At 52.0% G+C, this 51200-nt stretch carries 55 protein-coding genes, 1 tRNA gene and 1 pseudogene (1 of these 57 cut by a window edge); 20 read left to right on the top strand and 37 right to left on the bottom strand.

Annotated features, from left to right (window positions below; genetic code table 11):
- Positions 1 to 172: 172 nt before the first annotated feature.
- The 34 genes and pseudogenes from J3348_RS08115 to J3348_RS07950 form a co-directional block, all read right to left on the bottom strand.
- A complete protein-coding gene (locus J3348_RS08115) occupies positions 173 to 685 on the bottom strand; it encodes a hypothetical protein (RefSeq protein ID WP_015565839.1) in 513 nt (170 codons plus the stop codon).
- 211 nt (positions 686 to 896) lie between these two features.
- Positions 897 to 1127, bottom strand: a complete 231-nt coding sequence (locus tag J3348_RS08110) for a hypothetical protein (protein ID WP_015565838.1) — start codon at positions 1125 to 1127, stop codon at positions 897 to 899.
- Between the two features lie 471 nt (positions 1128 to 1598).
- Positions 1599 to 2456, bottom strand: coding sequence for a hypothetical protein (locus tag J3348_RS08105; RefSeq protein WP_207698719.1), 858 nt, complete (start codon positions 2454 to 2456; stop codon positions 1599 to 1601).
- Positions 2457 to 2560: 104 nt separating this feature from the next.
- Positions 2561 to 2947: a hypothetical protein gene (locus tag J3348_RS08100; RefSeq protein ID WP_227612091.1), complete on the bottom strand. Its 387-nt coding sequence runs from the start codon at positions 2945 to 2947 to the stop codon at positions 2561 to 2563.
- A gap of 172 nt (positions 2948 to 3119) precedes the next feature.
- A complete protein-coding gene (locus J3348_RS08095; protein ID WP_207698718.1) occupies positions 3120 to 3809 on the bottom strand; it encodes a DUF4367 domain-containing protein in 690 nt (229 codons plus the stop codon).
- Complete coding sequence (locus J3348_RS08090) at positions 3802 to 4335, bottom strand: sigma-70 family RNA polymerase sigma factor (protein WP_227621837.1); 534 nt, start codon at positions 4333 to 4335, stop codon at positions 3802 to 3804. The genes J3348_RS08095 and J3348_RS08090 overlap by 8 nt, the downstream gene beginning before the upstream one ends.
- Positions 4336 to 4786: 451 nt before the next feature.
- Entirely contained in the window at positions 4787 to 5392 is a 606-nt protein-coding gene (locus J3348_RS08085) for a DUF3885 domain-containing protein (RefSeq protein WP_015565836.1), read from the bottom strand.
- A gap of 15 nt (positions 5393 to 5407) precedes the next feature.
- On the bottom strand, positions 5408 to 5767 hold the full coding sequence (locus J3348_RS08080; RefSeq protein ID WP_015565835.1) for a hypothetical protein: 360 nt from the start codon (positions 5765 to 5767) through the stop codon (positions 5408 to 5410).
- Positions 5768 to 5778: 11 nt separating this feature from the next.
- On the bottom strand, positions 5779 to 6300 hold the full coding sequence (locus J3348_RS08075) for a hypothetical protein (protein ID WP_207698717.1): 522 nt from the start codon (positions 6298 to 6300) through the stop codon (positions 5779 to 5781).
- Between the two features lie 87 nt (positions 6301 to 6387).
- The gene (locus J3348_RS08070) at positions 6388 to 6825 is read right to left on the bottom strand and encodes a hypothetical protein (RefSeq protein WP_242702916.1); all 438 of its coding nucleotides are present in this window, start codon (positions 6823 to 6825) and stop codon (positions 6388 to 6390) included.
- A gap of 58 nt (positions 6826 to 6883) precedes the next feature.
- Positions 6884 to 7162, bottom strand: a complete 279-nt coding sequence (locus J3348_RS08065) for a hypothetical protein (protein WP_148490676.1) — start codon at positions 7160 to 7162, stop codon at positions 6884 to 6886.
- Between the two features lie 28 nt (positions 7163 to 7190).
- On the bottom strand, positions 7191 to 8054 hold the full coding sequence (locus J3348_RS08060; RefSeq protein WP_207698716.1) for a CbrC family protein: 864 nt from the start codon (positions 8052 to 8054) through the stop codon (positions 7191 to 7193).
- A 15-nt stretch (positions 8055 to 8069) separates the two neighbouring features.
- On the bottom strand, positions 8070 to 12491 hold the full coding sequence (locus tag J3348_RS08055) for a suppressor of fused domain protein (RefSeq protein ID WP_207698715.1): 4422 nt from the start codon (positions 12489 to 12491) through the stop codon (positions 8070 to 8072).
- A 41-nt stretch (positions 12492 to 12532) separates the two neighbouring features.
- Positions 12533 to 13102 carry a hypothetical protein gene (locus J3348_RS08050; RefSeq protein WP_015565833.1) on the bottom strand — a complete coding sequence of 190 codons (570 nt, stop codon included), beginning with the start codon at positions 13100 to 13102 and terminating at the stop codon, positions 12533 to 12535.
- A 14-nt stretch (positions 13103 to 13116) separates the two neighbouring features.
- Positions 13117 to 14076, bottom strand: a complete 960-nt coding sequence (locus J3348_RS08045; protein WP_207698714.1) for an NTF2 fold immunity protein — start codon at positions 14074 to 14076, stop codon at positions 13117 to 13119.
- Positions 14077 to 14087: 11 nt separating this feature from the next.
- Complete coding sequence (locus J3348_RS08040) at positions 14088 to 15092, bottom strand: hypothetical protein (protein WP_015565831.1); 1005 nt, start codon at positions 15090 to 15092, stop codon at positions 14088 to 14090.
- 13 nt (positions 15093 to 15105) lie between these two features.
- A complete protein-coding gene (locus J3348_RS08035; protein WP_223383293.1) occupies positions 15106 to 15381 on the bottom strand; it encodes a hypothetical protein in 276 nt (91 codons plus the stop codon).
- A gap of 14 nt (positions 15382 to 15395) precedes the next feature.
- A complete protein-coding gene (locus tag J3348_RS08030) occupies positions 15396 to 16097 on the bottom strand; it encodes a hypothetical protein (RefSeq protein WP_015565830.1) in 702 nt (233 codons plus the stop codon).
- 46 nt (positions 16098 to 16143) lie between these two features.
- Positions 16144 to 16521, bottom strand: a complete 378-nt coding sequence (locus J3348_RS08025) for a hypothetical protein (RefSeq protein ID WP_015565829.1) — start codon at positions 16519 to 16521, stop codon at positions 16144 to 16146.
- 9 nt (positions 16522 to 16530) lie between these two features.
- Positions 16531 to 17562, bottom strand: a complete 1032-nt coding sequence (locus J3348_RS08020) for a hypothetical protein (protein ID WP_015565828.1) — start codon at positions 17560 to 17562, stop codon at positions 16531 to 16533.
- 9 nt (positions 17563 to 17571) lie between these two features.
- A complete protein-coding gene (locus tag J3348_RS08015) occupies positions 17572 to 20004 on the bottom strand; it encodes a hypothetical protein (RefSeq protein WP_207698713.1) in 2433 nt (810 codons plus the stop codon).
- Between the two features lie 30 nt (positions 20005 to 20034).
- Positions 20035 to 20796, bottom strand: a complete 762-nt coding sequence (locus J3348_RS08010) for a hypothetical protein (protein ID WP_112122101.1) — start codon at positions 20794 to 20796, stop codon at positions 20035 to 20037.
- A gap of 5 nt (positions 20797 to 20801) precedes the next feature.
- Complete coding sequence (locus tag J3348_RS08005) at positions 20802 to 21128, bottom strand: DUF5713 family protein (RefSeq protein ID WP_015565826.1); 327 nt, start codon at positions 21126 to 21128, stop codon at positions 20802 to 20804.
- A gap of 52 nt (positions 21129 to 21180) precedes the next feature.
- Positions 21181 to 22029: a DUF2262 domain-containing protein gene (locus J3348_RS08000; RefSeq protein ID WP_015565825.1), complete on the bottom strand. Its 849-nt coding sequence runs from the start codon at positions 22027 to 22029 to the stop codon at positions 21181 to 21183.
- Between the two features lie 12 nt (positions 22030 to 22041).
- The gene (locus J3348_RS07995) at positions 22042 to 23133 is read right to left on the bottom strand and encodes an ankyrin repeat domain-containing protein (RefSeq protein WP_015565824.1); all 1092 of its coding nucleotides are present in this window, start codon (positions 23131 to 23133) and stop codon (positions 22042 to 22044) included.
- Between the two features lie 18 nt (positions 23134 to 23151).
- A complete protein-coding gene (locus tag J3348_RS07990; RefSeq protein WP_015565823.1) occupies positions 23152 to 24534 on the bottom strand; it encodes a DUF6138 family protein in 1383 nt (460 codons plus the stop codon).
- Positions 24531 to 26009: a DUF6138 family protein gene (locus J3348_RS07985; protein WP_347565372.1), complete on the bottom strand. Its 1479-nt coding sequence runs from the start codon at positions 26007 to 26009 to the stop codon at positions 24531 to 24533. The genes J3348_RS07990 and J3348_RS07985 overlap by 4 nt, the downstream gene beginning before the upstream one ends.
- A gap of 15 nt (positions 26010 to 26024) precedes the next feature.
- Entirely contained in the window at positions 26025 to 27140 is a 1116-nt protein-coding gene (locus J3348_RS07980; RefSeq protein WP_207698712.1) for a hypothetical protein, read from the bottom strand.
- A gap of 15 nt (positions 27141 to 27155) precedes the next feature.
- A complete protein-coding gene (locus tag J3348_RS07975) occupies positions 27156 to 27326 on the bottom strand; it encodes a hypothetical protein (RefSeq protein WP_008723379.1) in 171 nt (56 codons plus the stop codon).
- A gap of 107 nt (positions 27327 to 27433) precedes the next feature.
- A pseudogene (locus J3348_RS07970) lies at positions 27434 to 27745 on the bottom strand (SLOG family protein); the annotation flags it as partial.
- 7 nt (positions 27746 to 27752) lie between these two features.
- Entirely contained in the window at positions 27753 to 28541 is a 789-nt protein-coding gene (locus J3348_RS07965; protein ID WP_015565820.1) for a DUF975 family protein, read from the bottom strand.
- A 191-nt stretch (positions 28542 to 28732) separates the two neighbouring features.
- Complete coding sequence (locus tag J3348_RS07960) at positions 28733 to 29068, bottom strand: hypothetical protein (protein WP_015565819.1); 336 nt, start codon at positions 29066 to 29068, stop codon at positions 28733 to 28735.
- A 275-nt stretch (positions 29069 to 29343) separates the two neighbouring features.
- Positions 29344 to 29547, bottom strand: a complete 204-nt coding sequence (locus J3348_RS07955) for a helix-turn-helix transcriptional regulator (protein ID WP_223383275.1) — start codon at positions 29545 to 29547, stop codon at positions 29344 to 29346.
- Positions 29548 to 29566: 19 nt separating this feature from the next.
- Complete coding sequence (locus J3348_RS07950) at positions 29567 to 30394, bottom strand: LexA family transcriptional regulator (RefSeq protein WP_097776430.1); 828 nt, start codon at positions 30392 to 30394, stop codon at positions 29567 to 29569.
- A 209-nt stretch (positions 30395 to 30603) separates the two neighbouring features.
- Between J3348_RS07950 and J3348_RS07945 the strand changes: the two genes are divergently transcribed.
- From J3348_RS07945 to J3348_RS07905, 9 genes are all read left to right on the top strand, one after another.
- The gene (locus J3348_RS07945; RefSeq protein ID WP_097775157.1) at positions 30604 to 30801 is read left to right on the top strand and encodes a hypothetical protein; all 198 of its coding nucleotides are present in this window, start codon (positions 30604 to 30606) and stop codon (positions 30799 to 30801) included.
- 43 nt (positions 30802 to 30844) lie between these two features.
- On the top strand, positions 30845 to 31126 hold the full coding sequence (locus J3348_RS07940) for a hypothetical protein (RefSeq protein WP_097775158.1): 282 nt from the start codon (positions 30845 to 30847) through the stop codon (positions 31124 to 31126).
- Positions 31126 to 31833 (top strand): ImmA/IrrE family metallo-endopeptidase, encoded by a 708-nt coding sequence (locus tag J3348_RS07935; protein ID WP_112121833.1) that lies wholly within the window; start codon positions 31126 to 31128, stop codon positions 31831 to 31833. Before J3348_RS07940 ends, J3348_RS07935 begins: the two co-directional genes overlap by 1 nt.
- Positions 31834 to 32366: 533 nt before the next feature.
- Entirely contained in the window at positions 32367 to 32858 is a 492-nt protein-coding gene (locus tag J3348_RS07930) for a sigma-70 family RNA polymerase sigma factor (protein WP_015565818.1), read from the top strand.
- Positions 32859 to 33232: 374 nt separating this feature from the next.
- The gene (locus J3348_RS07925) at positions 33233 to 33460 is read left to right on the top strand and encodes a hypothetical protein (protein ID WP_097775161.1); all 228 of its coding nucleotides are present in this window, start codon (positions 33233 to 33235) and stop codon (positions 33458 to 33460) included.
- A gap of 86 nt (positions 33461 to 33546) precedes the next feature.
- The gene (locus tag J3348_RS07920) at positions 33547 to 34221 is read left to right on the top strand and encodes a type II toxin-antitoxin system PemK/MazF family toxin (protein WP_097771475.1); all 675 of its coding nucleotides are present in this window, start codon (positions 33547 to 33549) and stop codon (positions 34219 to 34221) included.
- Positions 34212 to 35021 (top strand): DUF6551 family protein, encoded by an 810-nt coding sequence (locus J3348_RS07915; RefSeq protein ID WP_097775162.1) that lies wholly within the window; start codon positions 34212 to 34214, stop codon positions 35019 to 35021. Before J3348_RS07920 ends, J3348_RS07915 begins: the two co-directional genes overlap by 10 nt.
- Before the next feature lie 113 nt (positions 35022 to 35134).
- Positions 35135 to 35500, top strand: coding sequence for a helix-turn-helix domain-containing protein (locus tag J3348_RS07910; RefSeq protein ID WP_113993110.1), 366 nt, complete (start codon positions 35135 to 35137; stop codon positions 35498 to 35500).
- Between the two features lie 2 nt (positions 35501 to 35502).
- Positions 35503 to 36999: a site-specific integrase gene (locus J3348_RS07905; protein WP_097775163.1), complete on the top strand. Its 1497-nt coding sequence runs from the start codon at positions 35503 to 35505 to the stop codon at positions 36997 to 36999.
- Between the two features lie 62 nt (positions 37000 to 37061).
- Here the strand turns inward: J3348_RS07905 and J3348_RS07900 are convergent.
- Positions 37062 to 37140: transfer RNA gene (locus tag J3348_RS07900), tRNA-Leu, on the bottom strand.
- A gap of 528 nt (positions 37141 to 37668) precedes the next feature.
- On the opposite strand from J3348_RS07900, the gene J3348_RS07895 reads away from it, so the two are divergent.
- From J3348_RS07895 to rfbB, 7 genes are all read left to right on the top strand, one after another.
- On the top strand, positions 37669 to 39591 hold the full coding sequence (locus tag J3348_RS07895) for an HD domain-containing phosphohydrolase (protein WP_207698711.1): 1923 nt from the start codon (positions 37669 to 37671) through the stop codon (positions 39589 to 39591).
- 155 nt (positions 39592 to 39746) lie between these two features.
- Positions 39747 to 40796, top strand: coding sequence for a SpoIID/LytB domain-containing protein (locus tag J3348_RS07890; RefSeq protein ID WP_207698710.1), 1050 nt, complete (start codon positions 39747 to 39749; stop codon positions 40794 to 40796).
- Between the two features lie 130 nt (positions 40797 to 40926).
- Positions 40927 to 43350 carry a glycosyltransferase family 2 protein gene (locus J3348_RS07885; protein ID WP_207698709.1) on the top strand — a complete coding sequence of 808 codons (2424 nt, stop codon included), beginning with the start codon at positions 40927 to 40929 and terminating at the stop codon, positions 43348 to 43350.
- Positions 43351 to 43355: 5 nt separating this feature from the next.
- Positions 43356 to 44147 carry a glycosyltransferase gene (locus J3348_RS07880; RefSeq protein WP_207698708.1) on the top strand — a complete coding sequence of 264 codons (792 nt, stop codon included), beginning with the start codon at positions 43356 to 43358 and terminating at the stop codon, positions 44145 to 44147.
- Positions 44148 to 44474: 327 nt separating this feature from the next.
- Positions 44475 to 45362 carry a glucose-1-phosphate thymidylyltransferase RfbA gene (rfbA, locus tag J3348_RS07875; RefSeq protein WP_005944568.1) on the top strand — a complete coding sequence of 296 codons (888 nt, stop codon included), beginning with the start codon at positions 44475 to 44477 and terminating at the stop codon, positions 45360 to 45362.
- A 21-nt stretch (positions 45363 to 45383) separates the two neighbouring features.
- The gene (rfbD, locus tag J3348_RS07870) at positions 45384 to 46301 is read left to right on the top strand and encodes a dTDP-4-dehydrorhamnose reductase (RefSeq protein WP_097775168.1); all 918 of its coding nucleotides are present in this window, start codon (positions 45384 to 45386) and stop codon (positions 46299 to 46301) included.
- A gap of 18 nt (positions 46302 to 46319) precedes the next feature.
- A complete protein-coding gene (gene rfbB, locus J3348_RS07865) occupies positions 46320 to 47384 on the top strand; it encodes a dTDP-glucose 4,6-dehydratase (RefSeq protein ID WP_005944564.1) in 1065 nt (354 codons plus the stop codon).
- Between the two features lie 96 nt (positions 47385 to 47480).
- Here the strand turns inward: rfbB and J3348_RS07860 are convergent, their stop codons facing one another.
- Positions 47481 to 47999 carry a hypothetical protein gene (locus J3348_RS07860; RefSeq protein WP_207698707.1) on the bottom strand — a complete coding sequence of 173 codons (519 nt, stop codon included), beginning with the start codon at positions 47997 to 47999 and terminating at the stop codon, positions 47481 to 47483.
- 278 nt (positions 48000 to 48277) lie between these two features.
- A complete protein-coding gene (locus J3348_RS07855) occupies positions 48278 to 48877 on the bottom strand; it encodes a uridine kinase (protein ID WP_207698706.1) in 600 nt (199 codons plus the stop codon).
- Positions 48878 to 49324: 447 nt separating this feature from the next.
- Between J3348_RS07855 and J3348_RS07850 the strand changes: the two genes are divergently transcribed.
- From J3348_RS07850 to feoB, 4 genes are all read left to right on the top strand, one after another.
- Entirely contained in the window at positions 49325 to 49909 is a 585-nt protein-coding gene (locus J3348_RS07850; protein ID WP_005944560.1) for a DUF3793 family protein, read from the top strand.
- Between the two features lie 445 nt (positions 49910 to 50354).
- Positions 50355 to 50570: a FeoA family protein gene (locus tag J3348_RS07845; protein WP_005944556.1), complete on the top strand. Its 216-nt coding sequence runs from the start codon at positions 50355 to 50357 to the stop codon at positions 50568 to 50570.
- Between the two features lie 82 nt (positions 50571 to 50652).
- Positions 50653 to 50874 carry a FeoA family protein gene (locus tag J3348_RS07840; protein WP_005944554.1) on the top strand — a complete coding sequence of 74 codons (222 nt, stop codon included), beginning with the start codon at positions 50653 to 50655 and terminating at the stop codon, positions 50872 to 50874.
- A gap of 25 nt (positions 50875 to 50899) precedes the next feature.
- Positions 50900 to 51200: the 5' end (the start) of a ferrous iron transport protein B gene (feoB, locus tag J3348_RS07835; protein ID WP_207698705.1), read on the top strand. It continues 1886 nt past the right edge of the window; only the first 301 of its 2187 coding nucleotides appear in the window; its start codon is at positions 50900 to 50902; the stop codon falls past the right edge of the window.

The raw sequence follows: 51200 nt of genomic DNA, 5'->3' as shown, positions 1-51200 counted from the left end.
CGAATGCAAAGAAAGACCAATATCAAAACTATAAAGGCAACCGCCATACTGCTAAAAAATTCCAATTTCTTATTCATTTGGCTTGCTCCATAATTCAAACGTACAAAGCCACGATTCTTTTCTTTCGGCTCTAAAGAATCGTGGCTTTTATCCCCATTATCTAATGCTTTTATTACGGAATCGTGATGTCGTAGGAAATGGAGAACTGGCCACCGTTTGCCAAAGCATTCAATGCTACAGCAGTTCCAGAAACAAATACTGTACCGCTTGTTCCGCTACTAGCTTTCCTACCGGTATCCACATCTGTACTAATCGTTTCGTCCCCGGTTGCGACTTCAGAGAAGTATTTACTTGTCGATTGGCCATTCATGGTAAGTTTGACATTTCCTGTCATACCTGTAAATTCCGGCTTTGGCGATGAGTACCACGGAACGTAAAGTTCAACATGAACCTGTACGCCATCATTCTTATCATAGGTTGCGTAGGAATTAACCCGAACGTTAGCAATTCCTACCTGCATAGCCATGCCAGGTTCCAAGCACTCGCTTAGAGGTGCATCATACCTTCCAATAACAACAGGTTGTTTGTCATCCGTTGGGGCCGCTGCAAAAGCAGAGATAGAACAAAGCGAAAAGACCATAACCACCGCCATACAAAGCGCAAGCAATCTTTTCTTCAAGGTCATTTTGAGTCATCTCCTTTTATTTTTGCATAAAATGTGACAGCATATCGAATAAGGTACTTTGCAATCACAAGAAAAGCAATCGCCATGACTGTTGCTGTCGATACAATTGTCAAGATTTCCGGTACGCTAAATTTCATAAATGTACCTCAACTCATGCTCAACTTGTTTTCAAGGAAATTATCTGCATTGGAATCACCTCCATCTGAAGCATTTATATGCTAAAGACTCCTATTATTTTTTGCATTTTCGACAGTAATAAGCATCTGTTAGTATCGTCGGTCCCCCATAAATAGTCTTTCTTTCCTATAGCTATCCCGCCTTCAAAAATGATTTTTGAAAGACGTGATTTTTTCAGACTTTCTTGAGGAAACCACATCGCTGAAACTCCCTGCGTGACGATTCCTCCAAGCTGCATATCGCTTCCACAATAAATGCACTTCATTATCTCTATTCCTCTGGAGTGGATTTATCTCCCAAAATATTGAGCATTAACACAACGCACAAAAAGAGAAACGATAAGATATAAGGTTGAACATATCCTTCCTCATATAAACACAATGTATTGCCTGATTGAACAACATTCACCTTGGTGAAACAATCTGTATAGCTATAACTTGTTTCTTCTGAGAAGGGCATCAGCTGAGATAAATCATATCGGTTCCATATAAAGAAACGTTTTGCCGTTATAATATAATATTGCTTTCCATCGGTTAGTAAAAAATCAATTGAAGACTTCGATTCGGTCGATTTACAATCAACAAGAGTTAACATAGAATTTGAAACGCTTTCAAAATTTTTATTTGATAACACTTGCAATTTATCAAAAGAATACGGAAATCTTACGATAGAAATTAGCCATAGCAATATTATAATAGCACCGAAATGTCTGAAACATTTAACAATCTTATATTTTTTAGTTCCACGCATAAATATTCCAATTACTGTATGTAAACAGATAATTATAGATTGTCATTCCAAAATTTTGATTTCCCCAAGATGTTGTGGGGTAATACTCGCCATCCGTGTAGGTGTTATTAAACTTATTTCCACTTTCCGTTATAACATACTTGGTTCCCCAAAAACTATTTTTGTGAGAAGAGTGGTTAATATCAGTCAATGTGTATTCAATTTGTTCATACTGCGAATTAAGGTTACACTGTGGAATGGTGAATTGCACGGCCGTCATAGCAAAACCAAAATATGCGAGTGCAGTTTTGGAAATTGCAAGTGCCGGAGCAGCAGGTAATGACAAGGCACCTGCTACAACTGATGCCAACCCTGCCAAATCTCTATATGTTCCATTAATATCATATTTTTTGTTTCCTGTTTCTTTCACATAATCCACATATGCTCCGCAGATTCCCGTTCCGGTTCCATCTGTATATTGGAAACGAATTCTTCCCAACCGACGCGACATTGTAGATTGCGGTAAGACTATATCAAAATTCTTCTCTGTCGGAATAAATCGCTGCAGCTGTTTTGATGTTCCATCCGAAGAATAAACCAATTCATTTATAACATTTTTTGATCGGTCAACCGTATAACGGCTTACCAATTTTCCATCATTGTACTGTTCAAAAACCGAGTCACCATTGTCAAGATCATAGGCTCTAACAAGCAATTCACCTGACGCGCTTTGTACGGTCGTGAAGTCAGAACTCGTGCTGTTTTTAGTTCCTGCTGCAAAAGAGACCAAAGGAACGGTTAGCAAAAGCGTGGTTGCAAGTGCAAACGATATGAATCTATTCAAATTTTCATAATTAACCCTCACTGTAGATTATTCTAATAGAAATGGTATACTTTAGGTGTTCTATTCCAAAGATAAGGCTTCACCTATCATCTCTAGGATTAGTTTTTTAAAATGAATAACCTCACTTATCTACTGGCACTTCCAGTAATGGTTTCACTCCGTCCATCGGAATAGTTAAAGGTCGCAGAATACTCCAGCCTATAAGATTTTCCGGGCTTAGTGTTAAAGTTACTGCTCACCATGCAGGTTGAGGTCGTGCTGCTGTTCGAGCAGCTACTTACTTTTTGCCATGTTCCAATTGTTCCCTTTTCATAGAGAACGCCTGAAACGCTGATTTTCTTTACTCCAGTTCGTGTCTGGGCATCAACCTGATAGTATGTTTGGTAAATGGATCCGTTGACCGTACTATCACCTACATACCGCTCAGACTTTTCAGCGGCCATTGCGGTGCAGGCAAAACTCAAGAGAATCACCGCTGAAATAACAATGGACAACAAACGCTTTTTCGACATAGACATACACCTCCGTTTTTTTGCTCCTAACAAGAGCCTTTGTATAATCAACGCAATTCGCATTCGCTTCGTTTCAATTTTCAGGAGAAATTTTTTTCAAATTTTCCATCTTTGTAAGTTCAGACAAAAAGAAAGCCGGACATTTGTGTACTCTCACAAGTGTCCGGCTTTCTTAACGGATACCTTCCGCAATTTTCATAATCTCATCGTATGGAATGTTTCCCATAACGGTATGTGTAATCCCCTGATATTCCCAACTTAGAGTATAAACATTCTTTCCATGTTCATCCGTACTAGTTCCAAGTACGCCATCTGCTTCTCCGACCTTTACGGTTTCGGACACTGTATGCTCATTATCAAATAGGGACTGCTGCCCCGGCTGGATAATTGAACAACGGACAGTGTAGCTTTCCTCTGTTTCTTTTGACGAGTAAACATGTAAAAAGTTTTCTGCTCGTTCAAATTTCTGCGCATCGTCCATTTCAAAGCCGTCCAGCACATAATGATCGCTGTATCCATCCGGTAATCGTTCCAACGGTTCGCCGTCCACTTGATACGTCAGCTGCATCTCAATCGGCAAGAACTTCTGAATCATCGTGTAGACTGCCTTGCGGAAGTCTGCACTTACTGCAAGCGCGCCGAGAGTTAAAATTACCAGCGTCATGGCTACAACAAGCACTCGTTTCAGCACCGGACAGCGTTTATGCAATGCCGCTTTCAGGCGAGCATCCCATCGGGAAGTGTCCGGGTAGCGTTCCTTAAGCTGGGCCGGAGTTGGCAGCTCGTCCAGTTCTTTCTGTGCATCTGCACGGAGTGCCATCATCAAAGCTGCATCAAAAGAAATCTCTGTCCGCTCACTCACGGCTGTTCAGCTCCTTCCACAATAGTTTTCTTCCACGGAAAAGCCGCATCCGAACCACTTCATCTGTCAGTCCAAGCGATTCGGCAATCTCCCGGTTGGTGTAGCCCATCGCCAAAAGGCGCAGTGGATCACGGTACATCGGTTTCATCTGTCCGATCAGTTCTGTCAGGTATTGGATGTTATCGGTGCTGACTGCTGCATCATCCGGCACCGGGGCATCATCTGGTGCGTCCGGGACTTCTTCCAGCGGTTCTTCTCGCTGCTTGCGAAGCATATCGTATGCACGGCTTCTACTACAACTAACGAGATAAGCAGCGAGTTCGTGACAGTTTTCTCGATGAATTTTAGAAAAATTTTTGGCAACGTACAAAAACACCTCTTGCAGTACATCTTCTGCCAGATACGAATCGCCCATAATTTTGTAAGCGGTATGGTAGACCAGCCGTTTGTAGATATTATATACATCTATAAATTGTTCTTCTTTGCTTTGATCGTCAAGAACAGCTAAGTACAGGGAAAGCAACACAATCACCTCCAACTGATTCGCATGGATTGGATGTAGTGTACCATGAACCAGCGAAAATGTCGAATGTTTTCCGTTCTGAACGAAGAACAGCCAGCATCATGACCTCACTTACTGTTGAGGCCGTTGCTGGCTGTTCGTTTGGTTTGAGATGTTTCCATCAAAATTGCAGAGTGCAAATGTCTTGAAGCTCTACCTTATATAAATAGAAGCGTTTTGAAAAAACGCGCAGCCTGCATCGGAACAGTGCAGAATGAAGGGGATTGGGCACAGCCCAACAAGCATTTTGCAACGCAAAAATGGCGTTTGTATAGACAAAAGCCCTGCTTGCCACAACAATGCGTCCTTTTTGTCCGCAATTTGTAATTTTCAGATTGGAGAAAAACGCCATGGCAAAGACGAAGGCTGAAGAAAAAGCTCTCAACCTTGATTAGATTTTGTTTAACTGCCGGGATTATCTGCGCGCTGCGCGCAACTCCGGCTCGTTCTTTGAAAAGCGTGATAGCAGCTTCTGTGAGCCGCCCAGCACATCCAGCCCACGGTCATCGTACAAATGGTAGAGGAACGGCCCCGGCCCAGCCAGATAGACGCTGGACACAAAGCCGTTCCAGCCGCCGATGTCCCCCAGAATGATTTCCCGAAGAAGCAGCTCTGGTTGAAAGCTGATCTTGCTGAGATCCCAGTAAAACTGCACTTGTGCATGGGTATCCCCATCTTCATCCTGCTCTGTGGCCGAAAGTTGTTCATCGGGAACTGGGAGGCCCACTCGCTGCCGGATAACGGTCAGCAGGGACTCGGCGGGTTCTTCATCGGGATACCCGTCGATCCGCAGAAGGTCCGGCACCGCCGGAAGTGCCCGATAGATCGCGGCGGCTCGGTCCAGCGCCCCCTGAACATAAGCGGGGTTGGTTTTCAGCTTCGCCGCACGCCTATCCAGATAGATTGGTTCCTCCCCGCCGATCTTAAAACGAATGCCCACCGGTGCATGGTAGAACAGAGGGTGTTCCAGCCCAGCCATGCCCAGATCATGTAAAATGTGTTCAAACCGCTTTGCCAGCATGGTATCCCTCCGTTCTCATGTCATTTCATACAGCAGAGCAGCATCGCCCTGCACCAGTTCCAGATGGGAGCGCAGCGTATTAAGCCCGCTTTGCACCGCCTCGGTGGGCAGATCCCAGTCCGGGGCAATTTCAGCGGCCAGCTCCGAGAGATCCTGCTCCCGCAGAGCTGCCAGCAGTTGAGACGCCAGCTCTCCCTCCAGCAGAGCGCAGTCCAGGGTGTCTTCCGTCTGGGGAGCAGGAAAACGGACATCCAGATCCAGTTCGCTCTCACACCAGTCCCAGATGGCCATATAGACCGCGCCGGAGCAGTCACCGTCGGACAACTCCTGCCGCTGGTTATTTTTTATCAGATAAAAGGACGCGATCTGTGACATGGTGGTTCCTCCTAAATGTTATTCGCTTCCATCAGCCCTTCGGCCTGCAACCGGATCACATAGAAAGCCCGCACCCAGTCCAGTTCCTGCTCCATGGAGTCCTCCAAAGCCAGCAGGCGGCGCTTGCCAAGCCTGCGATCCAGAAGGGCAAAGATACGGACAAGGGGATTCTCGCTGACAAGGCTTTTCTCGATGCTCTGGTTGTCAAAGATCCCAAACGCCTCATAGAACACCTTTTGGTCAAAGGTGCCCTGCTCCAGCGCATAGGCATGAGCCTGATTGATGGCCTCTTTTGCGGAGTCGTGATCTTTCAGCGTGGTGGAGCGCAAGTGATGAAATTTCGTCCACACATTTTCAAAATAGGTGTAGTAGTTGCTCCGCAGCACTTCCACGCCGTCCACACGAATGGCTGCCCGGCCCTCGTGGTCGGCGCTTTTGCTGTAACTGGTGGCAAAATACTGGATGTGGCCCCGGAGCGCCGGACACAGGTAGTCACTTTCCAGTTTGTTTCGAATTCCGCTCCAAGTTGACATGGCGACCGCCTCCTTTCTGAACTTGCTTCGGAATTTCATATCGGCGGGCGAAAGATTTCCAATCCCATAGCCCTCAATTTCTTTATTTTAGCAATCCATCTGTTTTTTATCACGAATTGGCGGAATAGTAAAGAAACTATCATCTATCTTTATTTGGGCATAAAGCATTCCGTTTGTATAACAATATCTCTTGAATGATGGGTATCCATCCAAACTCTTTAATATCTCATCTGGTAAACATCTAAAATCATAATCTCTTAATGCTCCTGCACCAAGCAGTCTTTCTGTTCTGTAAGCGTTAATTTCCTTTGCATATTTTTGACAAAATTCATCTGGACTTTCTTCATAGAGCGCTATATCTTCCTCATCTATAGCATAATACCGGTCATATCCCACAACCCACGAAATATGAACGCAAAGTAAATACCGCTGTATTTCTGGGCAAAACCCTACCGAAAAAAATTTCTCTCTGTTGATTTTTTCATTTTCTATGCTTATTTCCTTTATGGACAGATCCATCATCATTTCACCTTTACTATCTGATTCCTTTTATCTGTGGCGGGGTTGAGAAAGTTTTTTTCAATCATGGTTTTGATTGATTCTCCTTTCGGATCAGGATGCTTTTCCCTTCGGCGTTGATGCCATACAGGTCATCCAAATGGATATGAAATCCATCCTCACGAATGGTTTCCGCCATACCAAGAGCGGCTTTCGCCAATAGAAGCAGCCCCGCCCGGTTTCCTGTTAACTCCAATTCATTTCCGTCGGCATGAGTGGTAAAGGAGAGGTGAGCTTCTGGTTCCACTGGGAGGATGGGCAGTTGTTCATCATTCAGTTGAATGGTCAGCGTTTTAGTTTTCATTGCTTGTATCCTACCTTTTGAAAACTCCTCAATCAAAATCCATCCAGACCAGGTGCTTTCCGCAATGAAGGCACTGGAACAGATAGCATTGCAGATGCCCGCCATTGACGGATTCCTGAATCATTTCCTTCTGCTCATCGTCCCACATGGGATCGTCCAGCACCTCCTCCAGCACATCCAGTGCCCGCAGTTCTCTGGCTCCCACATTACCCAAATAGGTGCAATAGTCACCACAATGGGCGCGCCAGTATTCCTGCTGCCAGCCGGAGTAGCCGGGGGTGCGGTGGATCAGCTCGTCCAGCTTCTCCGGATCGTCTACACCATCGTCCACAGAGAAATCATCTTGAAAACTACCGTCATATTTCCGGGCTGCTTCGCCGTTGGCGATGCACTCTGGGCACAGATATGCAATATCCTCCACAGCGTAAAAGGGGGCTGTATAGAAAATATGGGTCGTCTTGCCACAGCAGTCGCAGACAACGCCGTCTGCGGATTCCTCAAAAGCCCCAGTTTCCAGAGGGTTTGGGTGATACCGGAAGGCGGGCAGGCCCAGCTGGGCCTGCTGTTTCTTCTCTTTCTGCTTTTCCTCCGGCGTTTTGGGCTTGGGGAGAGCATAATGATTGCCCCAGTTTTCCGCATAGTCCTTCAGCGTGCCCAGCCGCTTGAGGGTCTTTTTATCGGAACGATTTCCGATTTGGCAGAGCAGTTCATAGGCATCCTTCTTGAAGTCCAGTAGATCATACACATCCACCAGCACTTCCTTGGCCTGCTGATCCTCACTCTGCTCAAGTTCTTCCTTGAAGGTATATAGAGCGCGGACACTGTCCGGACCTTCATTGGTCGCAACAAACTGTTTTTTTAGTTCGATATAGGTTTTTTGATATTCTGTCATTGGTCGCACCTCCCATCAATCCCACCAGAAATACCAGACGGTGGACTGCCACAGGACAGCTGCCAAGGAGCCAATGCTTCCATCCTCATTCTGATCCAGATCTGGGCAGAAACCATATTGCTCCACAGCCACCTCCATAGCTCTTTCCTTGGAAATCGGAGTTGGAAGTTCAAACTCCAATTCATCGTGGCTCATGGCGGCAGGGATGGCACCATGTTGCTCGAACCAGTATTTCGCCACTGCCATCAGGTCCGGTGTGTCGGGACACTCATTCCAATTTCCAAAGGGCAGGTAGGCGAAGATCTCCCAGGGGTTCTTTACCGGAATTTTAGCCAGAATGAGCGGATATGTCATTCCGGTATCATCGTTCCAATAGTTTGCGAAGCGGTCGTTGGGTTCTCCGCCCTCCATCTCGCCCAGGACTTCCTCATCCCAGTCCAGATCATCGTCCTCGGCTTCTTCCTTGCGCTGACCGGTCAATTCCTCCAAAATCGCCTTTCCGTCCTTGATGGGAGCGGAGAGCATCTTCTTTCGATACTCCTCCACGGTTTTGAGGTCAAATTCATAGAAGTCCGCATCATGCTCCGGGTCAGCGTTCATCACCAGACACTCCAACTGCGTTTCATCATCCGCCTGGATAAGTACGGGAACAAAGCCCTCCCGTACCCCCAGCCGCCGGGCGTAGCTGTATGCTGACATGATGGGATCATCATCTGCCATAGACGGGAAATAGGTACACTCACAGTCCAGATACTCCATAATGGCTTCCGCAAGGTCTGAAGGCTCCAGAGTGGCCTCATCGAAACTCTGCCCCTGCCAGTTGGCGAACCGCTTTTCCATGACTTTTGCCATAGCCTGATAATAGTTTTCATCAAATGGGATGAACAGATAGGCTTCATCCTGGAACTTATCGGAATAATATTGCTCTGAACCGAAATACTCCAAAGCATAGTTATCAATGTCGCTGGGGAAGTACGGGCTATCCGCCTCGCCATAGTAATATCCAGCAAAGGCTGCGCCCTCCTTGTTGAACAGCGCCCCAAAGAGCTGTCCTTTCAGCTGGTCCCGGATAAAGCCACGCAGATCGGCGCGGCTCAGATCTGCCATAAACGGCTGCACCTGCTCCCAGTACCGCTCCATAAATTCCGCGCTCATCAGATCATGCTCCATGCACCAGCGCAGATAGATTGCCATGTGGTTGTATGCATTGATCTCATCCACCGGCAGGCCCTTTTCCTGAATGGATTCCAGGTGCCAGGCGGCATCGTCCATATCGCCGGTGAACTCCTCCTCTGCAAGCGTTCCTCTGGTGATGGCATTCTGGCGGGTGGGATTGACCACAAAACTGATGCCTGCCATCTTTTCAAGCAGGGCGTCCGCATCATGCTCCATCTTATACTCCATCTCATTATGATAGAGCGGGATCACCTGATAGAAGTTGACCTCCTCGCCGTTCGGCAAAGTGCAGACTTCGCCGCCTTCCTCCACGCCCTGGGGACCGGTCAGAATAGCGGCGGTGAGCTTCGTGTCCTCTGCAAACGGCGATTGCTTGTCCATTGTGTGGCCAAAGCCCAGCCAGGTATCGTTGGAAATGGGCAGGCGAGCCAACACTTTCAAGAGACCAATAGGCCAGTACCACCGCTCATCCTTCAGGGATTCCTCATCCAGTTTCCAATCCGACGGCAGAGCGATGGCCAGCTCTGCTCGCTCCAGCTTGTATTCCGCCAGTTCCTCCGGCACATTCATCCGGTGAGCACCCATGCCCATCGTTACCAGTGTGTAATAGTCCCGCTCATCAGAGGGAGGAACAACGCAGATGTCCACATGGATGTCAGGGGAAACCAGCTCATGGAACACATTCTCAAACTCACCAAAGGTGTTTTTGATGTGCTGCTCTATCGCAGACATCTCATCCTCCGAATAAACCTCCGGCTCGCTGTTTTTTCTTGAGGACCAGAAGGCATCCGCCTTCGTGCCGTCCGGGTTCAGGAAAATCTGAAAATACTGATCGTCTCCCGGCTGTTGATAGACAAGACCAATGCGGCGGGTCTGGTCCACAAACACACCTGTTAGAATGCCCTCTGGTTCTCCTTCAGGGGTGTGGGTCAGCCATTCACCGCTGTCCAGCCGTTCCTTGAGCTGCCGCAGCCAGTCGGTTCCCATCTTGGAGAGTCCAGCTTCGTTCATACGGAAGGAAAGCTCCACAAGATGTTCCTTCACCGGGTATTGGAATTCACAGCAGGGGGAATTTTTCTTATAGCTATACCGCTCTGGGTGGAACAGTTCATAAAATTCGGCAAGTCCCGCTTCGTCCACCCGAATGCAGGCTATGGCGCATTGTTTATCATCCGCATTCTCGTCCAGTCCCCGCTGGAGCGTTTGGTCAGCATCGGGATTGATCCAATGATATTCCATCTGTTCCAGGGTGGCTCCGGCTTTGATCTCTTTTTTTAAGGTCAGGAACTCATAATCTCCCGGTTCCAGTTTTAATCCTTGCTTGACGGCATCCAGCGCACCGGATTTATCGCCAAAATGCGCCCGTAGCTTGCCCAGATGGAGCCAGATCCAGGGGTAGTCCGGCTCCTCCAGAGCGCCCCGCTCCGCATATTCCAGTGCTTCTTCCAGCCTGCCGCAATACATCAACGCCACAGAATACCGGTAGTACCAGGTAGCGCAGCCCGTGGCGTTTTTCTCCGAATCCTTCATCCATTCCGCAGCGCGGTAGTAGTGGATGTAATCGTCCAGGTTAAGGCAGGCAAAGGCATACCAGAGGGCAATCTGTAAATCCTGGTGAGCCTGTTTTTCGCTGAATCGTCCTTCTTCTACGCCGCTTTTGATAAAATTCTCCAGCCAGTCGAGCATTTTCCCAAAGTAAGCGGCAGTTCCTTCGTCAAAGGACTCCAGTATTTCAATATCCTCTGTCGAGAGCAAGGAGCCAGTTTCCTCATGAATATCAGGCTCCGGTTCTTTCTCGTCCAGTAGCGGCACACCGCCCACATCCCGCCGAAATGCGTGGAAGTGAGCATAGGGCAGGTCGCTTCCCTCAAAGAATGCCTGTGCCGCTGTTAGTACAGCGGGCAGATCCCAGGCGATAAAATCCAGATACCCACAATACAGACCAGTGGCCCCACCCAGGAAGGTCACGGCTTCCTCTCCTGCATCCCGTAGGATGGCATCCCGCAGGTTATCCCGGAAATCCAGAATAGCTTTCACTCGTTCCTCACCGGTAAAACCGGACAGCGGGTACAGGAGGAATCCAGCGGCAATGCCATCCTTGTGGTACTCATCCACCATATCACTGCGGGCAGTCAGGTAGTCGTTGATGAGCACCGGCAGGCGGCAGCTTCCAGTATAAACATCCAGCCGCCAGTCAGCCTCCGGGTCCTCCACCGGTTCCAGTTCATAGGCAAGATAACTGTTTTCCAAGTAGTCGCTGCCATCCCGCCAGAGAGAAAGCCCCATGCTTTGCAGCAACTCCGGCAGTTCGGAAAGCAGCTTGGCCGGTTCGTCTTTCGGTTGAGCATAAACATCAAACCCAGCAACAAAGGCGATAGCGGAAACTTCTCCGATGGTTTGATCCACCAGCATAGAGAGTGCCCACCAGACCTTGTCTGTGTCCTCTTTCAAGATCGAGGTCAGCTTTTCACAGTAAAGGACCAGACTTACCTGATGATCCTCTGTTTCCTCTGCCCACATCTGCACATCCTCAGCCCGAACTTCAATCTCTCCAGCTCGCAGCTCGAACCCCTCACAGGGCTGGCGGCCTACCCAGATATTCCAATGCTCAAGCACCGATTCTGGGGCCTGCTTCTGGAAGTACACCAACGGGAACAGGCGGGAGCGAAGCCCCTCTGGACTGAGGATCAATTCATGCTTTTCGCCATTGAAGCCCAGCTCGAAGGAAGTATCACACAGGGCCGTCTTGAGTGCATTCCCGCATTTTTCAACCAGTTCTTCGCCGCGCTGGTGTGTTTCGTCCGTATCTATGATTTGACGCAGTTCTGCCTCAATCTGAGAAAAGGCTGCCCATGCTTCCTGCGTCCTTTCACGGAAGTTCTTTTCAAAGCGGGGCAGGGACAAACGACGGCGGCAATCGTTTATGTACTCCTGAGTATCTTTGTCTCCGGGGCGGGCTTTCAGGGCCTTTTCAAAGTAACGCAGGGCGGGGCCTTCCTCATCCAGACAGTAATAGGCCAAAGCGATTCGATAATTCCAGCAGTGATCTTCGGCAAAATACTCCTCATGGGGAGCCAGAAGTTCCAGCGCCTTTTCAAAAGGCTCCCGTTCTCCTATATGTGCAACGGCAATATATGCCTTGGCCAATTCGCTGTCCAGTTCCGGGGTGCGCTCCTCGGCAGGAATCGCTTCCAGGGTGTCGATTACCTTCTGCGCTTCATCCTGTTCAAACCATTGCTGGCATTGTTTCAATAAATCCATATCATGATCTCCTTTTCCATCTTCGGTAGGGATAGGTTTCACTAATAAGCAGAGATTGTAATTTCAAAGCTAAAATTCATATCTGCATTTATGGTGGCTTCTTCATTTGTGGCTGGTTGTATCACAAACTCAAATGTAGGTTCATAGTCCCCGTCCTGCAAGGTTTCTCCACCCAAAATCTCGATATGATACCAGCCATTTGCAAGCTCAATCATCGGCTTCTTATGCACTCTATAGTAAGAAATCAGATCTTTCACCTTTTCAGGCGTAAACTGTTCCAATATTGGCCATGTAAAAAGCATCAGCATATTATGATCTACTTTAAGGGAATAGCCACTTTTTCTAAGCTGCAATCGGTTTCTTTCTTTGCACAGCTCCGGTCTATCACCAGAGAGATTGAACAATATGGTATAGGGATAGTTTTCAATACCGGTCATTGGGATTACAATTCCTTCGGCAAATATCCTGTCGCCGCTTTCGTTTGTGGTAAACTCCATCGCTAAATCATCTGAAAGATGATTTGCCTGCTTCCAGTCCTCCAGCAACAAAATGTCACCAAGGAGAAAATAATTAACAAGATCGTTTAATACTTCCGTAAACCTATATATCATCCATTATGCCTCCCTTACAATCCTGTCCGTTGCCAGCCGTTCAGCCGCTCCTGCACCGCGTCAATCATCCAACCCTCGCCCACGCGCTTCATGAGAAAGCGGCGGTCAAAGCTGGTATTTTTCTCTCTGGTGTAGATGTAGAGCTTGTTCTTAGTGATCTGCTCCGCGTCAAGGAATTCTTCCCCGTTGTAGGTGCCCTGGGCGCTGTATGAGAGGGCCAGAGGCCGATAGCCCAGACGGGGCTTTTCGCTCACATACTTCTCCCAGATCGCCAGCAGGCGGGGCACAGCCTCGGCATCTTCAAACCCAACCTGCTCCATGTACTGCTCCCATTCTGTCATTTCGGCAAAGAAAGCGGACAACACACTGCGGCATTCCGACGCTGCCTGCTCATCCAGCTGGACGGGCTTTTTGGCCTTTTCCCGCTGGAGCTGGGAGAAGTGTTCCATCTGCTCCTTGGTAAATTGCACATGGGCCACTGGCTTGATGTAGTTGTTGCCGGCGACAGCCAGCAGTCCATCATAAGTAACAGCAGTGTGGTCGATCCAGATATGAGAGAGCTTGGGGATGGAGGCTGCCTGGAGCAGACCGGCATCATCCAGCCCAGTGTGGTCAAGGGTCAGCAGGTCCAGCTTACAGCCTTGCAGGGCGGACAGGCCGCTGCCGTCGATCCCGGCGTTCCCGGTCAGCAGCAGGATGCGCAGCTTGGGCATGGCGGAAAAAACGGGGAAACAGGCGTCGGTGAGGGTGCCGTTTTCCACGCCGAAGTTGACCATACTTTTATGCCCGGCAAAGGGGGCAAGCAGTTCATCCGTCACCGGATACCCTTTCACATGGAATCCCACCAGGGTGTAACCGGCCAGCCGTTCCATGATCTCTGTGGTCAGCTCCGGAATATCAAATTTCTTTTCTCCATCTAAAGTTAGGACACCGTTTTCCCAATCCGCTGTTCGTGCCCGCTTTGGCCATTCCATAGTTTACCTCCTTACTCTTGCGCTCTATCTATTACCATTCTCCACCCGGATGTCTGCACCCGGATAACAGGACGGAAAAAGTCATAGTCATTGTGAATCTCATTATCTTCCCGAACCTCCGGTTTACAATGAGGGGAACAGGGTAAATATCCAAGCAAAGGACCCATGCCTCCGCAGATATTGCAGCCTCCGTCGCCGCCGCAGGTGGTCAATGTTTTCCCGTCTACCAACTCTCGCTTATAGGGGTCGTAGGCAATAGACAGGCCAAAGAAGTTAGCCTGCTCTATGTCGTATGACTTACCCTGTTCTTCCTCTCTTTCAAAGTGGTGTAGTTTCATCTTGTAGTCCAGTCCATCCCCCCAGGGAAACAGGGTTCGGCATCCGCCGCCGCACAGGTAGGCCCACTCATCCGGCGTGGGAAGGCTGGCTGCCAGCTCCCACAACAGGGACCGCTGAAACTCTGGGTAGGTCATTGGATGGCACAGCCACGCTCGCCAGCTATCAGCATTGCGTTCAAAGCGGACCGTTTCGTGTATTTCAAAGCTCTGGCTGTCCTGACCCGCCCACCTCTGCAAGTTCTCCAGCCACTCAGGGTGGGCGGTGATGCGAGGGTCGTTCATGGGTACACTTTCCCAGCCAATCTCCTCCAGTTTTCTGCCCACAAACATGGGGCCAATGGTCATCTGGCGTACTGGGGTCATACCTTGCCGAAGAAATTCCTCCGCAGTGCCCTCATATTCGATTTCCGCAAAAATATCCGCCAGTTCCTCTTGGTTGGCCTTGTCCATTCCTTGGATAAAGCCCTCCCAGCCAAGAATCACGGTATCGCCTGGGACAAAGACAAACTCCCGGCCACCTTTTTCAAACAGGCCGGTAGTGCAGCTCTGTCTCCAGCGGGAAAAGGCGTATAGTTCTTTGAATGTCAAATTATAACGAGTCGCCAGCGTCTGCATCAGCCAGAGCTTATCGGACAGTTTCAATGTATCAAATTGTGGTCGAAATAAATTCTCGTTCATATCAAGTCCTCTTTCAATTTGCTCCGGCAGACTGTGATTCCTTTTCCACAAGGCGAACCGCCTCCGTCAACAGCTTGGGAAGCTGATTCCTTTCTGCTGTTTCATACTGCTGGACTGGATGCGTCCAATCAAAATTTTGAATGATAGAAATGATATATCTGTCCTGATACCAGCCCATATCCAGCAAGAAACTGTTTGGATATTCCACTTGCAGCATATCTTCTTTTCGTGTGTCATCCAGAAAGGTGACCGTTCCGGTACCAAAATCCACCTTTGACCAAACTTGCACGGCAAAATTCCTCCTCACGATTCTCCGAAATGCTCCAGATACAACTCCCGCACGGAATAGGGACCAACAAGGGTCGTTTCCTTTCGGCCATCCCAGGAATACACATGAATTTCGCCTTCATCCCCAATGTACCGCTGCTCCTCAAAGGGTGCGGGAAAGGGGAAGCTTTCTACGATGCTCCAGTCAATCTTGGGCTTCAGCCCATCAAACTCCTCGCGCTTGAGCCTTTTGAAGTTAAACACCAATGCTGCCCCAATCCCATCGAACAGCAAGTCTGCGTATTCTCTGGGGGTGATGCTCTCGCTTACATTGGCGGCTTTGATGTCCACATTCAGGACCTTGTCGCCGCAGTTTGTCCATATTTTATTGGGAGAGAACCAGGTAGTCCGCTCCTTGCCGCCTACAAAATCCTCACGGAAATAGCTTCTGTTTGCGCTGTCCATCTCGACACCTTCCCGAAGCGGCCCGTTGTACGGGGAAAGCGGATAATATCGGTGTTTTGCTGGGTCAAACTGGTCAAACGAAATGTCCAACAGATACCCATGCTTCTCACTGCGCATAAGCTTGTGTGGCTTCACAATGTTTTCTTCGATGAAACTCCAAATGTACTCGTCCACATGAATAGATACACGAGGGCGACTGAATAATGTGATTTTGTAGTGATCCTCTCTGTCCATTCTCTCCGTATTGAACCAAATACGATGAATTTTAACCATAGTTATCCCCTCGCATGATTTCTGCCAACGACACTTCTGTTTCCGCCTAAAAAAGCAGTTCACCGAAAAACAGTCTGAGAACCACGGCAGATAATGATTCAAGCTGTGGCTTGCTGAGAGGAGTGTAGTGAAGGACGATTTCTCCATACAACTCCGTGTTGATGTGGTGTTCTTCCAGATACCGCAGAACTTTTCGGTTGTTCCGCACGATATTTAGACGAAACCTGGTATTATCAAGGGCATATTCAAAACAGTCCGGGTCAATCAACTGACCATTGGCTGGATCATTCATTTCCAAGCGGAGTGTTTCCGCGCCGGTCTTGCGGGAGAGTGTAAAGTAGCCATCCTCCAGTTCAAAGGACAGGCAGGACAGTCCTTCCTCATTGTCCAGCTCCCAAGTCATTCTTTTTGCAAATAATTCCATTGGTTTACCTCATAACTGTTCCAAGGTCATTTCACAAAGAACCAGCTTGTTTTTCTCATCGCTGAGAAATGCCCGGTTTCCCCATACATCCAGCACATGGAAGGAAGCGTATCCACGGGGCATGGCAAGGTCGATCAGCACCAAATCTGAAAGGCGCAGCACCTTTTGTTTACCCTTCCAGTCATCATTCTTAAAAATGGGAGACAGGATCAGGCAAGTCCTGTCACCGGAGAATTTTCCGCGCATCCCGTGTTTTCCGGGCAGGCGGCTTAAATTATCTTTGCCCCACAGTTTCTTTTTGAATAGTCCGTTTTCCTCCAGTTCCAGATACCAATAGTAGCCCATGAGAGAAAGACCTGCCGGATTGATGGTGCTGCTTTCCAAAAAGGCATAAAACTGTCCATTCTGTTCCAGTATAGAGCCAATCATAGGATAGTTGTAGTGAAAGTCTGCCTGGGCAAAATTTCCGCCAGCACGCTCTACTGCCGCCAAATGGGTCTGTCGGGTTCCTGCTTTGCTGTATACACAAGAGCCGCTTTCTGCCCAGTGTGCAGTCATGGTTTCAAGGTCTACCGTCAGGCTGGTAAAACTGTTGGTCGCATCAGCGGAGTTGTCCACTCGGCACACAATAGGGAAAACGCCCTGGCTTCCGGTGACTGCTACCGGCTTGGGAATACCCTGGGCACACCAGTTATCCATGGGGATCGGAATCCACTCTCCATCCATCTGCGGCATCCACCAAAGGGATTTACTGGCCGGGCAAACCAACAGTATTCCTCTGTCGCATGAGAGCAAGACAGGATCTTCCCAAACATCTTGCTGCTCTTTCGGCTCCGGGCTGGGAATCCACCTGGAAACTTCGCCTTTGACCCACAAAACGCCGCTGCACTTTTGCGCGAGATGATAGGTCCAAAACACAATTTCATCCTCGCTGCGGGCCACCATACCTTTGCATCCAGTCGGGCTGTATTTGAAGGAAGTTCCCGTCAGTTCAAATTCCTCGAACTCCCAGTCCTTTATCACTTTTAGTTTCGCTTTCATGCTTTCACCTCACAGCAAGTCTACCTTGATACTGCACCGTTCCAGAACCGGCAGCACCTGTTCCGGCTTGGAGGTCATGAGAGTAATATGGTTGAGATTGGGGAACTGGCGCAGTTCCGCCTCCGTAATGGTATTAAGATCAAAGGCTCCATCCTCGCCATCCCAGAACGGACAGAGCTGGGTATAAATCTCGCTGCCGCCATCCATCTCAATTTCTGTGACCTCCGGGGCCAGCCGCTCCGGGACAGGGTATTTCTCCAGCCACTTCCGAATCTCTGGGATGGGTTCATACCCTTCCGCGTCAATGTCGATCTTGCGTCGGCTATACTCTCTGGCAAACTCATGTGCATCCAGTTTAGGAGCCAGTAAGCCTTTCTCGTACATCAGGACTTCCATAACCGCCAGCTTGAAGTTGAAGCTGGTAAAGGTGAGCACTGGTTCAGTCGGCTTGGATAACTTGTATTTCTGCGCTTTCGCCGCCTTATTCTCTGGCTCTTTCCAGCTGATCTGTACCATGGCGGAGAGGGCCTCCAGCTTTGCTTTCTGCGCTGATTGCTCCTCTGGAACAGGACCCGGCAAGCGGGTATAAACGGTAAAGCCGCCTAATTTGAGGGTATGGGCAAATCCGGCGAAATCCTTCCAGCTGGCCTCTCGGTAGTCCTTGGACCCGATCCAAACCGCTCCGTCAAATGTCTGCCGGACCGCATACTCTCCCTGTGCCGCTACCCGGACACCAATGGTTTTGATGGTCTGCTCATCTTCGTCCAACCAGCCCTGTAGTCCAAGTTCGTCCCACAAAGCAAGTGCCTGGGTATAGGGACTCTCTCGGCCTGTAATGGGGCTTTTTCGTGTTCCATTTTGCAGGACAATGTGGGCAGGCCCCAACTTTTCCGCCAGCTGCGACAGAGTAAGCGGCGGCGTAAATACCGCCCCCAGGATTGTCAGGCTGTCTTTTTTGAGAATGATTTTTCGCTCCGTGGCCTTGGACGGTAGAAAGATGGGCAGATTCGGGTACACTTCTTTGTACTCCCGCCATTCCAGCTTTTTGGGCTTGTTTGCCGTCCGAAGGAAGCCCCAGAAGTCGATGGGATAACGAAATACCGGCCCAACCCTGTCCCGCCGGGTGACGATGACCACCGTGCCATCGGTGAGTATTCCAATGTGCTGCATTTTCTCCCCGCCGAACATTTCCGGACGGATACGCAGCACTTCACGGGTGTTCATGTTGATGAGCTGGGCAAAGTCATCGGAGAGGATTTCGCCGTTTCCCTGCACCAGCAGCCAGTCCCCGGTAAACCAGCGAAGTTTCAGCCCCTCGCCCATTCCAGGCAGGGGGGCAATTCGGCACCGCCCGGTGTCTATATCCAGTTCCAGCAGGCATTCTTCCATCCGCCCCTTGCCACTGACTGCGTGGATCATGGTAATGCGGCCTGTGCTGGGAACGGGAACGGCCTCGGAGAGATGGTCGTATCCATCCAGAGAGAAGGTGTGTTTTGTTACCTTGCCGTTTTCCCAGCGGTAAATCTGCCCCTTGTACCACTCGTTGGAAAAGTAGACCCGGCCCAGACCGTCTGTCGTAATGCCGCAATGGTATTTGGTGCTCCATCCATCTTCCGGCAGGGGCCAGTTTTTCACATCCTGACAGGTGCCCCGGTCGGTGAGTTCAATCCGTGTGGCGTTGGTGGGATCGCCCACCCAGAGGGAATGGTCAGCCCAGCACAGGGTCCGGGGCGGACCGTCATATCCAATGGGGGACGGCTCGGCCCAGTTGAGCGTGGCTGGATTCTTGCTCAGTAATGCCCGGCCAATCGTCCCGCTGCCAGCGGCCCTCGATGCAGCATATAGTTCATGTTCCGGGGAATAGGTAAGGCACCCAAGGTGCGGCAAGCTGTGGGAGCGGATTACTTGCGGCGGACGGTGGCGCAGATCGGCCACACAGCCGTTTTTCCACTCCTCTGCGTTTTGGTTTTTCCATTCTCCCGCCGCAAAATCACCCGCCAGAGAATTGAAGAAATAATCGTACTCATCCTGAAGTATGTATTCCTCGCAGGGCATCAGTTTCCCAGGGTCCTGCTCCTTGGCATGGTCGCCCCATTTTCGCCCCTGCTGTTTCATCAGGTGACAATATTGCCCCTGCTTTTTGCAGTAGCGTTCCCATTCGCTGCGTTCTTCCTCTTGGATCAAGACAAACAGATACTCGTCCTCATCGTCCAGGTTATACAGTGCCCAGCCGAAGGCAGAAAGTTCTTGTCCTAATGCTGCCACCCCTTTTTCATGGGATAGTTTCATATATTGGACGCCAACGGCATCAAAGCGTTCATCCAGCAGCGCCGGAACCTGTGCGCCCCATTTTTCTCGCAGTTCCGCCAGAGTGTCCTGTACGGCTCCGTCAAATTTCAGAATATCCAGCGCATCATCTATGATTTGTTTGAACTCTGCCATAGGTAGTTTCTCCTTCTTCCAATTCCTACATCATAGCGACAGCCATGTGGTCAAAGCACTGATTTCCTCCCGCAGCAGTGGGGACTTCCCAGCGGCGGCAAAGGCTTTTTGGACACCGCCATAGCGCCGCTCGGAGCGATCCGCCAGCTGGAGCGCGGCTGCCTCCAGATTGGGAATCGCCATCACAGCATCTGCCAGCGCCTGGGCGGAGAGTTTATCCCCAATCAGAGAGGCGGCAAAGTAGCGCAAATGGCTGTGAGAGAGGGCGGACAAATCGTTTAGTTTATGCAGCTCATAGAGTTTCAGGGCATAAAGGGAAGGAAGCCCATCCAGAGTCGGTAGTTTCTGCACAGCTGGGAGTGACTGGAGATAGAGTTTCTGAAGCCGGGGCGCCAGAGTTAGGAAAGGGGCAAGATCTTCCGTTTTCCGCATTTCCTCCAAATGGAGATAGGTAATGCTGGTGAGAAGCGGGGTGATGTCGCCATTCTTTTCCCCACGCAGGTGGAGGACACGCAGGCCGGGGAGAGAAACATTGTCCCAGGAAACAGGGGCCGACAGCCATAGGGACAGTGTATGAAGCTGCTTTAGCTCGGAGAGAACTTCCACACCCTCACACTTTTCCATTAAGATCAGTTCCTCCAGATTGGGATAATCTCGTAGGAAGGACAGATTCACCTTCCGCTCTCCCGTCACAGACAGACACCATACCGCATCTGGTTTTAGTCCATTCAGATCAATCTTTTCTCCGCCGCGCCAGAAAACAGCGGTGCTAAGAGGGGGCTCTATTTTCATAAAGATCACCAGTCCCGTTCTCGGATGGCCTCCTCCATATCAATCGGGATACCGAACCACTCCAGAATGTAGGCAACGGTGTCTCCAATACAATCCCGGGCCACCGTTTCAATCTCGCTGTCGTTTTCGTAAAATTCATCCTGAAGATCATTGATGCCGCAGACCGCCTTATCCAGCGTTTTCTGTATCACTTCGGTGTCCGTTTCGCCGCTCTCCAGCAGGTCAATGACCTTCTGAAGCTCGTCCCTGACCTTATCCACCAGAAAAACTGGATAGTAATTATCCTGATACATCTCGTCCAGCAGTTTGTAATTCGGGTCAAATGCTTTCATCATGATTTCTCCTTTCGCATTCAAATATCAGCTTGTATGTCTTATGCAACCGTTATCCCGCAATATTGGCGCTCTCTATCCCATTTTCCAGGGAGCCGCAAACCTCAACAGTGTGTCCCCAGAACATATCGTCGTCATCAAAATAGGCCGTAAAGTCACCCTCATAAGTAAGGCTCAGTTCTGACAAAGTAATGCGCTGGGCAAATCCTTCTTCTGCAATGGGATCAGCATTTTTCTTCTCATCGTCATCTGCCTGCCACTCATTGGCCAGCCCGGTCAGTTCCTTTGCCGCAAATTCCCGCATGGACTTGTCCCAGCTTTCGCGGTCTGCCATAACTTTGTGGGCAATGCTGCGGACGGTATCCCAGGTTTCCTCATCCTCCAGATCTATTTCCAGTGCAAGGGAGACTTCCTTTTCGTTCCACAAGATTTTGCCATCCAGCAGCCCGAAGTCCCGGTTCAGTTTCAAAGTTCCCAGAACTTCATCCTCAATGTTTACGGGTTTCTGGTATTCCTCCCATACTGCCTCCAACGGAGGGCAGGGGACAGAAGGCTCCAGCACATCTATAACAGCCCAGCTGTTGAACTGTTCCGGAGTGGTGTGTTCAGGTACCAACCCATCCAACAATCTGCGTACCTTCAGACGGCAAATCTGCCCTTGCTGCAAACGCCCCCAGCTCTTTTCACTGTTGCGTTCCTCCTCCGTAACCGGCCATTTCAGCCGACCTTCTTTAATGCTGACCTTGCCGGTATTGCAGAACACCATACCCAGTGTAATGACAGTCATCTCCCAAAAGTCACTGTTATCGCTCTTATGGTACCCAGCCCCAATGCACTTACGAATCAGGGCAATCACTTCCTGCTCCTCAGTCTCATATTTTTGATAAAATTCCTCAAACATTGCGTTAGCTCCTTATTCCTCAAACTCTCCCTCAATCATTCCATTAAGATATTTTCCGGGATCAGCAATAAATTCCTCCCATTTGGCTAACGGATGAAACTCCTTATGCTCAATGTCCAGATACCAGAGTTTCTTATCTCTGGGACTCCACAGCAGCAAATAGTCGCTGTAATTGTCCATTTTCGCCATAAGGGAGAGCAACTTTTTCCGTTTCCAGGTCATCTCCTGTACATCCATGTAGGGGTACAGTTCCGCCCATTTCACCAGTTCCCGCTCTGGAAATTCCAGACGCAAGGGGCCGGTCTTTAAGTATTCCACCAGCTTGGCAGGCAGCTTGTAAGGCGTGAGTTGACGCGCCTTTTCCTGTTCGTTATGCCATTCCTCCGGCTCCAGAGCTTTTAAGTAGGCAGCCATTTCCTGATTTTTGTTCTGTACTGCCACGGTGTAGGGCCGGTCACCGTATTTATCCGGGATGGTGATGTCTGCACCCTGTTCCACAAGCCAGCGCACCATAGAAAAATCGTTGTGCCGTGCAGCTTCAGTGACAGGAGTCGAAGCGTAGGGAAACACCATATCTGGCTTGTGATAGTTGATGTCCGCCCCGTTTTGAATCAGATACTCCACCAGCAGCTGATTTCCATGGCTCGCCATACTGCGCAGGGCTTCACCGCCGTATTGTTTCAAATCCATGCCCATCCTTTTCAAAATGGGGAGTACATTAGGCTCATCCCGATCCACCAAGTGAAGAAACAGCCTGCATATATCCCTTTGCGTTGCGGGGATTCTGACTCCCACATCTACCAAAAAGGAAAACAGGGTCAGGTCTTGACTGCGCAGGGAACCACAAAGCAATTCTTCCGGGTTATGGGTCAAATCTGCTCCGCATTCGATCAGGAGCTGTACCATGTCCATCCGATTTTCCAGTACAGCCAATTCCAGCGGAGAGGCTTCGTCATCCCGCGGCCAATCTCCAATCATTACATGATAGCATTGTGGCTCATTGGGAGAATGCCCTGCGTGAAGCAGGGAACGAATCGCCTCTATGTCACCACTTTTGATGGCAGCCATCATGGGAGGTACATTTGAATAGCTTACTTCACTCATCCGAGTCCTCCTTATAGTCTATTGAAAAATTTCCTGATACCTTTCTCTCAGTTCCTTCGGTGCCGACTTGATGACCTTGCTGCCGCCGTTTTCAGAGGCTTGCCCCCAGATGGCCCAGAGCAGGCTCTGCCAAGCGATGGCCCGGAATTTCGGGTCTTCGTTTTCTTCCGGCAGGAGATAAGCGGAAAAGCGGCGCTTGACTGCCAGCAGTGCATCCAGGCTTTCCCCATTGGCTATCAGGCTGCGGAATTCTCTGGCAGGCTCCAGCCACTGCATAGATAATGCGCCCCGCACCAATACCCCCAGCGTCCATGGTTGGAACCCAAACTTTCGGATCAAGGCATGAAGGAATTTCCCTTGCAGGGAGGAGTGCTCGTCATCGCAGAGATCCAGATACTCCGTCACCAGCGGTGCCCACGGTTCTCCCTCCAGCCCCAGGGCAAACACGGCGAAGGTGCCGGGCATCGCACAGGCTTCATCTGAGAGGTTTTGGTACCACTCAAATTCCCGCATAGCCAGACGAGCGTATCGCGCCATAGCCGGATGCAGATTGGGGTGTTGCACAGCACAGGCAAAGAGCTGATTGACGCCCTTTTTGGGCAGACCGGGAATGGGCAGATAGAGTTTTTCCTTCCCACGGAACTCCACCGAGTAACTGCGGGGAAATCCCTCCTGCTCCAACACCGCACACAGGTAATCCAGAATTTCAGCATAGCACTCCTCCGTGGAGTCCCTGGCGGTGATGCGGATGGTAGCAAACACATCATTGGCCGATGCGGTGAAATGCTCCGTCTTACGCCGCTGGATGTCCTTTGGCAATTTGCCGCTGCCAGCTGTTTTCAGCTGCTTCACCATATCCGGGCGAAGCTGGGAAACCAGATCAAGGTAGTGTTCGGTTATAATCGTATTATCGCTGGCCCCATACACCGTATAACAGACCGCCACATAGCAAGTAAAGCGCAGCAGATTCTCGTCCACATCCTCCGGCCGCAGCTCCGGCCATGCGGTACAGAGCGGGAAAGGCGAAAAGTAGTCCTCATTCTCTCCAATCTCAAAAAACCTCTCCTGCACCTGGTGTTTGATGTATTTTCCCAAGGTGTGGCCAATCTCCCTCCAGCCCACCAGCCGCCGCAGGGCATCGCAGAATGTAACAGCTTCCTCATAGGGGAATCCCTTCAAAGGCAGTTTGGACAGATACCGCTCCAGGAGCTGGCTGGGAAGAAAGGGCGTTCCGCTTTGGTTCCGAACGACCACCGGATAGCCGGAATGGTTTTCTTTTGCAGTTCCATCCAACACATCCTGGATGCACTGATCGGCGTGTTCCAGCACTTCGGGGTTCGTATCTGGTTTCTGGATCAAATAATAACGACCTTGTACGCCGTCGCGTTTCGGCAAACTCATAGCAGGCCACCACTTCCTTCCAGGTTCTCCGTTATCGGAATAAAAATCTGTCGGTAAAGTTCCTTCAGTTCCTCCGAAGCTGCTTCCACCACTTTCTGACCACCCTTGGCGCTGGCTTTGCCCCAGATCACATAGCAGACCGTTTCCCATGCGTATTGCAGCACTTCCTCCGGGCTGGCTTCTGTTTCTTCTGCGGGTTCCTCGTCCTCGTCATCATCGTCATCCTCGTCGGAGGAAAAACCGCTTGGAACGATCTCAGACAGGTGGATTTTTGCCTCCAGCAGAGCGTCCAGGCTTTCTGCGTTTGCCATCCACGCGGCATAGTCCTTGGAATACTTCATGTTCTGCATGGACAGCACCCCACGGACAAATACAGGGACGGTATCGGCGGTAAATCCGAACTGTTTCACATACTCCCGGAGGAATTTTTCCTGTAAGTGGGAGTGCTCATCATCACAGAGATCGAGATAATCCCATACCAGCTGCCGCCACTCTTGCCCCAGCATTCCCAGGGCGAACACGGCAAAACTTCCGGGGAGCGCGCACTGCTCATCGCTGAGATTGGTGTACTGCTCATACTGCCGCATGGCAAGCCGGGCGTACTGTTCCATCAGGGGGTGGAGGCCGGGGTACTGCACGGCACAGGCAAAGAGCTGGTTCACTCCCTTTTTGGGCAGTCCTGTGATGGGAAGATACCTCTTTTCCGGCCCTTTGAACTCCACCGCATAGCTGCGGGGAAAATCCTCCTGCTCCAGAAGCTCACACAGGTAGTTCAGCACTTCACGGCAGCATTCCTCCGTGTTGTCCCTGGCAGTAATACGGATCACAGCAAAGGCATCGTTGGCCGATGCGGTGAAGTGCTCTGTTTTCCTCTTTTGCAGAGAGAGCGGCAGCCTGCCGGTCCCGTGTTCCCGGAGCTTTTTCACCATATCAGGACGGACTTTCTCCACCAATCCAAAGAGGTAATTGGCGTCCAGATACTGAAAGTCCAAGCCATACACTTTATAGCTCACCGCCACATAGCAGGCGAAACGCAGCAGCGGCTCCGGGATCTGCTCTACACGGATGCCTGGTTTCAAGGAATACTCCCGATCCCAGAAGCGATCATCTTCATCGCCTGTTGCAACAAAATACTTCTCTTGTAGCTCCCGTTTCAGCATATCAAGTAGATGGTGGTCAATTTCACCCCAGCGGCTCTGGCGGCGCAGGTTTTCGCTGAAGGCGATGGCCTTTTCCGCATCCAGGGTCTCGGCCCGCTGTATTTCGGTCCATGCCCTAAGCAGTTGCCACACCTCAAAGGGTGCACCTTCGCTGCTGACCACTACCGGCGGCCAGTGGGAATCATCAAGCCGCGTGATTCTCCCGTCAATGGCATCCTGGATACACTGGTCAAAGAGCGGTTGCAGTTCTTCCTGTACCTCGGGCTTCATCCAGTAACAGCGCCCGTCCGCACTGTTGAACTTTGGCAAATTCATAGCGATTTCCTCCTATCAGGTCTGCTGGTGCTGCATGGATACGATCTGGCAGTCAGGGCAGAACTCGATGTAGAGTGTGCCCTCTGTGCCGTCCATCAAAGTATCCCACTGGATCTGGGCCAGATATTTCATGGGCTTTCCGCAGTGGGGGCAGGCGGTGTATTCCCAGTCCTGAACCCAGTTGGCAAAGCCGCCAACGGTGTTCACATCGTCACAGGCGGCGCCATAGAACAGGGGCACTGGCGCACCGCCCAGCACGAAGGGATTTTCGGTAAGGGACCTGTAGTCCTCCGGCCGGACATAGCAGTCCATCTTTCCCGCCCCGTCAAAGAGCTCTGAGGGAAAGACCTCTACGCCGCCGTCCAGAGTAAAGCGGTTGAAAGCGGGGCCTTTCAGAAAGCCCACGCAGTTGGGACAGCAGGTGGCGGTCAGAATGCCGTCCAGCCCCAGAAACTTCAGCCGCTCGTCCCGGCCGTCCAGCACCAGCATGTCCGCCATCCGCCCGCCGCAGTGGGGACAGGTGTCCTCCCGTGCCCGCCCGATGCGAACGGGGGACACTTCACCGGGGGCTCCCTTGACGAAGGAAAAGCAGGTATCGAAGTTGAGTTGGGTCCGTTGTCCCTTTTTATTAAAGGTCCAGCCGCCGCACTGGGCGTAAATGGACGGGTCTACATAGAGCTTCTTGCGCCAGGAGCGGGGATGATTCTCCAGTTCCAACAGCGTTTCCAGTGCCCGACCATCGCCCTGGAAAGCAAGGCAGCACATCAGGTTGGACGCTTCACTGGAATCCTCTGTGGACAGCAGCGCGTGGATCAGGCCCTCCCCCACATCAGCGGGAGCGTGATAATAGATCTCACAGGGCCAGAACACCCCTGCGGCCAGCGCCGCCCGCTGGATTTCCGGGGTGATGGCGTCCCGGTAACCCAGCAGCTGCCAGAAGTCGGTGCATTCGGGGTCCTCCATATCAGCAAGCCGATGGATGTTCTGGATCAGGTTTTTCTGCTTTGCAGCAATCTGTTCCGGCGTCCAGGCCAATGCAGTTTTTCGCTCTTGCTCACACTTGCATTTCCAGCACAATCCGTCATAGCCCAAAGGGGTCCCACAGCTGGGGCAGGTATATTTCAGACTCATGTTCTCATACTCCTTTCAGGCAATAAAAAAGCCCCACGCCGCACTGTCATAAAGACAGGCTGACGCAGGACATGAAGAAGCCGCGTTGAAGGAGCCGCATCCACCAGCAGATGTAGTTTCTTCAACAACCAAAATATTTTTTTCGTATCTTAAAGCAGCAAATTGCTGTCCAATATATTTGTTCATAGCGGCACCATTTGTTCTGAGCGTAGTTTTATATCTTATTATATCACAGCACCCCTTCAATGAAAATATTTTGTTGGAAATGCTAATGAAAAATTTTTGTGAATTTGTTAAGGCGCAGGGGCTGTTATCTCCATAGTGTCTGGATGGATCAGAGTGATTACTTTTCCCTGATGCAAGGCATAGTTGACGGTCTGTGCTGTACCTGAGCGCAGCTTTTTCTGATTATCAAACACACCGATAAGGTACTCTGCATGATCGACCATATAATAATTTCTTTTTTTATAACTGGAAACATCCGCAGAGTGTGAAATAACAATAGAATCGTTTGCGTTTTGGATCAGCTTTTTCAATCTATGTTTACTCTGATCCGGCCATTTAGAGTCATAGCCGATGAAGGGAACTACAACGATAATTTTAATATAAAAGTCAATATGCTTCATCCGGTTCGGTAGGTGCTGCGGTAATATCGCGGTAGAAAGTAGCCCATGCAGCTTCCTCATAGGGGTGTACAAAAAAGAAGCCAATGCTCAATGGAATTGTCAGCAGAAGAACAAGAGAAATCGCCAGAGCCTCTGAACCGGTGAAATATTTGAGAACCAGAAAACCCTCGGCATACAGTGGCACCGAACAGAGCAGCTCCCAGCCAATGAAGCTGAAATCCAGACAGAACAGCCGCCATTTGTTGCCATTCATGATCCGCCGGGATTCTGTGATCGCTTCATTTGCGGTCAGCGAAGGATGCTCGGACATGATGTAAGGTGTCATCGCATAGCTGTATGTTTTCACGATTCCCGGAATCACCAACAGCAGCGACCAGAGGGCGATGTACAGACCCTGCAGGAATTTCATGCAGAAGCCATCCCACAGACGGTCTTTCTGAGAGAACAAGTCCGAGATGGCAGCATCATTTCCATCTACAAGGTTCAGATTAAAATGAGCATATCCCAGTTGAACTGCACCGCCCACGATCAGTTGGAGGACTGCCCACAGAACAATGCCGGCAAGCAGAACAGCAAGCAGCCGACCGCCGTTGGGCTGGGAGAACAGTTCAAAATGGATGTCCTTTGCCTGATTGGAATTGGATACGGCACTGTTGGAACTGCTCACAATGGTAGCACCGAGCGCACTGGCGGCAATACCTGTCAAAACAGCAGTTTTCCATTTTCCGCGCAGGGCATCGAGAGCGAGCATACGATAGTCGGCAGATACTTTCATAAAAGCAACCTCCTGTCTGAAAACGGCAAGGATTTGTGAAATAGGAAGATGATATGCCACTTTAATTTAGATACGTTTGAAAAGCTGAAAAAATTGCAGCATGAATGAAAAAGAGGCTGTTACACCGGTTTTATCCTTGTGCAACAGCCCCTTCCTTTACTTCAGCAGCTTGTCCAGTTCATCATATTGCATTACTGGAGCTTTGCAAGGATTTCTTCAGCCGTCATACCGCTGGCAAGCAGCTTCTTCAGCACATCTTCTGCTTCGCCCTTCTTTGCTTCTTCTGCTGCTTTTGCTTCGGCGGCAGCTTTTTTGTTTTCGGCTTTGGCAAGTTCCTTGGTGGCGGCTTTCAATTCTGCTTTCTTGGCTTTCAGCTGCGTCTTCAGATCATCGAGATTTGCAGTCAACGTAGCAACCTCAGATTCGATTTTCTCTTTTTTTGCGGCCTTTTCTGCAATGACTGCTACATAATCAACGCTGGCCTTTACAGTACGAGCCTTATTCTTGCTTCCCTTGGGTCTTGCCATAATAATTTCCTCCCATAAAGTGAAATAATTTGATACTTACAAGTATATTTCCAAATAGTCAGAATTGCAATAGGTAACATGAGCCGTCTTCAACTGCCAATGCAAATCTTATTCGGTATGCCCGAAGATCGTCGCAAATGTATTCCTTCAATGGTAACAATCATGGAGATTAGTGTTTATCTGGAGATTACCAAAGGATAAATAGAAGCAGTATTAAAGCCGTTCACCACGCAGATTTTCCAGCGTGGCGAACGGCTTTTTTGCTGCCCCTATATTTACAGGTAGGAGGAATCGAAGAAGTCTTTTAATGTAATTCCTAAACCCTGACAAATTCTTTCAATCGTCTCTACGCTTAACTGCCCTCCCCGACGGGCGGTGGTTTGAATCGTGGAGTACGATATTCCGCATTTCTTTGCCAATACACATAGATTCATATCACGCACTTGCATCAAATCCTGAACACGCTTGATCGTATCCACAAAAACTCCTCCCATCTTTTTAGTTCAAAACTTTTCCAACAACCTCGAATCTTTGCTCTGGAGATATAAGGATCGGCGAATATTTGGTGTTAAGAGAAACCAAAACCGGTTGGTTATGCACCACGCCATAGCTGTCGGTAAGGAACTCTGCTTGGGATTTGTCTGGGGTATGTTCATCGTATTTTTTCAGATATCCACAGTCATCATATACGAATATCCCGATATCCCCGCACTCAAGTTCTTCGCAGCGCTTCACCCATACAATCTGTCCGTTATGATAGCGTGGCTCCATACTATCACCGCTAACATATATCCCGAACTCGGCACCAGCCGGAACGCTACTGGCAGGCACTTGTATCTGCTGGAACATTTCACCCTCAAGAAAAGCTCCTAGACCTGCCGATACTGGCAACTCTGATACAGGCATCATTATGTAGTCGATTTCCGCGGGCTCTTCTGCGTCTGGCTGGTAGCGCCGGGATGCAATCAAGTCCATTTCGTACTCAGCGACTTTTTTTTGCCCGATGTCATTTAGAAGGGCGGGTTTCTGGAAGTTCTTTGTAAAGTAGGAAGGACCCTCCTTGATGTTCAATGCGTAGCAGATTGCAACTAGTTGGTAGATGCTAGGAGTGGTATAGCCTTTTTCCCATTTGCTGATTCCTTTATCACTGACATCGACGCCATAGTGACGGAGAAGTTCAGAGAAAGTTACAAGTGAATAGCCATTCCTTTTTCGTGTGCCTGCGAGAATCTGACCAACCTCATTGCTATCCCTCGCAGCGACTGCATCATAGCGCACTGTGGATGGGGCTATGTGCATTTTGGTGAGCGTGGTTTTCTTTTTCATAACAAGAACACTCCTTTGTGATCCGGTAGCTCTATTATAGTATAGAAAATATAAGAAATCAACAGGAAATCTCTAAAATGGAGACAAATGCGTAATTGACATCTCCATAAAGTGGGTGTATAATCAAACCAAATCCACAAATAACAGCCTTTTGGTGTTATTTTCGTATGGGATTGTGTTTGTTTGGCGTTTTTTTGCGAGGTGATACTATGAGAAAAGAAAATGTAAGATGTCCAATGTGCGGAACCATGAATTATGATGTGGATCTTGATGAAACCGGTGGCTGGACAAAATGCCGTCTGTGCAAAGCAGTGACCTGCTCTATGGATGAGTGGAAAAAACATACAGTGTCCGTTCCGCTGTTGAACGAAAAACAGCTCGTGGCACGCAGTATGATTCGCAAGTAATGCACGCCGTGTTTTGATAAATCCGCAAAAAGGAGGAATTCTGATGTGTGGTGATTACAACCTTCGCCGTGAGAAAAGATACGTCGAAGTGGACGTTCGTTTTACTCCTGACGGTAAGATCCGCCCTCTTGCCATAAACTATGACAAGGCTCACACTTATGGAATTGATCGTGTCTTGGCAGTCAAACATGGGACATCACGCCTAGGCGGAAAAGGTCACTGCTTCACCTGCCTGATCTGCGGTCAGAAGCGGAATCTTTGGCTTGAACGGGGCAAGTGGTTCGTGGAAGCCTACTGCTCCGTGCCGGAAAGCTGTGCTTCGTAATGGCAAGATACTTATCCCGCGCAGATCTTTCGCACATAGCGGGTAAGTATATCGACCAGTACTATACCCGTTTCGGGATCAGTAAAGATGCCCCAGAACCCATTGACCCTGAACGGCTCGCAAGTTCTGTTCTTGGGCTGAATGTGAAAATGCTGCCGCTATGCAGCGATGGAAGTATTCTAGGACTGACTGTTTTCCAGAAATGCGGTTTTACCGTAACCTTGGGGGATGGGACAAAGCTTGTGGAGGTGTTCATGCCGAAGGACGTTGTAATCGATTCCGCCCTTGCGTCAGACAGCTGCACCGGATGCCGGAATTTCACGATAGCGCATGAAGCGGCGCACCATATACTGGCTGACCTGTTTCCGAACGACTACGGAAAAGCAGTCAAGTGCCGTGGGCACATTGCCTATCGGGAACGAAACGGACAGCCCTCATGGGAAGAATGGCAGGCGAATACCCTTGCAGCGGAGCTGCTGATGCCAACATTTCTGGTCAACGCCGAAATAGAACGTGCAGCGCTGTGCCTGCCAAATGGAATCCTGTACAAATCCGCATCGGACCCGAACTATGAAAGAATTCTGGAGATGGCTGCACGGATCGGGGTATCGTGGTCTGCGATCAGGATCAGATTACAGCAGATGCAGGTCATCAACGGAAAACCCATCCACTGCCATCCATTGGACGTCATTCGATTTGGAGAATAATATGACTTGGTCAAATAATCGCTCTTTTAAGAGTAAACCGCTGAACAATATACAGCAGGCACAATTCAGCATTGGCTGGAGGTTTTGTCCGGTTTGCGGACACAAGCTCTACCAAAAAAACGAGAGCTGTTCAGGCTCTATCAGCATAAAGTGCCTCAAGTGCGGTAACATAGCAACAGTTGACTTAGCCTACCGCAGACGCTGACTTTTTTAGACAAACCACAATTTCAAAAATCGGGTGCATTGCACCCTGAATATGGACTGTTCGTCACCGAGCAACGGGCCATTGCCGCAAGGCAATGTATGAAACGCGCACCAAATAGCCGGGCAACAGCTGATAGAGTGATTCTGCTTTAGAACCGCTCTGTTAGTTGGTTGTCCGGCTATTTTTTTAGCCTTCAGGTAGCCTGCTCCCGTAAAAAGGAGCAGGCTTTATGTTTGTCCGTTTTTCATGGATGCCCCAAGCGGCGAAATATCCGTAGCCTTCCAAATTTTCGACTTTTTACGACTTATCGAAAATTTGGAGGTTTACGATGTCTTTTAATAAAGGCTATGAGTTGAAGAAGTTTGAAGCACACTGGGAAAAGTTGCGCATCGAGTACGCAGCTGCGGGAATGACGAAAGAGGCCATCCAGAAGATGTACGATTATGACCGTCAGCAATTCAATTCGGAGCGTACCTTTATCGAGCGGACGCAGGAATTCACCGCTCCTGCGTATGAAAGCTCTGAGGAAGAAGCGTCGCCTTTGATGCTACGCTATCAGGATGCGATTACCGTGACAGATACTTACCACGAAACTAAAAGCCGTTTTGCATGGATTGGTGAGATTGAGAACGAGCAGTTGCTTACTGCACTCGAAACTTTGAAAACCGAAGATTTGGAAATCATCACCATGTACGCTTACGAGGGATACGACATCACTGAAATTTCTAAAGTCTACGGCGTATCTCGGCCCACTATTAGTATCAAAATCAAGAGAATTACTAAATTTTTGAAAAACTTCAATTTCAATGCTACGAATTGACCTTTCTCGTCGGCTACCAAGTGAGAGGACGATTTCCCAAGCGGCACCTGCCGCAGGGCGAAACGTCCGACCTCAGGGACCTTGAAAACTGAATAGTTCCGTCATCTGGTACTCCGATAATGATACTTCCGTAATTCGCGGCCCGGTCACAAAGCAGACGGGGTGGCTGAAATGCCAATGAAGCGGTACAAATCCGCTGCCAGATGTTCATGCCCCACTCGCAGGGAGCCGAGGGCGAATATGCGAGACCTTTAATCATATTGATCCGGGAACTGTCGGGTACGTTCCACGCATCCGGCAGTTCCCGTTTTTTTACGTACTCTTATTTATTCTTTATCCGAATATTCACTTTTGATACATAGGAGGACACTTTTATGGACGAGTTGAACCCCACGGTGCGCGAGCAGGAGATCTACGAGGAGATGGAGCTGACCCCTGAGATGGTCAAGTCCATCCGAACTCTCTGCGGTACCTGTCTGCGGCACTTTGTGGATGCAAAGGCTTTCAAAATCGCGCTTGTACCCAGCCCAGACCGGAGCATGGACACATGCACCGTCTGCCAGATGCGGCGCGGCTATGATTATGTGGTCATGCACCGCTGACCCAACCATACCACCATACCTTGAACGAAGCTCGTTGCGGAACATCCGGCAGCGGGCTTTGCACATAACAACATGGAGGTACAATTTTGCAGCAAAACTGGAAATTCCAACGCGGAGACATCTTCTTCACCCATTTCGGGGCGAGCACCGGCTCGGAACAGCACGGTGACCGCCCGGCGGTCATTCTTCAGAATGACGTGGGCAATTATCACTCTCCGACCCTGATCGTTGCGACCATGACAAGCAAGGCGGAAAAGAAAGTAAACCAGCCGACCCACTGCCTGTTGGAAAACGCAGGGTTGAATATGCCGTCCGTTGTGCAGGCAGAGCAGATCTTCACCATCGACAAAAGCCGGGCACTGAAGTATCTGGGGCATCTGACCCCAGAGGAGATGCGCCGGGTGGATGATGCGGTTCGCATCAGCCTTGCGCTGAACCCTATGGGCAGCATCCAGCAGATAGAGCCTATCCGGCGCTCTACGGCGGTTTATGCGCCGCCTGAGGTGGTGGATGGCAAACCGCCTGTCTACCCCTATACGCCCATCCGGTCGTCCTTTGAGAACGCCGGAAGCATCGAGGAAATGATGCTGTACACCGAACTGCAATCCGCGGTTCATGCCATGATCCAGCGGCTCGAATATAGCTTCACCTTCAATCCCAGCCTGCTCACCAGCCCGAAGCGGAAGCAGCAGGTGACTGAGATCTTAGAGGAAGCCGAGAAGTACATTTGGAGAATCAAGGAGGAAATGCGATGCGCCTGAACGACAACAATACTTTCATTGGTATCAACCCGCCGTACCAGCTTTCGGTCATCCACAGCAGCAAGCTGATCTATCCCCGCGAGATCTACCAGCGGGGCGTAGAGCGCAAGAGGGTGGAGCTGATTGCAAGGGACTTCAACGAGTACATCGTTAACGAGCCGAAGGTCAGCTTCCGCAACGGCAGGTACTATGTAATGGATGGGCAGCACACCATCGAGGGCTGCATCCTCCTCAACGGCGGCGAGGACCGCCCGATCCTCTGCAAGGTCTACACCGGTCTGACGATGGAGCAGGAAGCCCTGCTCTTTGCCGAGCAGAACGGTCACGCCGCACCCCTGTCGGCGGGCATCAAGCTGCGCGCCAAGGTGGTGGGCGGCGATGCGCCTTCCAAGGCGTTTGTCGCAGCCACTAACCGGGCGGGGCTTTCCCTCAACTACGACAGTATGCAGCTGAGCGACTACCGCATCGGCTGCGTGGGCACGGCGCTGAAGCTGTACGACCAGCTGGGCGAAGAGATCTACTGCGAAGCTCTGCGGCACATCGTGGAAGCGTGGGAGGGCAAACCGGATTCCTTCCGGGCGGCTGTCCTGCGGGGCGTGATGTACTTTGTGCAGCTGTATCATGGGCAGTACAGCGAGGAGCGGCTTGTCCGTGCGCTGAGCGGCGTCCATCCCATGGAGCTCTACCGTGTCAGCCGGGATAACCCCGCCAAGCTTCCGGGCTGGCGGCGGTACGTTTACCCCATCTACACCACCTACAACGGCAAGTGCAGGAAAGACGCACTGCCGATGAAGTTCTAAGCTCAAATATCTCCTTTGGCAAGTGAGATGGTCCCCGAAAAAGACCATCACACTTTACATATAGTATTTTTTGCTGAATAATCGACATATTGAACTAGAAAGAGAGGACAGGAATGAGCGAGATCGCAGCCTGCACTTTGATTCAGGAAGAGCCTGACCGAAAGACGGAGAGGTATCTGACGATGTTCAAGGACTACCCGGATGTGGTGACGGTGGAGCATCTTCAGGAAATGCTTGGCATCTGCCGGAAGAATGCGTATCTGTTGGTCAAGCAGAATAAGATCCACTCGGCGCGTGTAGGACGCAGCTATAAGATACCAAAACTCTGCGTGGTAGAGTACCTGCTCGATCAGGATCGGCAACTTGGAGGGATGCACCTTTCAAACTCCCTTGTGCCATCCTTGCAAAACACTCCAGAATCTTCTAAACTTATGATGCCTAAGCAAAGGACGTTTGGCTGCGAACAGAAAGGAGCATAACTATGACAAATGTGGCCGGACATTTAAGAGAACAAAACGGTATGTATCAGATGATTCTGAGCTGGAAAGACACAGATGGAAAGCGCAGAACCAAATCCATCAGCACAGGACTTCCTGTTAAAGGAAACAAAAAAAGAGCTGAATCTCTGTTGCGTAAAACACAAAAAGAGTTTAACCCTGAAACGATGCAGCAGGTTTCCGACCTGCCGGTATCGGAATATCTGAACCGCTGGCTTCGGGAAAGCGTGATGAACCTTCCGCCCGAAACCTATGGCAGATATGCTTATGATCTGGGAAGAGTAGTTGTCCCATACTTTGAAAAGAAGCGGCTGTCTTTGAAAGCACTCTCTCCGCGCGATCTGGAAACGTTCTTCCGCTATGAGCGTCAGCAGGAGGAGGCCAGTGTACAGCAGCTTCTGGATTGGCACAAGGAGTTGACCGATGCCCTACAATATGCCGTTGACAATAATTGGCTGAAGGTCAGCCCCATCAAAGAAGTTGACCCCTGCCTTGATAACTCCCCGGTACTTTTCACCGACTTCATCACGGACTGGTTGAAAATGATGAAGTCACGAGTGGAAATCACAACCTATACCAGCTATGAAAGAGCAATCGTTCACAAGATCGTCCCATATTTTGAACCGCTCCACTATACATTGCAGGATATGGAACAGCATCCCAAATACATCCAAGACTTCTACCAGCATGAGTTGGATCGTGGCCTTACGGCAAACACCGTCATTCACTATCACGCCAACATCCGCAAATGCTTGCAGTACGCTTTTCAAATCGGCATGATCCGTTCCAACCCGGCAGATCGCGTTGAACGTCCTCGTAAGGAAAAGTTCAAGTCGGAGATTTACAGCGGTGAAGAACTGGAGCAGCTTTTCAAAGCGATTCAAGGTGACCCTTCGGAGTTTGGCGTTATCATGGCTGCATTCTACGGCCTGCGGCGCAGTGAAGTTGTTGGCTTGAAATGGGATGCCATTGACTTTGAAAACAAGAAAATCAGCATTCAGCATACGGTTGTGACCGCAAAGGTCAACGGAACGCTAACAGAAATCGCACGAGATAAGACAAAAACAAAGTCGAGCTGCCGGACACTTCCCCTAATCCCTGCCTGTGAGCAGATGCTCAATAAAATGAAAAAGGAGCAGGAGCAGAATCGGAAGGTCTGCGGCAAAAGCTATTGCACCGATTATCTTGACTATATCTATGTAGACCCGATGGGAAAACGGATTCGGCCCGATTTCCTGAGCCAACATTTCCCGGATTTTCTGGTCGCACACCAGATGAAGCGTATCCGCTTTCACGATCTGCGCCATAGCTGCGCCAGTCTGCTCTATGCCAATGGCGTGAGCCTGAAGGAGATTCAGGAGTGGCTGGGGCACAGCGACATCAGCACGACAAGCAACATTTATACACATCTGGATTTCTCCAGTAAGGTATCTTCGGCGAATGCAATCGTCAATATCTTCCCAGAAAACGCCAAAGTATAAAAAATGGGCAAAAAAGAAAAACAGCCTAAAATCTTTCGATCCTAAGCCGTTTTATGATGAAGTGCCGATGGTGGGACTCGAACCCACATGGTTTCCCGAACGATTTTGAGTCGTTTGCGTCTGCCATTCCGCCACATCGGCTTATATTCAATTTTGGGACATTAGTACCGGTTTCTGAAGATTGGAGGGATGTTCAGGAGGGATGTAAGAAATCCTGCTTCGGCAAACCTTCAAAATTCAACGAACACTCGTGGATTTCTCGCACAGACACGGAAAATCACGAAGCGGATTTTGAGTCCCCCTCGTCTGCCATTCCGACACACCGGCTGATATGCAATTCAAAAGAACGTTACTATTATAGCGGATTCTGCGCACAAAATCAAGACTGAGTTTCCGGCGGAAACACGTGGACTGTTCCCGGGCAGCAGACGGCCGGAAAACTGCACTCCCCAATTTGCGTCGCTTTGTGCGGCACAGTACGGTGTCTGATGAGGAAATTTGGCAAAAATAAAGAGCTTACGTTGATTTTACAGGATCAAAACGACACATTCCGCACCGCAGGCTGCAAGGGGTGAAGATTGACGTATTCTGGTAAAAAATAGTATAATGTTATTCGTGAAGGAATGCCGTGCGGCCCAAAACGCGCGGTTTTGCAGCGGGGGATATGCGATGATGAGCAAAAAAGACAGAACACGCCAGCAGATGGAAGAGGAAATGCGCCAGCTCCGCAAGGTGTTCATGACAGTGCGCCTGATGAAGGCGGACGAGGTGCAGGGCGGCAAAAAGGGCAGCGCGCCCTGCTATGCCCAGTGGCGGCGCAGCCGTCCGTGTGAAAACTGCGTGGCAAGGCAGGCGCTGGAAAAGAACACCCGGAAAACAAGGCTGGAATACTTTGGGCAGGAGCTGTACGAGATCACGGCCAGCTGTGTGCAGGTGGATGGCCAACTCTGTGTGCTGGAGCTGACCCGCAAGATCGACCGCAGTGTTCTGCTGGACCCGGAAAACGGTGAGCGGCTGCTCAACAGTATTACCGACGAGCGGGAAAAGCGCTACCGCGACCCGCTGACCGGTGCCTACAACCGCACCTATTATGATGAGAACTACCGCTACCGCAGCATTACCGCCGGTGTGGCGATGCTGGATATGGACGATCTGAAGTTCTCCAACGATGTTTACGGCTCCGGTGCAGGCAATAGCGTGCTGGAAACGGCGGTAAGCACCATCCGGCGCGGCCTTTCGGAAAAAGACCGCCTGATCCGCTACGACGGCGGCAGGCTGCTTTTGCTGCTGCCGGACATCCGGCAGGAACAGCTCAGCCCGCGTCTGGAACAAATCCGTCTGCAGCTGCAGGCGGCCAGCGTGCCGGGCTACTCCCGCATCCGCATGTCGGCCAGCATTGGCGGCGTGTGGATCGACGACGAAAATGTGGACGATGCGGTGCAGCACGCGGAACGGCTGATGCACTATGCACGCATCCAGAAAAACACCGTGATCACCGAGCGTCAGCCGGAGCCGCACGCCCTGCAGCCCACCCACAGCCGCCAGAGTGTGCTCATCGTGGACGACTCGGCCATGAACCGGATGCTGCTCAGCCAGATGCTGAACAGCCAGTTCGACACTGCCGAAGCGGCTTCCGGCGAGGACTGCCTGCGCCTGCTGGAACAGAACCCCACCGGCATTTCCGTTGTGCTGCTGGATATCCACATGACCGGCATTGACGGCTTTACCGTGCTGGAAGCCATGAGCCAGCGCGGAATGCTGGAAGAGATCCCGGTCATCATGATCTCCAGCGAGGACAATGTGGACACGGTGCGCCGCGCCTTTGATCTGGGTGCGTCCGATTATATCAGCCGCCCCTTTGATGCAAGGGTGGTGTATCAGCGCATTACCAACACCATCCGCATGTATGCAAAGCAGCGCCGCCTGAGCGCCATGGTGGCGGATCAGGTGTCGCAAAAGGAAAAGCGCAGCCAAATGATGATCGGCATTCTGAGCCGGGTGGTGGAGCGACGCAACGGCGAGAGCCGCACCCATGTGCAGCACATCAGCACCCTGACCGGAATGCTGCTGGACCATCTGGTGCAAAAGACCGAGACTTACCCCCTGACGCAGGAGATGCGTCGTACCATCAGCATGGCCTCGGTGCTGCACGACATTGGCAAAATGGAGATCGGGGAACAGGTCCTGAACAGCCCGGAGCCGCGCACGCCGGAGGATGAAGAAACCATGCGCCAGCATACCCTGCTGGGTGCACGGATGCTGGAAGAGCTGGATGCCTACCGCGACGAAGATTTTGTGCGGGTAGCCTATCAGATCTGCCGCTGGCACCACGAGCGGTACGACGGCAGCGGCTACCCGGACCAGCTGGTTGGCGAACAGATCCCCATTGCGGCACAGGTGGTCGGCCTTGCGGATGCCTACGAAACGCTGACTACTGGCAGCGGAAGCCAGCCGCCGGTACCCTGCGCGGCTGCAGTGCAGATGCTTTGCACCGGCGAGGCCGGGGCGTTCAATCCGGTGCTGCTGGACTGCCTGCGGGAGATCGAGAACGAGATCGACGATGCCATGCGTCGTCGGCCGGAGACCTTATAAATCAGACCGGAGAGCTGCCCGAACGGGAAAGGCCCTCCGGTTTCTTCTTTGTCCAGATGTGAAAACGAAAGTCCAGTCCTTGCCCGCAGGCGCAGGCTGTGTTACACTGTAAAAAACACAGTCGGAAATCTGCAAAAAACAGGAGGAGATCACTTTTGAAACATCTGCATCGGTTTGTGCGCCGCGCGGCGGCGTTTGTGCTGGCAGCAGCGCTGTGCGTTTGCGTGCTGGTCCCGGCGGCTTCGGCAGCCACCACTATGGGTGGCGCGGACACGACCTTGATCCCTGCCGAGGAGGAAAACTGCCTTGCATGGCTCTTTGGCACCAGTGATACCATCACCATGCCTTACCTCAACATCAAGGGAAAAGGCCTGCAGCGCAATGTCACGCTGAACCTTGTGGACTGTCTTGTGGGCATTACCTACACGGAGCTTGGCTCCATTGGCAGCTATGTCAGCGCCAGCGCCGCCCAGCAGGCGTGGAAGGCGCAGGCGGTGGCCATCCATTCCTATCTGGAATACCACAAGCAGTACGGCTCCTCTGCCAATGCGCTCATCTACACTCCGGTGGATCAGATCCCGTCCTCGGCACGGGAAGCCATCCGCAGGGCGGTGGAACCGGTGAAAAATGAGATCCTTACCTACAACGGCAGCGTCTGCGACGCCGTGTGGTCGGCCAGTGCGGGCTACAACACCCAGACCGGCGTGTACGGCACCTGCTCCAGCCGGGACGCATGGGGCACCGATGTGCCGTATTTGCAGAGCGTGGAGAGCCCCTACGAGGAGCAGTACCACAACAAGCTGCGCCGGGTCATCGGAAAAGATTATACCTATAAAGAGTATAACGACAGCCGCACCGGCGAGCCCTACGTCAGCGCCGACACCACCCACAAGGATCTGGGCGGCTTTGTGCAGTACAACACCTTTGTTTCCAATGGCCGCAGCTACCGCTATATCGGCCAGTTCGTTTCCTCCCGCTACTGCTTCGACTTTGGCGCGGACGAAAGCGGTACCCCCTGCATGACCTATTACGGCTTTGGCCATGGCGTGGGCATGAGCCAGTGCGGTGCTGTGGGCTATGCACAGGAGCAGGGCATGGGCTACCGGGAGATCCTGAGCCACTACTACACGGGTGTGAGCATTTCCACTTCCGGCAGCTCCGGCGGTGGGTTCTTTGGCTGGCTGCACAGCCTGTTCCACTGGTAAGCAGTGGAAAACTGCAAAGAAATGCGCGCAAAACCTTCTCAAATCATGCCGGATTTGGTATACTATAAATCGTGTGATTTTTTGAGAGATCATTTTAAGATAAAAAAGTTCCATAGGAGCGGAGATCGGAATGGATCAGGAAAAAGAAACCAAACGACAGGCCGAGCGCTGCCGTGCACTGGCGCAGCGCATCGTGCGGGAGCTGACCCCTGCCAGCATTCAGGTGCTGGGCGGCAGCGGCGCACTGGCCGAAGCACTGGAAAAGGCCGGCGCACAGCTGCTGCCGGAGAATGCAGAGCAGGGCACCGCTGCCCTGCTGGTGGTAGAGGACCCGGAATGGGTGGATCTGCCCGTACTGCAGTGTGCACAGGTGCTGCTGGTATGCACCGATGCATCGGCCATGGCTGACTGTGCAAAGCAGCTGGCCGCACAGGGTCTGTACCGGGATTTTGAGTGGAAGAACCGCGGCAAAGCCCAGCAGACCGCGCTGTTCTGCCGCAGCGCCGCTGTGCAGGATGCACAGCAGCTGCTGGCAGGCTACGAGATGACGCTGGACGATCTGCGAGAGCGGATGCAGCAGGCCGAGCGCACCGGCGAAGAGCAGACGGCTCAGCTGGAACGCCTGCGCAGCGATCTTTCGCTGAGCCGCAGCCATGAGCAGGATCTGGAAAAGACGCTGAACAATGTGACCAGCTCCACCTTCTGGAAGATGAGCTGGCCGCTGCGCTACTTTGTCAGCAAGGGCCGTCAGCTGGCACACACCTTCCCGCCGTTCGTCTTTCTGGGCCAGCTGCGCCGGGTGGGCATTTCCGGCGTGCGTGCGCAGGCAAAGGCCAAAAAGGAATATGCGAAACTGTTCCCGGGCAGGACCATGCGCGCCGACCGCTTTGCCAGCGCAGAGCTGCTGGTAAGGCAGGCGGCCGACCAGCCCGCCGCGCCGCGCATCAGCATCGTGGTGCCGCTGTACAATACGCCGCAGCAGTTTCTGGTGGAGCTGCTGGACTCGGTGCAGAACCAGACCTATCAGAACTGGGAGCTGTGCCTTGTGGACGCCGGACAGGACGAGACGGTGGGCCAGACCGTAGCAGCCCGTGCTGCGGAAGACCCCCGCATCCGTTACCAGAAGCTGGAAAAGAACGAGGGCATTGCGGGCAACACCAATCAGGGCTTTGCACTGGCAACGGGCGAGTTCATCGCCCTGCTGGACCACGATGATATCCTGCACCCCTGTGCTCTGTGGTACGTGGCACAGGCCATTGCCGAACAGGGCGCAGACTTTGTGTATACGGATGAAGTGACCTTTGAGGGCGACATCGACCACCTGACCGTTTACCATTTCAAGCCGGATTATATGCTGGATAATCTGCGCTCCAACAATTATATCTGCCACCTGAGCGTGTTCAGCGCAAAGCTGCTGGCCGCTGTGGGCGGCGATGAGCGTGCAGCCTACAACGGCAGTCAGGACTATGACCTCTACCTGCGCCTGACCGAAAAGGCGCACAAGATCGTGCATATCCCGCACCTGCTGTACTACTGGCGCTCCAGCCCCACCAGCGTGGCAAGCAACATTTCGGCCAAGACCTACTGTCTGGAAGCTGCGGTCAAGGCCCTGTATGCCCACTACGAGCGTGTGGGTGTTCCGGTGGATGAAGTTTCCATGATCCCGGGTACGCCGGGCTTCTATAAGACGGACTATACCATCACAAAGCCGGGCCGGGTCAGCATCCTGATCCCCAGCTGCGACCATTCTTCCGACCTGCGCACCTGCGTGGAGTCCATCTACCGCAGGAGCACCTATGAGGATCTTGAGATCATCGTCATCGAGAACAACAGCAGGGAGCCTGCCACCTTCCGCTGCTATGAAAAGCTGCAGAAGGAGCACAAGAACCTGAAGGTGATCACATGGCAGGGCACCGGCTTCAACTACAGCGCCCTGAACAACTTTGGCGCAAGGGAAGCCACCGGCGAATACCTGCTGCTGCTCAACAACGATACGGAGGTCATTTCTCCGCGCTGGATCGAAGAAATGCTCATGTACGCCCAGCAGGACCGTGTGGGCTGCGTGGGCGCAAAGCTGCTCTACCCGGACAACACCATCCAGCATGCGGGCATCGGCTTCGGCTTTTTGACCCTTGCGGCCCACATGCACAAGAACTTCCCGGTGGGCCACCCCGGCTATATGGGACGTCTGGTCTATGCACAGGATGTGTATGCGGTCACTGCCGCCTGCCTGATGGTGCGCAGGAGCGTCTACGAGCAGGTGAACGGTCTGGACGAGAGCTTTGCTGTGGCCTTCAACGACGTGGACTTCTGCGTGCGCGTGCGTGAAGCGGGCTATACCAACGTGTTCACCCCGTTTGCACAGCTGTACCACTACGAGAGCAAGAGCCGCGGTCTGGACGAGAACCCGGTCAAGCGCAAGCGCTTTATCTCGGAGGTGGAGCGCTTCCAGAAGCGGTGGGCAAAGCAGCTGGCCGCAGGCGACCCCTGCATGAACCCGAACTTTGACCTGATGAAAGAGGACTTCAGCTTTGACATCAAACCGCTGGAGTGAACGACATGGAACTTTCTGCTTGTATTGTAGTTTATAACGGAGCGGATGAAGCGCTCAGGGCGGCACAGACCGTGCTGGACTGCACCCGCCGCCACCCGCTGACACTGTATCTGGTGGACAACGCCAGCCCGGACGGCAGCGGCCAGTGCCTTGCAAAGGCTGCGAAGGACGGCACCCTGCACATCCGCAAGGACCAGAAGGTGGAGGTGCTCTGCCGCACAGAGAACGGCGGCTTTGGCACCGGCCACAACACGGTGCTCAGTCTGCTGCAAAGCCGGGTGCACTTTATCCTGAACCCGGATATCCAGCTCACTGCGGATACGCTGAGTGACCTTGCGGACTGGATGGCACAGCACTCCGGCGTGGTGATGGCGCGGCCCGCGCTCACCTTCCCGGACGGGCGGCCCCAGCGTCTGCCGCTGCGCCGGTGCAGTGTGCGGGCCATGGTGTACCGCCAGCTGCCCTGCCTGAAATTCTGGGCAAAGTACAACGAGCGCTATCTCATGGCGGACAAAGACCTGACAAAACCCACCGAGATCGAGTTCTGCACCGGCAGCTTCTCGGCCGTGGACACTGCGGTGTTCAAGGCTGTGGGCGGATTTGACGAGGACTACTTCATGTACGTGGAGGATGCCGACCTGACCCAGAAGATGCGCACCCGGGGCAAGACGTATCTGGTGCCCCAGTACACCGCCATCCATGCATGGCACCGCGCGGCGCACCGCAGCCTGAAGCCTTTTCTGTGGCAGCTGCACAGCCTGCTGCGCTATTTTTCCAAGTGGGGCTTTGCGTGGTAACTCCCCCAGTCAATGCCTGCGGCATTGCCAGCCCCTTCGGAGAGGGGGCCTTTTGGGCGGAGCAAATGCGAGATTGAAGGAGTTTCAGAACGGCTTTTCCGGAAAATTTTTCGGAAAAGCCGTTCTTTCTTGCTTTTTGTGTGATTTGATAGTAAAATAAAGTGAACTGCTATCCCATTTTGCCGTTCCGGGCAGGGGAGAGCAGCCCCAAAATCGTTTACAGCGGACGCAGCTCCGCTTTGAATCCATACGTCATCCGGGCGGTCTCCCGTCTGGGCGGCGTACAGCTGCACAACTTTTCAATCTATTTTAAAGGAGTGCACAAATATGAAAGGTATCATTCTTGCCGGCGGTGCCGGCACCCGGCTTTACCCGCTGACCATGGTCACCAGCAAGCAGCTGCTGCCGGTCTACGACAAGCCGATGATCTATTATCCTCTGTCCACGCTGATGCTGGCAGGCATTCAGGATATCCTGATCATCTCTACCCCGACCGATACGCCTCGCTTTGAGGCGCTGCTGGGTGATGGCAGCCAGTACGGCATCCATCTGCAGTATAAAGTTCAGCCCTCTCCGGATGGTCTGGCACAGGCCTTTATTCTGGGCGAAGAGTTCATTGGCGACGACTGCTGCGCCATGATCCTGGGCGATAACATCTTCTACGGCAACGGCTTCTCCAAGATCCTCAAGACCGCCGCCGCCAATGCGGAAAACAAAGGCCGCTGCACCGTGTTCGGCTACTATGTGCAGGACCCGGAGCGCTTTGGCATCGTGGAGTTCGACAAGGACGGCAAGGTGCTCAGCGTGGAGGAAAAGCCGCAGCATCCCAAGTCCAACTACGCCATCACCGGCCTGTACTTCTATAACAAAGAGGTCGTGAAGATGGCAAAGCAGGTCAAGCCCTCTGCCCGTGGCGAGCTGGAGATCACCACCCTGAACGACATGTATCTGAAGAAGGACGAGCTGGATGTTCAGCTGCTGGGCCGCGGTTTTGCATGGCTGGACACCGGCACCATGGACAGTCTGGTGGAAGCAGCCGATTTTGTGCGCATGATCGAGAAGCGCCAGGGCATCAAGATCAGTGCGCCGGAAGAGATCGCCTTCAAGTACGGCTGGATCGACCGCGACACCCTGCTGGAAAGCGCTGAGCGCTACGGCAAGAGTCCTTACGGCCAGCACCTGAAGAACGTTGCAGACGGCAAGCTGCGCTATTAAGTAAAAGAAAGGCATACCCATATGAAAATCATTGTTACCGGCTGCAAGGGTCAGCTGGGCACCGAGATCCTCAAGCAGCTGCGCGAAGGCCGCAGCGAGATCGGCCCCATCCCCGAAAAGCTGCTCAATGCCACGGTGATCGCTGTGGACCTGCCGGATCTGGATATCTCCAACTACAAAATGGTGGACGAGTTCATCCGCCGCAACCGCCCGGATGTCATCATCAACTGCGCTGCCTACACCAATGTGGACGGCTGCGAAGTGAACCATGATGCCGCCTTCAAGGCAAACGCCCTCGGCCCCCGCAATCTGGCACAGGCAGCGGAAAAGACCGGTGCACGACTGGTACACGTCTCCACCGATTATGTGTTCTCCGGCCGTGAGAACGGCGGCGTTGCACAGGACGAAGCCACCATTCCCGGTCCCATCAGCGCCTATGGCTCTACCAAGCTCATGGGCGAAAAGTATGTGGAGCAGTTCTGCCACCGTCACTTCATCGTGCGCACCGCGTGGCTCTACAGCTACTACGGCAAAAACTTCGTCAAGACCATCGTGAACGCAGGCAAGAAGTTTGGCAAGCTGGAAGTGGTCAATGACCAGTGCGGCAACCCCACCAACGCGGTGGATCTGGCCCACGAGATCCTGCAGCTGTGTGTGACCCACGAGTACGGCCTGTATCACTGCACCGGCGAGGGCATCTGCTCGTGGTATGATTTTGCGTCCGAGATCATCCGCCTGTCCGGCGTGGATGCCGCTGTGGCACCCTGCACCAGCGAGGAATACAAGGCAAAGCACCCGGAAAGCGCCGACCGCCCCAAGTGGAGCGCACTGGACAACCGGATGCTGCGCTGCACCGTGGGCAACGATGTGCGCGACTGGAGAGACGCTCTGGCCTGCTTCTTCGCCCACTGGGACGGCGACAACGGGATGAAAGACTGAAAAGAGGAAATTGAACCTATGAAAACCTATCTGATCACCGGCTGCGCCGGTTTTATTGGCTCCAACTTTGTGCATTATATGCTCAAGAAATACCCGGAGATCCTGCTGGTCAATCTGGATAAGCTGACCTACGCCGGCAATCTGGAAAACCTGAAGGATGTGGAGGGCGACCCCCGCCATGTATTCGTGCAGGGCGATATCTGCGACAAGGAGCTGGTGGAAGGCCTGTTCCAGAAGTACGATTTCGATTACGTCATCAACTTTGCCGCCGAGAGCCACGTGGACCGCTCCATCAAGAACCCCGAAATTTTTGTGCAGAGCAACGTGATGGGCACCGTCAACCTGCTGCAGCGCGCCAAGGAAGCATGGTATGATGCCGATGCCAAGACTTGGAAAGAGGGCAAGAAGTACCTGCAGGTGTCCACCGATGAGGTGTACGGCGCACTGGGTGCGGACGGCTACTTTATGGAGACCACCCCCCTGTGCCCCCACAGCCCCTATTCTTCCTCCAAGGCCAGCGCCGATATGTTCGTTATGGCATTCCACGATACCTACGGCATGCCCGTGAACATCACCCGCTGCTCCAACAACTACGGCCCCTACCAGTTCCCGGAGAAGCTGATCCCCCTGATGATTAACAACGTCAAGCACCACAAGCAGCTGCCCGTCTACGGCGACGGTATGCAGATCCGCGACTGGCTGTATGTGGAAGATCACTGCAAGGCCATCGACATGGTAGCCAACGGCGGCAAGATCGGTGAGGTGTACAACGTGGGCGGCCACAACGAGCGTCCCAACATCTTCATCGTCAAGACCATCATCAACCAGCTCCACGACCGTCTGCAGGACGAGGGCATCAGCGAGGACCTCATCAAGCATGTGGCCGACCGTCTGGGCCACGACCGCCGCTACGGCATCGACCCCACCAAGATCAAGAACGATCTGGGCTGGTACCCCGAGACCCCCTTTGAAAAGGGCATCGTGCTGACCATTGACTGGTACCTGAACCATCAGGAGTGGATGGACCACGTCACCAGCGGTGATTACCAGAACTACTATCAGGATATGTACAAGAATAAGTAACAGCCTGTAGATCAGGCCAAAGCAAAAGCCGGACAGCCCGCAAGCTGTCCGGCTTTGTTTGGTTCAAGGGGTGTTGTTCCGCGCGGAAAGGGGAAATCAGGAATACACGCTGCAGGTCCAGTACATCTGCCCGTCAATGGTCACAACGGCAATGCCGATTTTCGTGCAAGCGCTGCGATTAAAGGCAGGATGCTTCAAGGCTTCCGACAGCTCTGCCTTGCCCTCCGGGGTATTGGCTGGAACCTTGGCAAGCAGAATGTCGATCAACTCGCCACTCGCATCTTTCTTCACACCCAAGCCGAAAGTATCACAACGCGTCCAGTTCCCGGTCATGCTTGCCCATTTCTGATGGGTTTCGTTCGTTGTGCTCTCTGGCAGCTCGGTCTTGCCGGCAGCGCGGAACTGCTCTACCCAGATCTGCTCGGCATCAGAGAGCTGTTTTACTTCCTCAAGCGGCGCAGCAAACTCAAGGGTCGCGCGGTAGCTGTTGATCTCGCCCAGCAGCTGCTGCTTTGCCTGCTGCTCCGGCGCAAGCGGCGCAGCCCCGCAGGCGGTCAGCGCCAGCAGCAGCGCACCGGTGAGCAAAAGGGCGGTCAGTCTTGCCAGTTTTTTCATAAGGGTCATCCTCCGTTCTTTGTTGTAGCGTGGCGTTGCTTTCTTCGTGACTATAAGTTTAACAGATGCTACCCACCCCCCGCAAGTGCGACTTGATGCAAAATAACCCCCCATTCACGCAGGAAGAGAAAAATATTTCCCGCCTTTTTGGGCAAGGTGCGCAAAAAGGAAGCCCCCTCCCCGTGAAAAAGTAGTTCCGAAACGCCCGCAGGCGTTTCGGAACTACAAATAAAAATAATTCTTCCGCTGATAATGGCTAGAGCGGCGCGGAAGCCATTTCAAATCGTCCCGCTTTGGGTGGTGTCTACCACAAAATCCGCCGTCTCCGCAATGTGGTACTGGGCAAAATAGCCCTCCTCCAGCGGCACCCACCGGGCGGCAAAATTGGCATATCGCTCCCCCTCCCGCGCCTGCAGGCGGTGGGTCTGCTCTTCTTTTGCGCAGGTCAGGAACACCCGCAGCGTTTCGCAGCCGGTCAGCAGCGGGTGGTGGCTGTAGCTGCCCTCCAAAATCACCAGCGGCTGCGCGGCCAGCTCCCGCGCGGGCAGGTGCGCACCCTCGCGGCAGGAATAGGCACGGTACTGCACCGGCTGGCCCTCGTAGGCTGGGCGTAGGGCTTCGTCCCGCAGGCGGGCAAGGTCCATATTGGCGCAGGGCGTTTTCTCCCAGCCGCGGATGCGCTGTGCAGGCGGCAGGTAAAAATCATCGGTGTGCAGGGTGATGCTGGCCGGGAACTGCCGGGCCAGCGTATTTGCAAGGGTGGTCTTGCCGCTGCCGCAGCGGCCATCCAGCGCCAGCACCAGCGGCTTTGTGGGCTGCTGTGCCAGTACGGCGGCAAGAAGGGAGATCAGGCCCGGCGGTGCAATGTTCTGTGGCATGGATGCGTGCTCCTTTTATAAGATAGAACCCTCTCAGTCATTGCTGCGCAATGCCAGCTCTCCCGAAGGGGAGAGCTTTTGAATGCGCTGACTCTATAAAGAGCTCCCCCTTCGGGGGAGCTGGCGCGTTAGCGCCTGAGAGGGTTTTCCTTATTATACCATACCGTGCCTCAAAACGGTAGGATGCGAAAAAAGCAGACCAAAGCAAATGAGGGTTTGTTATGAATGACTTTTTTCGAGAAAAGTGTTGACAACGGCCCACCGCTGTGGTAAGATACAGTCACGTTAGAAATAACTAACCACAAGAAACAGATCGGCAGGCCGAAGCCTTGAATGCTCCGCGCAAAGCTGCTTCTTTTTTGGAATCAAGGTTAGAAATATCTAACTTATAACCACGGCGCATCCGGGGAACAATAGCCCGGAGAAACAAGGCGGGAGGGCACAGACATGGAGCGCAATTTTGAGACGGTCATGATCGAACAGTGTGCCCCGGTGCTGGCAAGCCTGAAACCGGCAGGCCTGTTCCGCTATGAGACCCGCGACTGCGCCGACCTTGCACGCCGGGTGAAAAATTGGAACACTCAGCTGAACCCCAAGGGCCTGCGTGTGCGGGTGCTCAAGGGCTGCGTGCTCAACCACCGGTATCTTGTGTATGTCTACCGCGAAAGCAGGCTGGCTGCCGTGCTGGCAGATGAAAAGGTGCAGAGCTTTCTGCGGCAGGAGGGCTACCGCCTGCCGGAAGCGGGTGAAGCACCGGATGTGGGCAATATGCTCACTCAGCTTTCCCGCAAGCTGTGCTGTTCGGCAGAATTTCCGCATGAGATCGGGGTGTTCCTTGGCTATCCGCTGGGCGATGTTGTGGGCTTTATCGAGAACCGCGGCAAGAACTTTACCTGCTGCGGCTGCTGGAAGTCCTATGGCGACCCGGATGCAGCGCAGAAGCACTTTGACCAGCTGAGCAAGTGCACAGCAGTCTATCTGCGGCTGTTCCACAGTGGAACACCCATTCTCCGCCTTGCCGTGGCGGCTTAAAATTTGTCATTCTCTTTTCAAATACTCTCTTTTTATCCTGGCACCTGCTGGTGTCCACGCACTGGCAGGAAAGAAATCCTCCTTTTGACACGCGGCCGCGCGGTGCAGACTGACCACTGTACCACGCGGCTGTGTCATTTGCAGCAAAAGAGCACAGCAGGGCAGAGAAAAAGCTTTGTGATAGTTTACAAGATGCCGCCAAAAAAGAACAAGAAAATGTAAACAATAGCTAACTTTGGTTCAATAATTTGAGTTAGTTGTTGTTGATTGTGGTGAAAAAACGGAAAAAATCGGGCAGAAAAATTGTTTGTTCATATGAACTAACTTTTAATTATGAAAAAACTATTGACATAAAAGGTTAGTAAGCGTAAACTATCCACGTTGGTAGTTGCGGCTGACTAACCGCAGCGATATCCCAGATTCAAACAGGAAGGGAAGCGGAAGTATGATGCCTTTGACAATGGCAAAAGCAGGGGAGACCGTCACCATCAAAAAGATCACCGGCAAGGACGAGATCCGGCTGCATCTGGCAGAGCTGGGTTTTGTGGTGGACAGTGAGGTAACGGTCGTCAACGAGATCGCAGGCAACCTGATCATTCAGGTCAAGGAGAGCCGCATCGCGCTGGACAAGACCATGGCAAACCGTATCATGATTGGCTGAACAGTGCCCAGGCGCTGTTTGGGAGCTGCTCCGAAACTGGAATAGTCTCTCTATAAAGACAAGCAGAGGAGGATGGTTAAGTATGAAAACTCTGAAAGACGTAAAGGTCGGCGAGACTGCTACTGTGGCAAAGCTGCACGGTGAAGGCCCGGTCAAGCGCCGCATCATGGACATGGGCATCACCAAGGGTGTTGAGATCTATGTCCGCAAGGTGGCACCTCTGGGTGACCCCATGGAGCTGACCGTGCGCAACTACGAGCTGAGCGTGCGCAAGGCCGATGCTGAAATGATCGAAGTAGTCTGATCCCAAAGGGAGGAAGGATTAAGCAATGAGCATTAAAATTGCACTTGCCGGCAACCCGAACTGCGGTAAAACGACCCTGTTCAACAATCTGACCGGCTCCAACCAGTATGTCGGCAACTGGCCCGGCGTTACGGTGGAAAAGAAGGAAGGCAAGCTGAAGGGCGATAAGGATGTTATCATTCAGGATCTGCCCGGTATCTACTCGCTGTCTCCGTACACGCTGGAAGAAGTGGTTTCCCGTACTTATCTGGTCAAGGAGAAGCCCGATGCCATCCTGAACATCATCGATGGTACCAACATTGAGCGTAACCTGTACCTGACCACCC

The organism is Faecalibacterium sp. Marseille-Q4896 (assembly GCF_017377615.1).
GTDB classification, from domain to species: Bacteria; Bacillota; Clostridia; order Oscillospirales; family Ruminococcaceae; genus Faecalibacterium; species Faecalibacterium taiwanense.
This window is presented reverse-complemented; position numbering and strand designations above follow the sequence as displayed.

What these genes read in the sequence shown, in the direction of transcription:
- J3348_RS07995 (WP_015565824.1), bottom strand. Translation starts at nt 23,133, where the DNA reads ATGAGTGAAGTAAGCTATTCAAATGTACCTCCCATGATGGCTGCCATC.
- J3348_RS08005 (WP_015565826.1), bottom strand. Translation starts at nt 21,128, where the DNA reads ATGAAAGCATTTGACCCGAATTACAAACTGCTGGACGAGATGTATCAG.
- J3348_RS07935 (WP_112121833.1), top strand. Translation starts at nt 31,126, where the DNA reads ATGGCAAGATACTTATCCCGCGCAGATCTTTCGCACATAGCGGGTAAG.
- J3348_RS08045 (WP_207698714.1), bottom strand. Translation starts at nt 14,076, where the DNA reads ATGGAATGGCCAAAGCGGGCACGAACAGCGGATTGGGAAAACGGTGTC.
- J3348_RS08010 (WP_112122101.1), bottom strand. Translation starts at nt 20,796, where the DNA reads ATGAAAATAGAGCCCCCTCTTAGCACCGCTGTTTTCTGGCGCGGCGGA.
- J3348_RS08030 (WP_015565830.1), bottom strand. Translation starts at nt 16,097, where the DNA reads ATGGTTAAAATTCATCGTATTTGGTTCAATACGGAGAGAATGGACAGA.
- J3348_RS08100 (WP_227612091.1), bottom strand. Translation starts at nt 2,947, where the DNA reads ATGTCGAAAAAGCGTTTGTTGTCCATTGTTATTTCAGCGGTGATTCTC.
- J3348_RS07965 (WP_015565820.1), bottom strand. Translation starts at nt 28,541, where the DNA reads ATGAAAGTATCTGCCGACTATCGTATGCTCGCTCTCGATGCCCTGCGC.
- J3348_RS08015 (WP_207698713.1), bottom strand. Translation starts at nt 20,004, where the DNA reads ATGGCAGAGTTCAAACAAATCATAGATGATGCGCTGGATATTCTGAAA.
- J3348_RS08085 (WP_015565836.1), bottom strand. Translation starts at nt 5,392, where the DNA reads ATGCTGGCAAAGCGGTTTGAACACATTTTACATGATCTGGGCATGGCT.
- J3348_RS07960 (WP_015565819.1), bottom strand. Translation starts at nt 29,068, where the DNA reads ATGGCAAGACCCAAGGGAAGCAAGAATAAGGCTCGTACTGTAAAGGCC.
- J3348_RS07840 (WP_005944554.1), top strand. Translation starts at nt 50,653, where the DNA reads ATGAAAACTCTGAAAGACGTAAAGGTCGGCGAGACTGCTACTGTGGCA.
- J3348_RS07945 (WP_097775157.1), top strand. Translation starts at nt 30,604, where the DNA reads ATGAGAAAAGAAAATGTAAGATGTCCAATGTGCGGAACCATGAATTAT.
- J3348_RS07930 (WP_015565818.1), top strand. Translation starts at nt 32,367, where the DNA reads ATGTCTTTTAATAAAGGCTATGAGTTGAAGAAGTTTGAAGCACACTGG.
- J3348_RS07880 (WP_207698708.1), top strand. Translation starts at nt 43,356, where the DNA reads ATGGAACTTTCTGCTTGTATTGTAGTTTATAACGGAGCGGATGAAGCG.
- rfbA (WP_005944568.1), top strand. Translation starts at nt 44,475, where the DNA reads ATGAAAGGTATCATTCTTGCCGGCGGTGCCGGCACCCGGCTTTACCCG.
- J3348_RS08025 (WP_015565829.1), bottom strand. Translation starts at nt 16,521, where the DNA reads ATGGAATTATTTGCAAAAAGAATGACTTGGGAGCTGGACAATGAGGAA.
- J3348_RS07980 (WP_207698712.1), bottom strand. Translation starts at nt 27,140, where the DNA reads ATGAGTCTGAAATATACCTGCCCCAGCTGTGGGACCCCTTTGGGCTAT.
- J3348_RS08000 (WP_015565825.1), bottom strand. Translation starts at nt 22,029, where the DNA reads ATGTTTGAGGAATTTTATCAAAAATATGAGACTGAGGAGCAGGAAGTG.
- J3348_RS08050 (WP_015565833.1), bottom strand. Translation starts at nt 13,102, where the DNA reads ATGATATATAGGTTTACGGAAGTATTAAACGATCTTGTTAATTATTTT.
- J3348_RS08065 (WP_148490676.1), bottom strand. Translation starts at nt 7,162, where the DNA reads ATGAAAACTAAAACGCTGACCATTCAACTGAATGATGAACAACTGCCC.
- J3348_RS07910 (WP_113993110.1), top strand. Translation starts at nt 35,135, where the DNA reads ATGAGCGAGATCGCAGCCTGCACTTTGATTCAGGAAGAGCCTGACCGA.
- J3348_RS07850 (WP_005944560.1), top strand. Translation starts at nt 49,325, where the DNA reads ATGGAGCGCAATTTTGAGACGGTCATGATCGAACAGTGTGCCCCGGTG.
- J3348_RS07885 (WP_207698709.1), top strand. Translation starts at nt 40,927, where the DNA reads ATGGATCAGGAAAAAGAAACCAAACGACAGGCCGAGCGCTGCCGTGCA.
- rfbB (WP_005944564.1), top strand. Translation starts at nt 46,320, where the DNA reads ATGAAAACCTATCTGATCACCGGCTGCGCCGGTTTTATTGGCTCCAAC.
- J3348_RS07855 (WP_207698706.1), bottom strand. Translation starts at nt 48,877, where the DNA reads ATGCCACAGAACATTGCACCGCCGGGCCTGATCTCCCTTCTTGCCGCC.
- J3348_RS07990 (WP_015565823.1), bottom strand. Translation starts at nt 24,534, where the DNA reads ATGAGTTTGCCGAAACGCGACGGCGTACAAGGTCGTTATTATTTGATC.
- J3348_RS08040 (WP_015565831.1), bottom strand. Translation starts at nt 15,092, where the DNA reads ATGAACGAGAATTTATTTCGACCACAATTTGATACATTGAAACTGTCC.
- J3348_RS08020 (WP_015565828.1), bottom strand. Translation starts at nt 17,562, where the DNA reads ATGAAAGCGAAACTAAAAGTGATAAAGGACTGGGAGTTCGAGGAATTT.
- J3348_RS08060 (WP_207698716.1), bottom strand. Translation starts at nt 8,054, where the DNA reads ATGACAGAATATCAAAAAACCTATATCGAACTAAAAAAACAGTTTGTT.
- J3348_RS07895 (WP_207698711.1), top strand. Translation starts at nt 37,669, where the DNA reads ATGATGAGCAAAAAAGACAGAACACGCCAGCAGATGGAAGAGGAAATG.
- J3348_RS07975 (WP_008723379.1), bottom strand. Translation starts at nt 27,326, where the DNA reads ATGAACAAATATATTGGACAGCAATTTGCTGCTTTAAGATACGAAAAA.
- rfbD (WP_097775168.1), top strand. Translation starts at nt 45,384, where the DNA reads ATGAAAATCATTGTTACCGGCTGCAAGGGTCAGCTGGGCACCGAGATC.
- J3348_RS08110 (WP_015565838.1), bottom strand. Translation starts at nt 1,127, where the DNA reads ATGAAGTGCATTTATTGTGGAAGCGATATGCAGCTTGGAGGAATCGTC.
- J3348_RS07860 (WP_207698707.1), bottom strand. Translation starts at nt 47,999, where the DNA reads ATGAAAAAACTGGCAAGACTGACCGCCCTTTTGCTCACCGGTGCGCTG.
- J3348_RS08080 (WP_015565835.1), bottom strand. Translation starts at nt 5,767, where the DNA reads ATGTCACAGATCGCGTCCTTTTATCTGATAAAAAATAACCAGCGGCAG.
- J3348_RS07940 (WP_097775158.1), top strand. Translation starts at nt 30,845, where the DNA reads ATGTGTGGTGATTACAACCTTCGCCGTGAGAAAAGATACGTCGAAGTG.
- J3348_RS07905 (WP_097775163.1), top strand. Translation starts at nt 35,503, where the DNA reads ATGACAAATGTGGCCGGACATTTAAGAGAACAAAACGGTATGTATCAG.
- J3348_RS07950 (WP_097776430.1), bottom strand. Translation starts at nt 30,394, where the DNA reads ATGAAAAAGAAAACCACGCTCACCAAAATGCACATAGCCCCATCCACA.
- J3348_RS07915 (WP_097775162.1), top strand. Translation starts at nt 34,212, where the DNA reads ATGCGCCTGAACGACAACAATACTTTCATTGGTATCAACCCGCCGTAC.
- J3348_RS07845 (WP_005944556.1), top strand. Translation starts at nt 50,355, where the DNA reads ATGATGCCTTTGACAATGGCAAAAGCAGGGGAGACCGTCACCATCAAA.
- J3348_RS08070 (WP_242702916.1), bottom strand. Translation starts at nt 6,825, where the DNA reads ATGATGATGGATCTGTCCATAAAGGAAATAAGCATAGAAAATGAAAAA.
- J3348_RS08115 (WP_015565839.1), bottom strand. Translation starts at nt 685, where the DNA reads ATGACCTTGAAGAAAAGATTGCTTGCGCTTTGTATGGCGGTGGTTATG.
- J3348_RS07985 (WP_347565372.1), bottom strand. Translation starts at nt 26,009, where the DNA reads ATGAATTTGCCAAAGTTCAACAGTGCGGACGGGCGCTGTTACTGGATG.
- J3348_RS07925 (WP_097775161.1), top strand. Translation starts at nt 33,233, where the DNA reads ATGGACGAGTTGAACCCCACGGTGCGCGAGCAGGAGATCTACGAGGAG.
- J3348_RS08055 (WP_207698715.1), bottom strand. Translation starts at nt 12,491, where the DNA reads ATGGATTTATTGAAACAATGCCAGCAATGGTTTGAACAGGATGAAGCG.
- J3348_RS08075 (WP_207698717.1), bottom strand. Translation starts at nt 6,300, where the DNA reads ATGTCAACTTGGAGCGGAATTCGAAACAAACTGGAAAGTGACTACCTG.